The organism is Bacteroides sp. 519 (genome assembly GCF_010500955.1).
Lineage (GTDB): Bacteria > Bacteroidota > Bacteroidia > Bacteroidales > Bacteroidaceae > Bacteroides.
Window position 1 is genome coordinate 11800 of the sequence record NZ_QVMJ01000005.1, and the last position, 57671, is coordinate 69470.

Consider the following 57671-nt stretch of genomic DNA (forward strand, 5'->3'; position numbering starts at 1 on the left):
GGGTTCCCATGCGAGTGAGTGATTTATCTACCCCCAGTCGCTTCGCTTCACTGGGGGTTATTCAAATTGAATCCCAAAGGGATTCCCTGAGATGTATGCGCTTTTATACAACACTATGTTTTATACTATTATTGCTTTATTATGTTTCAAGGATAAATATAGTGAAACTTTTGAGTATACAACGAAAGAAATTACCTAAATCAGTCATAACAACTGTGCCATGCTTGTGGCACAACTTAATTATCACCAAACTTATCCTTACGCCATTGCATAGGCGTTACCCCATAGAAGGTTTTAAAGCACCGGCTAAAGTATTTGGTCGAAAATCCCAGTTGTACAGCTATGTCGGCCACATTAAGGTGTTTATGGTGTTCGAGCAGATTAACAGACTCCTGCAATTTTAAATTGAGCGTAAATTCATTAGGGGTAAGGTTGGTTATGTCTTTAATTTTTGTGTATAACTTGTTTCTACCCAAACCTAATTTTGTAGCCAACATGTCCATATCGAATTCCGGATTCTCAAAATTTTCTTTAATAATTGCAGTGGCCCTATCAATTAATTCCTTGTCGACCCCTGTTTGAATATCAAAGCTAATAACAGAATTATCCGGTTTTGCTATGTTTCTGTACAGCAGTTGCCTATTTTTTATAATACTGTTACAACGGGTAATCAGTATATCCATATTAAAGGGTTTGGTTACATAATCATCGGCCCCAAACATATAACCTTCGATTGTTTGGTCAACAGAGTTCTGGGCTGTAAGCAACACAACAGGGATATGTGCCAGATTAATGTTATTCTTAATCTTATAACACATCTCTTTGCCCGACATTTCGGGCATCATTACATCACTCAACACAATGCTGGGTTGTAGGTCCAGTACTTTTTCCAATCCCTCTTTTCCATTCAAAGCTGTATATACTTTGTATTTTTTCGAAAAAGCATCTTTCAACAACTCAAGCAATTCTTCATTGTCTTCAACAATAAGTATTGAAAACTCAAACAATTCGTTGTCCGAAACCTGCACACTATCAGCCGGATGTTCTGTTTCCTCTTCTTGTGTTTTTTTCTCGTATGTTTGCCACGACACCTGTGCATCATTAACAAGTTCTTCTTCCAGGAAATGAGCACTTCCTAATGGCAGCTTAATTTCAAAAAGGCTCCCTTTGTTAACAGTACTATGCACTGTTATCTCACCATGATGGCTTTCAACAATCTCTTTGGTTAACGCCAAACCTATCCCTGTACCTAAACTAAAGCCCGATGTTCGGTATTCTACCTGATAAAAACGTACAAATATCTCGGCCAGTTTGTCGGATGGTATTCCAATACCGTTATCTTCTACCTGAATGAGTACACAATTGGTATCCTGTTGAATTCTTATTGTAATCTCTCCCCCGTTCGATGTATATTTAAAGGCATTCGATAACAGGTTATAGATGGCCTTACCAAATTGGGCGGGATCTATATACACATTGATTTCCTTGTTGGGATGCACAAAGTTGTACCGAATATTACGTTTGTAAGCATAATCCTGAAAAGACTCGTATAATTCTTTTGTATACAAAACAATGCCTGTTTGCCTAACTTTTAATTTATAAAACCCTTGCTCTAGTTTACGGAAGTACAGCAACTCCGAAATCAGCTCGTACATATGTTCGGCATTTCTTAGTATCTTCCGGTTTCTTTGTTGTATGTTGGTATCGGTTTTTCCGTTTTGCAATATATATTCTGTTTGAGCTATAATAAGGGTTAATGGTGTGCGTAGTTCGTGCGATATGTTTGTGAAGAACCTCAGTTTCATTTGGTTCATTTTTTCGTTCTGCTCTTTTTCGCTACGTTCAAGTTCAACAGCTAGTTTTAATTTAGAACGCCACACAAAGAAACGGATGGTACCTGCTATTGCCGCAGCAACTAGCAACAGGTAAACCATGTAAGCAACAGTGCTTTTATAAAAAGGAGTGCTTATGGATATATAAAGCGAGTGCGACTTGGCCTTATCGCTTTCGGGTTGTACCTCGCGAACAGTTAGTTTATAATCTCCCGGATTAAGGTTTGTATATACAATTGTATTGGTTGCCAGTAAATTCCAGTCTTTATCGAATCCATCGAGTTTATACTCGTAATTATGCATGGCATTTTGCGAGTAATTGGAAGATGCAAACTGCACCGATATACTATTCTGGTTATGTTTGAGTTTTATTTTATCGCAAAAAGGAAGTGCTTTGGTTAAGATTTTTGTTTCATCGTTTGGCACCACCCGTTTGCCGTTAAGGTGCAGCTTATCGAAATAAAGAGAATACACTAATGATTCAAGATTCATCAACTTTGATTCGGAAAAAGAAACCAATCCATTAGTTCCACCAACAAACAGTTCGTTCGAAGTGGTAATGTAAGAGGTATTTCCATCAAAAAAGCTAGTCACCGGAAAGTTATCGGGCGATTTATAGATACTGCTACCTTTAACCGGATCGAAAATAGCCATACCATTATTATGCAGCAATACTAAATTGTTTTCGTTTGTTTCGAATATATGATAACAGAAGTTGCTGATAACTTTCTTATTGTCTTCTGTATAGTTTTCAAAAGTACCGGCATCAGGGTTGTATTTAAACACACCCGATCCGGCTGTTCCAAAAAACAAATCACCGTTTTTGGTTTCGCAAATAGCAGTAATTTTAAATTTCCCTATGGTTCCCGGTTTATCCTTTTCGTATTGAAAAAATTCTCTTTTTCCGGTTTTAAGATCAATGCACTGCATTCCATAAGAAGCCAGCCACAATCTATCCCGGCTGTCGATATAAAAATGATAGATAAAACTACTGTTTACCATTTGTGTAAGTGTATCGTTACCAATGGGATATATCTTTTCTGTTGCAAGATCAAGCTTGTGTAACCCCGAAGCATTCAAAAAAATAAGATCACCTTTATAGTACTGAAGCCCTCGTACCGAGTTGGCAGCTAATGCACTTTGGGTGGTTTCGTTTAGCAGCCTGAACTTTTTAGTAGGTATATCAAATATTCCCAAGCCTCCATTGTGCACGCCTAGAAACAGCCTGTCTTTTTCTTTATGATACCATATACTTTTCAAATTGTAGTTCAATGCCAATTCGGGTTTGGGGCCTTCGTAAAGATAGTGTGAAAACTCTCGTGTAGATAAGTCCAAACAATTTAACCCTCCACCTTCGATACATATCCATAGCTTTCCGTGGCGGTCTTCAACCATATTACCTACAAAAGGAAAACTCAAACTATTTGTTCCTTGCGAGGCAGCATTATAAAAATGAAAAATATCTGTTTGTGGATTAAAGTAATTAACACCCCCAAAATAAGTACCTACCCAAAGTGTTCCTTGTATATCTTTATACAAAGCAAATACCGACGAGTGGCTCAGGCTATGCGGCCGGTTGGCGTCGTGCACATAATTACACCATATTTCTGTTTCCGGGTCGAAGTAGTTCAAACCAAAATAGGTACCTATCCACAACCGGCCAAAATCGTCTTCGAGAATGGTACGTACCTGATTGCTCGATAGAGAGTTCTTACCAGATTGGTGCACATAATGGGCAATAACATTTCCGGCCAGGTCGAGTTTGTACAATCCATGATCGTTTGTGGTTACCCAAACATAGTTTTTACTGTCGACAAAAATAAACCGTACATGCACATTTTTGAGTACATTTTTGTGTTCCTGCGGATTACTGGATGTTGCAATTGTAAGTCCGGACATCCGTCCTATCCATACATGGTTTTCGTTGGTAACAGTTAATGCAGTAATCGCCCCCAGGTTTCTTTCTATTGTTGTGTACTGAAATATCTGCTCTTCTTCTTCACGGTATTGAAAAACATCATAATTGGTAGCAAACCACAAAACTCCTTCTCTATATGTTATTTCCTTGAGTCCCCCCCTTTTAATACATTCAAATTGCTCGTTAACAAGGTTGTATTTAACCAAATCACCTCCGGCATTCAGATACAAGCTTCCCTTCTTATTACCATAAATAGTATGAATGGTGTTTTGTGTTAATCCTTCTTCTTCTTTTGCTGTAAATACTTGTGTTCCGGTTCCATTATATCGGCATAAACCCTCAACGGTTCCAAACCACATAGCTCCGGTTTCATCCTGATAAATGGAATAAATATTAAGTTGCGGCAAATTATCTTTATTACCCAAATGATGAAAGTACACATTATTGGCATAAGACAATTGTGCAAATACAAATAGTAGTAGATGTAAAAAAATACGTTTCATGAGATTTAAAGTGGTGTAATTGTGTGGGCAAATATAATATTTAATATATTGTTTTGTGCAAGTAGGTACAATTTTCACCCTAAATCGGTACAAAAAGGACCCGTTATATGGAATCTGCCCATTACTTTTGCAACATCGATACAATAATTACCTTAATGTTTAACTCTCTATAATAAATAAAACAATGGCAGAATAGAAAAGCACCTTAAATGAAGAAATCTTCAATTTTCTTGCTAAGTTCTAAGTGAACTAAGTATCCAAACGACGAAAAAGAAATTATAATAGAAAGAAAGGGTAATAAAACCTGATTGTTTTTTGATTGTTTTATGATTTGTAGATGTATTTCGAAGAATTTCGATGGAAAAAGTTACAAATTATAATTAACAAAAAACCTATTATTGATGTACTAAATGTAATAATACTTAGTTCACTTAGAACTTGGCATCCAAGGGGAAAAGTCCCCATGAATTCAATTATATTTTTTTGTTAACTAAAAGAATAATTATGAAATTTACGCGAAAAAGAAATCTAAATCTATTGAAACACCTTTTTGTGTTGATGGCTCTGTTATCATCGACATTGGTGATGGCACAAAACCAATCAATTACCATTAAAGGTATTGTTTCTGAATCTACAGGACCACTAGTAGGAGTAAATGTTATAGTAAAAGGAACCAGCAATGGAACTATAACCAATCTTGATGGAGAATACACACTCACAGTTCCCAATCAAAATGCCATTCTGGAAGTATCTTATATTGGATACGTTACCCAGGAGGTACAGGTAGGCAACCGTACCACTATTAATGTTGTTCTGAAAGAAGACAGTGAAATGCTCGACGAAGTTGTAGTAGTAGGTTATGGTATACAGAAAAAAGTGAATGTTACAGGTGCCGTTTCTACTGTTCAATCGGGCAAACTGGAAAGCCGTGCAACAACTAACCTTTCTTCATCGCTTGCTGGGCTAGCCTCGGGGGTAACCGTTAGACAAGGTTCGGGAAAACCGGGAGATGACGAAGCTAACATCCGTATCCGTGGTATTGGTACATTTAGCAGTAGTTATCTTTCACCATTGATTATTGTAGACGGATCGGAAGCAACCATGAGTTCGGTTAACAGTGAAGATGTAGAGTCTATTTCGTTTTTGAAAGATGCTGCCAGTGCTGCTATTTACGGATCGAGAGGAGCCAATGGTGTGGTATTAATTACAACCAAAAAAGGAAAGAAAGACGAAGCACCTAAAATTACCTATACTGGTTTGGTGTCGAACATGCGAATGAGTGGTAAGGCTTTCCGTTTTGAAGATAGCTATGCCGAGTACATGGAAATGGCTAACCGCTGGAGTACAAACCTAAAGTGGGATGCAGCAACCAAATATACTTCAGATGATATTGATGAATGGCGCGCCGCTGAAAAGAAAGATCCTAATAGCACTGATAACCCTTACGGAGTGCCTAATTATCTGGCTTATCCAAACACACAGTGGGTAGATCATCTCTTTTTGCCAAGCACATCGCAAAAACACAATCTATCGATTGTAGGTGGTAGCGAAAATACAAACTACCTTTTATCGTTAGGCTATCAGGATAATCCAGGAACACTGGAAAACACAGGAAACGAAAGCTATTCGGGCCGTGTAAACCTAGAAACCAGAATTAGCAAGTATTTAAAAGTTGGTACACAAACATACGCACAGTTCCAAAAAAGAGAACCAGGTAATACCAGCTTTACATACATGTTCCAGAACACACCAGCTATGACTCCTAAACACAATGGTATGTATGGAGTAGCTGTTGATAACTCGTCGCCAAACAACTTGTTGGCTACAGTAGTAAGTACAGGAGGTCATTACGATCAACTACGCTTGAATACTACATGGTATGCAGGTATTAAGGTTATCGAAGGCCTTACTGCCGATTTGCGATATAACTATCAAACAACAATCAATGAAACTGCTATTTACGATAAGAAAGTTGATAAGCAGAACTTCCGTACAGGCGAAATAACATTAGGTAAAAACAGCGAAACTGCTACAACCACACGCTCAACCACACGTTACTGGAATAACACAGCAACCGCAACACTTAATTACATGAAAACATTCGGTGATCATGATTTTACAGTGTTACTTGGTGCCGAAAGATATTACTGGAATGTAAAAGGATTCAGTGCTAAACGTACAGGAATACTCGACCTTAGTTTGCCCGATTTCACTTCGGCTCTCGACTTATTGGATCCGGTACTGGGTGGAACTGCCGAACAGGATTATGCTGTTGTTTCTTACTTTGGACAAAACCTTATGAAATTTCTCGTCATTTACTGATGAGTGCTTATGAACATGTTAAGGCCAATGGTGGTAACAGCGGCATCGACAATGTTACTTTGGAGGATTTTAAGAAAGACTACCAAAACAGTCTCTATAAGATTTGGAATCGTATGAGTTCCGGTAGTTACTTTCCTCCTGCCGTTAAACTGGTTGATATTCCTAAGAAAGGTGGCGGTGTTCGCTCCTTAGGTATACCTACTGTTGGCGATCGTATTGCTCAAATGGCCGTTGTGTTGGTTCTCAATCCTGAACTGGAACGTTACCGTCCGGGTAGAAGTGCTCACGATGCCATCAGCAAAACGCGTGAGCGTTGCTTTCGCTACGATTGGGTACTGGACATGGACATCAGCAAATTCTTTGACACGATAGACCATGACCTTTTAATGAAAGCTTTGGAACGTCATGTTAAAGATAGTTGGTGCTTGTTATATATCCGTCGTTGGTTAAAAGTACCTTACATGCGTGCGGATGGCAGCTTGATAGAGCGCAGCCGAGGAGTACCACAGGGTAGTGTGATCGGCCCCATTTTATCAAATTTGTTTCTGCACTATGTTTTTGATAAGTGGATGGAACTTAATCAAAGCAAAATTCCTTTCGAAAGGTACGCTGATGATATAGTCTGCCATTGTCGAAGCAAAGCAGAAGCAGAATGGTTGCTTGATGGTGTCAGTGCGCGTTTAAGTAAGTGTAACTTATCCTTAAATCTTGATAAGACTCAGATTGTTTATTGTAAGGATAATCGTCGCAGAAATAACCATGAACACATTAGTTTTACGTTTCTTGGTTATGAGTTCAAGCCTCGTCGTGCAGTAGACAAACATGGGAAAGTCTTCACTGGCTATCTTCCTGCTGTGGGAAAGACAAGTAAGAAGCATATGTCTGATGTTATCCGTAGCTGGAAACTTCATAGGTATACCCACTGCAATATTGAAGTCATAGCTGATTTTATCAACCCTGTAGTTAAAGGTTGGATAAATTATTATGGTAAATTCTATCCCACTGAGTTGAAAACGTATCTAGGTCATCTGAACATAAGATTGGCCGTTTGGGTAAGTAGAAAGTTCAAACGTTTCAAAGGTAGGAAGGTAGCTGCAATCAAATGGCTGGAGGGTGTAAGTAAGCGGGATAAGCACCTGTTTTATCATTGGAAATGGGGTGCTGTTCCCAGTTAGCAACATAAGGTTGGATAAGAAGAGCCGTATGAGGGGAGACTTTCAAGTACGGTTCTGGGAGAGACGTAGGCTGAGATGCCTACGTCTACTCGACTATATTTTACTATCACTGCATCTATCACTAGTATAATCAATTGATTTTCACTTTATTAAAAGGGTTAGTGATAGCAGTGATAGCAAAATCGCGAAAAAACATTTTCTGAGGAGATGCTGAATTAATGGTAAGGGTATCCTCATTGACTCTGATTTCATTCAATCCTCGCTGGATGCGAGGGGGATAATATAGTAATATGCAGAATTTCTTCAATTTTAATGATGGTATTCAATGTTAGATTTTCTTTTCCTTTCAATATACGACTTATATATTGCTGTGATACACCCATCATTTGGGCTAAGTCAGTTTGCCTTAATCCCATTGCATCCATTTTAGTGAGCATCATAGTTGCTATCTTTTGAGACTCACGTATCCATTCGCGATTAGCTGCCCTGAACTCGGCTTCTTCCCTCCATTTTGATGGAGTATCTGATTGAAACCGTTCTAATCTTGCTATTTGTTCATCTCTTTCTTTCATAATCTATTCATTTATATAATCGAAAAATCCATCTTCATCGACAATTCCATTATCTTTAAGGAAATTGCGAACTTTTTCTAATTTAACAAGTTCCTGGCGTGTATGTTCCCGTTCTTCCATAGTAGCGGTTAATTTTATTGCACCGCCAGTGATAATGTATATTCCTGTTGTTAATTTTATCGCATATAATCTTAACCAGGATTTATTCATTTTGCCTTTAGACTTCTCTAAAAATAATTCGTGTTGATAATGGCTTAAACGTTGAAAAATAGAGTCCAAGTCGGCATCTGGCTCGATGTCCAATACTATTTTTTCCAGTATTTCACTTTCATCTATTGTTATATCAATTGCTTCTTGAATAGAAGATATTTTAAAATAAGCTGCATCATCCCAATTCTCTTTAAAGAATTCATATAGCACTAAAGGATTATTCCAATCATTAAATAGTCTTGTTAATTCATCTGAATCTTGTTCTGGATATTGTATGGCCCATAAACGGCCATCCTCTGTTATTCTATTTATATTCATGATTGATGCTTTGTGATACAAATATAAGGAATAGATTTTAAAAACACAACTTATAAGTTGTATTTCACTGTGGTTTAATACTTCAAACCCAGCTTCTTCCGCGCAAACTCTTCGATAAACAACACCGTTTCATCTATACCTAAAATCGAAGAGTCAATACATAAATGATAAGTCGCAGCCATTCCCCATGTTTTGTAGCTGTAATAGTTGTAGTATTCGGATCGTTTTTTGTCTGTTCGGTTTATCAGGTCTTCGGCTTCGCTTTTCGAAATCTGGTTGTTGGCCGAAACCCTTCTTATGCGGTCTTCCAGCGAAGAAGAAACAAAGATATTTACTGTTCGTGGATTATCCCTAAGAATATAGTCGGCACAACGGCCAACAAATAAGCAGGACTTTTCGGCTGCCAGTTTTCTTATCACATCGCTTTGTATCTTAAACAATGTATCGTTGCTCAGGTAGTTGGCATAAGGCATGGTATTGTCGGTAAACAAAGAAAACCTGTTACCAAAGAATCCTCCGATTATGGTTTGCGAAGGTTTCTCGTCGGCTTTTTCAAAGAATTCCTCACAAAGTCCGCTTTCTTTGGAAGCAAGGTTAATCAATTCTTTGTCGTAAAAAGAAATACCTAAACGGTTGGCTAGTTTCTCACCAATTTCTTTTCCGCCGCTACCTAATTGGCGGCCTATGTTGATTACAAAATTGTTATTCATGACAGTGTATGATATTAGTCTGTCACAAATTTAAAATAAAAAATTGATTTAAGACAAAAATTAGACACAGATGACGCGGATTGCACGGATTTAATAACACGGATATTATTATAGAGATTAATCCGTGTATTAAAATCCGTGCAATCCGCGTCATCCGTGTCTAAAAACCATTAAACTTTCTGTATCTAACCAGTGCCTCTAAAAAATAATAATCGGCATAAACCAGTGGTTTATCTATTTCGTTGTGATGTGGAATACTACCCACGCAATGCTTAATTATGAAGTTTACATTTGTTCCCAGTTCAGCACGATACTGTGCCGAAGCCAGTGTATATAGCATTTGAGTAGCCAGATCGATATATTTCTGTGTTTGTGATATGTGTCCCAGTTCAAATAGTGCCGAACAAGTTATAGCTGCTGCCGAAGCATCTTTCAGTTTTTCTTTGAATTCAACTGCATATGATTTACCTTCGGGTTTGTACCCATTTTGTCCTACATTAAAGTCCCATACAGGAATAAGATCTTCGGGAAGGTTCTTTAAATAGAAATCGGCTGTTTTTATTGCTACATCCAAATATTGTGGGTTGTTTGTTTCGCGATACATCATGGTAAAACCATAAATAATCCATGCCTGTCCGCGTGCCCATGTTGAGTTGTCACTGTATCCCTGACAAGTTGCCTGGTTTTTAACCGCACCTGTTATTGTATCGTAATCAACCACATGATAAGTGCCGTAATCCTCTCTGATATGGTTTTTAATGGTTGAGTTGGCATGAGTAACAGCAATATCATAAAACTTTTTATTGCCCGATAATTTTGAAGCAGCAAACAACATTTCCAGATTCATCATGTTATCTACAATTACAGGATAAAACCATTCAACAGTATCATTCCATGCTTTGCGGTAATTCCATGATTTTATTGATTTGGTACGTTCGTCGTAACGAGACGATAACGACTCTGCACTTCTTATTATAATATCCTTGTATTCGGGGCGTGGTGCAAGGCGTAAGGCATTGCCATAACTACAATACATCATAAAACCCAGATCGTGATGACCGGTAAATGTTTGCAGCGATTCCAAAGAATGTGTCCATTGTTCGGCATACTTTTCCCATTCTTTATCGCCAGTAAGTTCGTATATATACCATAAATTACCGGGGAAGAAACCAGGTGTCCAGTCGTATTTGCTGGTAACAACCAGTTGCCCGTTATCGTTCATGGTACGTGGATAATTTTTTCCTGTAGGTTCACCTATTCCAGCCAACATCAATCTGGTTTGGGCAACGGCAAATTCGGTATTGTCTTTTATAAAAAGATCTTTGTCGTTATTGCCATCACAGGCTTGTAGCAGAGTAATTGCTAATACCCATATCAAAATTTTATATCCTGCTTTCATTTAAAATGTATTTAAGTTGTTTGGCATGTTCAATTAGTTTCTCTTTAGAGAGGAAAATGAAGGCGTCTTCATCAGACGCCTTCATGGTGGGTACAATCTTTTTACGTTTTAATCATAGAGAAAAAATCCTTAATAATAACTTATACCCTTTATTAGTAAATCCAACCTGGTGTTTTCTTTAAAGCAGGATTCTTTTCAATTTCAACACTTGGAACAGGCCAGATACTATAATCATTTGTTGTAGACCATGCTACTTTACCATTACCACTACTTTGCATACCATTACATGTATGAGCTGCAGGAGTGTAACCCATATAAGGTGAGAATTTGGTTTCGCGCAGTGTTCCCCAACGCAGTTCTTCGTAGAAGTTTACTCCTTCGTTTACAAGTTCACGGCGAGATTCATCTCTGATCTTCTTAATGGCATCTTCTTTATTGGCAAAAGTGTATGCAGGCATTTCAACACTTGTACGTGCTCTTATTAAATTAACTTTTTCGGCAGCCCCAATTAAATCATCTTGTTGTGCAAGTGCTTCGGCCCACATCAGTAATACGTAAGCATAACGAAGAATCGGTTCATCAATAGGACTGTTTTCAATGTACTCACAATCATATACTTCCATAATGAATTTACGATGACGATAAGCAAATTCGGCCTCGGCTGTTCCGTCTTGTCTTAAGTCGTAGGGCGATTCAACACCCAAGCCTTTTTGTGCTGCAACCGATTGATTTGTTGCGCCAACCGGCCAGCGGAATATATAAGGTACAGGGGTAGTATTTCCTTGTTTGTTTTGGTCGGCATCTGTACCCAAGAATACTTCGCCATAAGGAACAATAAGGTTATAATGGAAACGTGGATCGCGGTTTGTCCATGCTTTTTGCAAGCGTGCCTCATTACCCTCAGGTAAGTATCTGTCTTTCGTTGCTTCGGGTATTTTTTTGTCTATTGCTGTCGCCATTTTATCGCTTACAAATTGTTTTCCATCGGCTTCTTTGTCACGTAGGAAATATACCAAACGTTCTTTTTCGGGTGTTTCAAAGAATTCCGGAATAACATCTTCCCAATTAAAAGGAGTACCATCTTTGTATTCATACAAGTCAACAATAGCAGGTGATGCACTGTATTGCGACCAACCGGTTCCACCTGTGCGGTCGCCTGCCGAACGTGTACCGCCTCTAAGCTGCATAGACGATCCATATCCGGGTTTTGAAATGTTTTGCACCGAGAAAATCATTTCAATACATCCTTCGTTGGCTTCGGTAAACAGTTCTCTGTATCCACCTTGGAAAAGATCGTAACCACATCCTTGCACTTTTGCAAAGTCGTCGGATGCTTTTTTCAACAGGTCCTTATCAATGCTGGTTCCTTCTACTTTACCTGTAGCATTGTTGTAGTTATATTTGGCCCCTTGCATCAGGTATGCTCTACCACGTAATGCATAAGCAGCCCCTTTCGATACTCGTCCGGTTTCTTTATAACGGTTAGGAAGGTTAGGCTCGTTTATACAATCGGTTAAATCGGCTACTATTTGTGCCCATATTTCGTTTTCGGGCGATTGCGATTTCACACATTCGTCTACCGATTTAATAGGCTCTGTATAGAGTGGTACACCAAATCCATAGCGTCCGTATAACTCATTTAAACGCATGTAATAATATGCCCGAAGAAATTTACATTCGGCAAGCAATCGGGTGCGTGTTTCTTCATCTACTCCACCACCACCGGGTTCCGACAGGTTGTAGATACCATCGTTAGCACGGTGTACACCTTCGTATAATGTTTTCCACATAGTCGAGAAGAAGGTATCTCCTGCTCCTGCTGTACCATTCAGATAAGGAATAGAGCGGTATGCTTCGCCTGTCATTCCCAAACATTCGAAAGGAATTACATTAAGTTGGTAACTGGCAGACCCATATACTCCCCATTTACGCATAGCCGCATATACACCTGCAACACCTTGATTGGTTAGAGATGCGTTTGTCCACATGTTGCTGGATGCTACCTGATCGTATGGTGCAGTATCCAATATATCGCACGATTGCATTGTGCAGAGTGCTACAAGAAGTAAATATATTATTTTTTTCATGTCTATAATCTTTATGTACTGATTAGAATGTTAAATTAATACCACCCGAAAAGATTCTAGGAATAGGATAAGAAGTAAATCCACTACCACCAATTTCAGGATCAACACCAGGATAATTTGTAATAGTTAACAAGTTTTCGGCTGAAACAAAGATGCGTAAGTTTTTAATTTGCGCTTTCGATGTCCATGCTTTTGGTAGTGTATAACCAATTTGTAGTGTTTTAAGCTTGATGTAAGAAGCATTATACAACTCGGATGTATTGTTGCGGTGTGCCGATCCTACATTACCAATACGCATGTAAGCTGCATTTATATTTGCTTTAGGGTCGGTAGCTGGGTCATAATCAGGATTCAACAGAGACTCTTTGGGATCGCAATAGTAATAAATGTCGCGGGCATTGCGGGCTATGATTGTTCCTTCTTGCCAACTAGAGCTACTCATACTATTAAAACCACGTTCGTAAATGTGATAGTACATGCCTGCATTACCTGCCCATGTCATATTGATATCGAAGTTTTTCCAGCTAGCCGATAGGTTTATACCATACGAATATTTAGGTGTTGATGATTTACCAGTAAACACACGGTCGTTATCGTTTGTACCATACATACCATCACCGTTTACGTCGGCATACACACATTCTCCATACCATAGTCCCGAGTTTTGTCCAACACTTTGATTATTAAAGTTATATACTTTATTTCCATTCGCATCGGTGTATTCGATCATAGCTTTTACCCAATCCAAATCGGCTTTTGTACGAATCATACCATCGCGTGGACCACCTTTGGGGTCAGGGGTTTTTCCGTCGGCCAAATAAATATTTCCATTACCCTTGTGGCGTTCCCACATATAGTATTCGTCGAACTTATGATCTTCTACACGTATTGTAGTGCCCGAATAATCAGCAGTTTCTCCTCGGTTACTTACCCATACTTTGTTACCACTAGCATCAGTTTCCCATCCTTCTTTATACTTGCCTTGATATTTTACAATGGCATTGTGGTTGTAAGTGAAGTTGGCGCTTACGCTATATTGGAAATCTTTTATTCTATCGTTCCAACCTATTGTTAAATCCAATCCGCGGTTACGCATATCAGATGTGTTGGTTGTAGGTGCAGCAACAGTACCCATTGTTAAATAAACCGATGGTGATGCCAAAATACCTTTGGTAGTACGTTGGTAGAGGTCGGCTTCCAGTGTTAAACGATTGTTGAGGAATCCGGCTTCGATAGCAACGTTGCTTGATGTAACGGCTTCCCAATGCAAAATAGGATTAGCTATTTTCTTTTGATACAAACCGTCGCTGGTATTACCATTGAATGAATAATTTACTCCTCCGTATGCAGCTTGCCATTCGTAGTAACCAGATGTTGTGTTACCCAGTTTACCCCATGAAGCACGTAACTTTAAATTAGAAAATACATCTTTCATATTTTCCATAAATGGTTCTTCGCTTATACGCCATGCTGCCGAGAACGAAGGGAATGTACCCCAACGATAGTCGGGTCCGAAACGCGACGAACCGTCACGACGGAAGTTGGCTTCGAACAAGTAACGTTGTTTATAAGCGTAGTTTAAACGTCCCTTTCATTAAGTCCTCCTTTCTAAAAGAAAGTTGTTTAACAATTAATACACAGATAAGCTGCTCCCTTCGCTCCATACCCATTACAGGTACTTCAACACTACTACGAAGCAGTCCGCCACAACCATGAGCATCAGTACTCAGTATCTTGGGGGGCTTCCCCTTGATAGGCTCCTTTTGCATCTCATGATTGCTTCCCGTGTTCCATAAACAAGCCACATGTAAGGTCATGCCATCTTAACGCCGAATGCCGTGTAAGCAGTAAACAGGTGCATCTTACACTTATCCCAAGGATGGTAGAATCCCTTGGTTTTGACATTGTTTTTACAGCTTTTCGACGCTTCAATGATGGTTTCCTTGCGGTCATCTCCTTACATAATACCTGACGATTAGAAACCGCCTTTTAATGTATCGCTCACTACCAAGTCTATTAAACAAAGCAGCATACACCGGTTTGGAACCTCCTCCTGCAAGGCGATTCCGAGGGGACAAATCCCTCATCTTGTTCATAGTTGCGAAAGGTTGAATACAAAACAACACTTTCTCACGGCACACTCTACCACTGCTATCACTAAAAAAATCGCAAGTAAATTCTTTATTATACCACTAAATCACTAACTAACAATCACTTAAGTAAATTGCAATATCCTGAGTGCTTATCACTCCAATCCTATTCATTCACTATATTATTCTTATTGTTTTCCTTGCCTATCCCTATAGATTTCTTTAAATTTGCCACTAGCATCGACTTTGTAACACCCGGGTGTACAATCTATGTACACCCGGATGTACAGACCATGTACACCCGGGTGTGCAAGCCACGTACACCCGGGTGTACACAATATTAACACCCGGGTATTACCAAACAAAATCTTATAGGAATCAAAACAAAACCTAATGCAAATAACCACCTACCGAAAGACTAACGAAACCCAAACACAACGGGTATTGGAACTGGAAACAGTACTAAAAAACCTGCAAACCGAAACAAAAGCGAAACCTGTAACCGCTTTGAGAAACAACCTGATATACAATTCAGGTGGAAAACGTAGTGATTATGCCGACAAACTACCTGCATTGGTGTTTAGCGGAGTATTTAAAAAGAAAGGAAGTGAACAGGAACTGGTTACCTACAACGGACTTGTTATGCTAGAAATAACTAAACTTACCGGAATAAAAGAGGCAGTGCAGTGGCGCGATGTGGCATCCACATTTCCACAAACCTTATTGGCTTTTGTAGGTTCGAGCGGGAGAAGCGTAAAAATAATCATCCCCTTTTCATTGCCCGACGGTAGTTTGCCTAGGGATTATGAACTGATTAAAATGTTTCATGCGCAAGCCTACCGCGAAGCCGTAAAATGGTATCAGCCCCAGATAAAGAGGGAAATAGAACTGAAAAAGCCTGATTTGGACCGTGGATGCAGGCTTTCTTACGATCCGGATTTATACTATAACCCGCACGCAACGCCCATACGCATGGAGCAACCGGTTCGCACACCGGCCGAACCTACATACCGTGAGGTACAACAGGCCATAAAAGACCCTTTGTTAAGGCTGATACCGGGATACGAACGGAACGAGATTATATCGACATTGTTTGATACTTCGTTGTACGATGCCCTCAATATGATAGATGGTATAGACTGGGAGAAAGACGAGTTAAAACCATTTCTCACCAAATTGGCCGAAAACTGTTACCAGTCGGGCATACCGGAAGAAGAGGCAGTGAAATGGACATTGCTTCACCGCGACTTCAGGAAATACGAAATACATATCAGGGCCAACTTCCGGGCCGTTTACTCTCTTGCCAAAAAGTTCGGCGGCAAACCTTGCATAACATCATCCATGACACTGGTTGCACAGTTGGACGATTTTATGGAACGCAGGTACCAGTTCAGGCGAAATACAATAAAAGGAATGGTGGAGTACCGTGAGCTGAAATCGTTCTACTTCGACTTTCGCCCGCTTACCAAGGAGGCCATGAACAGTATTTCACTGAATGCCACAGCCGAAGGTATCAGCGCATGGGATGCAGACGTGAAGCGTTACCTGCATTCGGACCGCATACCAGTGTACAACCCCATTGAAGAGTACTTGTTTGCATTGCCCCATTGGGATGGTAAAGACCGCATCCGCATACTTGCAAATACGGTAAGATGCAATAATCCCCGTTGGGCAGACTTGTTTTATACCTGGTTCTTGTCCATGGTTGCGCATTGGCAACGGGTAGACAACCGGCATGCCAACAGCACACTGCCGTTGCTGGTGGGCGATCAGGGTTGTGGTAAATCTACTTTTTGTTTGAACATTCTGCCTCCGGAGTTACGCGATTATTATACGGACAGTATTGATTTCAGCAACCGCCGCACTGTTGAGCAGGCATTGGGACGGTTTGCGCTTATCAATATGGACGAGTTCGATTCCATAAGTCCTTCGTATCAGGGTTTTATGAAACATATTCTTCAAAAGGCGGTGGTGCAAACCCGCTTGCCGTATGCGGGTACCACGGATGCTATTCGCCGGTATGCTACATTTATTGCTACGAGTAACAATTTTGATTTGTTATCGGACCCTACAGGCAGTCGCCGTTTTATTTGTGTGGAGGTTGAGGGGATTATTGATTATTCTCAGCCAATTGATTACAAGCAGTTGTATGCACAGGCGGTACATGCCATCCGCAATGGGGAACATTATTGGTTCAGCCACGAGGAAGAGGCCTATATTACTAGTTGCAATCAGCGGTTTGTGCGTACATTGCCCGAGGAGGAGATTTTACTGGCTTATTTCCGTTCGCCGGTTGGAGACGAACCGTTCGAGGAGCTCACTTGTGGGGAAATGTTGGAGCGCATCCGGAGTAAGAATACAGGTTTTAAATGTAGCAAAACGGCTGCGATTACATTGGGACGTTCGCTAAGAAACAAATTCGTCAACCGTCGGTTAAGTAAGGGCACGGTTTATAAAGTGACTGATAATCAGGAGTAAAGATTAAAATAGCATGATGTTATTTAGTGATAGCAGTGGTAGATGTATTTTACTATCACTGCATCTAGCACTGATTTAATTGTTTGATTATTAATATGTTGCATGGGTTAGTGATAGCAGTGACAGCAAAATGACGAAAAAACATTTTCTGAGGGGATTTGATTTTTATGTTTGTTAGGGCACTTTGTTCTGGAAAAGTCTAAGGTTTTCCACGGGATACTTCAGACTTTTCCATGGGAAAGTGTAGAGGGGGTTGAGTATAATAAAAAACTCAATCTTTCAAGGTTTAAAGTTGTTATATCCTTGAACTTTAATATATTTGTAGAATAATAAACAAAAAAATCTATGTTGTTAGAATTTAAGGCCTCGAACTATCGCTCGATATGTGAGGAGCAAACTTTAAGTTTAGTTCCAGCATCAAAACAAAGTACATTTTTTAATTAAGGAGTTAAGAGATTGGATTGCTTTCTATAATTATCAAGCATAATTTTTAATCTAACTAAAGCATCTGAGCAAAAAAATCATTAAGGATTCTAAATCCATGCCGGGCTTAACTTAATGACATTGGCACTTTGTTAGTGGCCGGCATTATTTCTTTATCATTTTTTCTAATGCTTTATCCAGCTTATCCTTTCTTACCCCCCTTGCTTTGATAATTCCCTTTTCATCAATTAGAAAGTTATCCGGAATGCCATACACACCATATATGAATGCTGCTGTATTATAGTGACTATCCAATTCGCTTACATGATTCCAATTTAAATTGTGCTGTTCTATAGCCTTCAGCCAATCTTCTTTATTCATATCCAATGATACGGCGAATACCTCAAATCCATATTTATGATAATTATCATAAGTTTTTTTAAGGTAAGGCATATCACTTAAACAAGGTCCACACCAGGAAGCCCAAAACTCAAGTAACACTATTTTTCCTTGAAATTCGGAGAGTTTTCTATTCTGTCCATTTGAATCCAACATCTCAAAGTCAACAAATTTGTCTCCGATGTTTAATTCTTTGTTTAATAGTAAATATTGTTCAACTATTTTGCCATCATCAGAATCCCTGACCTTAGGAGCCAATTTATTAAATAATTCCGTAGTTTTTTCTTTTCCAAATGTTGTACACATATTTGCAAGTGTACGTGCACTTGCAAGACTGTCAAGATTGGCCTCAATATACTCAATGTGTTTTCTTTTCCTACTCTCGTGAGACTCCCGTTTGTTACCACATCCAAAAAGTATAAAAGTAATTGTTAATAAGGTAATTGCTTTTGATTTAACGCTCATTGTATTCTGATTTATTATAAATTCTCCCGATAAGTACACCCACTCTTCCACTCGGAACAACCGTATGCCGTTTTTCCTTTAATAATTGTACCCTTTCCACACAGCGGACAAGGCTTTCCTACCTTATCTTCCACTTTTTTGGCCTTGGGTTTTCTTTCTCGCTTCTTGGTTTCTTTTTTAGGCTCAGCCTCTTTAGGAGTACTGGTATCAACAATGGTTATCCGGCGGTTTGAATTATCAGATAAAACACTGTTCACAACCTCTGTAACCATTTGTTTTAGCTCTTCAAGAAACAAACGGGCATCATATTTCTTTCTTTCAATCTCACGAAGTTTCTTTTCCCATATACCTGTAAGCTCGGCAGATTTAAGAAGTTCTTCGTGAATAATCTGAATAAGTTCTATACCTGTTGGGGTAGCAACCAAGTTTTTTTTCTCTTTACGAATATAGTTACGTTTAAATAGTGTTTCAATAATTGCCGCACGGGTAGACGGCCGTCCGATACCATTTTCTTTCAGGGCATCACGCAATTCATCGCTATCAACTAGTTTTCCGGCAGTTTCCATGGCACGCAACAAAGTTGCTTCGGTGTATAGTTTGGGCGGTTGCGTCCATTTTTCATTTAGGTCGGGCACGTGTGGACCGCGCTCTCCTTTAACAAAATTGGGCAGAACGGCTTCTTCGTCGTTATTCTTTTCTTCTGTTTGTTCCTTTGCAAAAACCACACGCCAACCGGGTTCAAGTATTTGTTTACCAGTTACTTTAAACTCAATCTTGTCTACCTCGCCCAATACAGTGGTTGTAGATATCTTACAATCGGGATAAAATATAGCTATAAATCTACGGGCAACCAAATCGAACACACGACGTTCCATCTCGCTCAGGTTTTGTGGATAAACACCTGTGGGAATGATGGCATGGTGATCGGTTACTTTGGAACTATCAAAAACCTTTTTGGATTTAGGCAACTTAACGTTTTGCAACGAAGCGGTCAATGCCACATAATCTTTCAATCCCTGCAAAATGCCGGGACATTTAGGATAGATATCATCACTTAAGTAAGTGGTATCAACACGGGGATATGTGGTTATCTTTTTCTCGTATAACGACTGAATGAGTTTCAAGGTTTCGTCGGCCGAGTAACCGAACTTCTTGTTACATTCTACTTGCAAAGAAGTAAGGTCGAAAAGACGAGGAGCATATTCGGTACCTTTCTTGGTAGAAACATCGGTTACTCCAAAGTCGGACTGCCGCACGGTTTCCAGAAAATCCATTCCTTCTTCTTTGGAAGTAAATTTTCCTTTTGTGGCCGAAAAGGTAGTATCCCGGTATATGGTTTTGAGTTCCCAATAGGGTTCCGGCTTAAAGTTCTCTATTTCCAGTTGCCTGTTTACAATCAATGCCAATGTTGGGGTTTGTACCCGGCCAATAGACAATACCTGTCGGCCTTGTCCATACTTTTGTGTATAGAGCCGTGTTGCATTCATACCCAACAACCAGTCGCCAATGGCACGAGATAGTCCGGCCTCGTACAATGGTTGAAATTCGGATTGGTCTTTGAGTTGCTTAAACCCTTCTTTTATAGCCTCTTCGGTAAGCGAAGAAATCCATAAACGTTTTACCGGACATCGTGCTCCGGCTTTTTGCATAACCCAACGCTGAATAAGTTCTCCTTCCTGCCCAGCATCGCCACAGTTTATAATTTCATCTGCGGCAAGCATTAAGGTTTCTATAATACGGAATTGTTTTTCGTAAGTGGGGTTTGATATTAGTTTGATTCCAAACCGGGGAGGTATCATAGGCAAGCTACTCAAGCTCCACGACTTCCATCGTGGGGAGTACTCGGCAGGTTCTTTCAGGGTACAAAGATGGCCAAAAGTCCAGGTTACCTGATAACCGTTTCCTTCTATATATCCGTCTTTTCTATCCCGGGCTCCTAAAACTTCAGCAATATCACGCGCTACAGAGGGCTTTTCAGCAATACAAACAATCATTATTAATTAAGAATTAGAAGGCAAAGGTAATGAATTGTTGGTTGCAACAACAAACTTACATGAAATTTGGGAGATTTTAAAACCCTACAATAAAATTACCCAATGATTTTGCATATCTTTGTCGGCTGGTGAACATATTAACACAAAACTGAAAAAGGGTAACTACTAGATATGGATATTTCCAAATACAGACAACAACTTTTCAAACAAAAAGAAATACTGGAGAATACATCCAGACAACTTAAATCCGAATTTATAGGTATTGATACTGTAATAGACCAAATTACTGATGCTATTAATTCGTGGTTCTTCTTCCCCGAGATGCAAGAGCGCCCTGTTATCATTAACTTATGGGGATTAACCGGAACAGGAAAAACATCGCTTGTTAAAAGATTATCCGAGCTTTTAGGATTTTCGGACCGCTATTTCCGTTTCGACTTGGGCGAAAGTGGCAATTCCTATTACGGAATTCAGGATACTTTCAAAGATATTTACGAAAGCAGCAATGGCGATCCTTTCATTATCGGTTTAGACGAGTTTCAACATGCACGCACTATTAATGAAGACAATGAAGAAGTAAATAAGGCCTCTTCGCGCGCTGTTTGGGATTTACTGGACACAGGGAAGTTCGACATGATTGATTTTGAGTACAACACCAGTTGGTTTAACCGTCTTATAAAATCGTTAGATCTTGCATTAAACAGAGGTGTAGAAGTTGAACATGGTATTATAGTAAATGGCAAAGCCATATACAATGAGATTATGACTACCACCAATCAGGATGAAGATGAAAGTGAAGTATTGAATAAAACATATTTTATTTCCGATCAGAATGTAAATACCATCTTCGACCTTGTTGACTTTATGTTTGTTACCAAAAGCGATTTACGCGAAAAACTGAATGAGATGGATGGCGAGGAAACACTTGCTTACCTAATCTATCTGTTTAAGAAATCGCTACGTCCTAAAAATATAGACTGTACGCGGGCACTGGTATTTGTTATGGGAAATCTGGACGAGGTTTATTCTATGACCCGCAATTTCAATCCGGATATGAGTGCTAACGAGTTTCATTACGAATCTACACGTATCACCGTTACACAAGTAAAAGAGGCCCTATTGACCCGTTTCCGCAGTGAACAGATAGCTCGTTTAGGTAATACCCATATTATTTACCCGGCATTTAACGAGGATAACTTTTACAACATTATTCGTTTAGAGTTAGAGAAAGTACGTCGTAAGGTACAGGATACTTATCAACTGAATTTAACCTTCGATAAGTGTACGGAATCTCTTATTTATGAAGAAGGAGTTTTCCCCACACAAGGTACTCGTCCGCTATTTACCACCATACATCAAATTGTTAATACCCGGTTGGGCAAGATTCTGAATGAAATATACCTGAATGGTTTCTTGGTAGATTCTGTACATTTCAGTGTTGACGAAACAGCACAAACAGATCATGCTACTTTACTGATTGATTTTATTAATAACAGAAAAATCATTCACAGGCTTACCGATAAATATGCATTGGTATTAGGAAAACTACGCAAACCAAGGCACGACGATGAACAGGCTATTGTAGCAGTACACGAAAGTGGTCATGCTATTCTTTCAACCATACTAATGAAAACATTGCCCAATGTAGTATTCTCTGTAACGGCAGATAGTAGCAGTGATGGTTTTGTGTTTGCCCGTCCGGAATGGAATTACATTTCGCGCAAAGAAATCATTAACCGGCTGGCAGTTTTGTTAGGTGGCTTGGTAGCCGAACGGATTATTTTTGGAGAAGAGAATGTTACAATTGGTTCGAGCACAGATATTAACCGAGCTACTCAGTTGGCTATCAAAGTGCTCTATACTTGTGGCATGGGTAATACCCGGGCGTATTATGGCAATCAACATACGGATCGCCCACCCGGATTTATTCTGGATAATCACAGCGATGGGATTAACAAACAGGCTGAGGAATTGATTTTTAAAGCAGAAGAACTTGCACAACAAACACTGGAAAAACAGAAAACATTGCTTATCCGTATGGCTGATTATCTCAGTGATAACCGGTCGGCCGATAAGAACAAGATCCGGGAGTTTGTTGAAAAACATGCTGTAGATTTTGATTTGAGTACTGTTGTTGAGAATGGAGAGAATGTATTTTACAGGCAGCATTTGAAGAAACTAGCCGGCGAATAAATAATCTGGTATATTCTTAATTACTTTTTTTCTTAAATTTGTTGTTATAGTATCGAATCTATATCATGAAGAGATTTAAGAACATAACCATTCATTTATACATACTGCTGGGAAGTATATTTGTACTTTCCGGCTGTTCAGTTATACGGTCGATAGGCAAATATCCTTCGAAGAAAAGGGAGGCAGAATTTGCTCAACTACCCAACTATAAAAACCGTTCATTCCAAAACATCTATAATACAGATACAATTATGTATCTCAACAACCGGGTTCCGCAAGAAGTGAAAATGCGCCAGTTCAGAAAGCGCCCGAAACTTTCACAGGATATCCCTTCGGTTAAAACCAATTTGTTGGATACTGTATTTCCTGAAACAACTATCGTTTGGTTTGGTCATTCTTCATACCTTATTCAATCCAAAGGTTTCAATATACTGGTAGATCCTGTTTTAAGCGGGTACGCCTCTCCCCTATTCTATTTTAACAGAAGCATGCCGGGCAGCCATATTTATAAACCCAAAGATCTTCCGGCTATTGATTTAATTGTAATCACACACGATCACTATGACCACTTAGATTGCAGTACAATACGCAAATACAAGAAGAAAAAAGAGACAAAAGCCATTGTTCCTTTGGGTGTGGGCACCCTGTTGTCTTACTGGAACTGGAAACCTGAAAGATACCGTGAAGTTAACTGGGGTGATACCGTTGAAGTAGCTACAGGTATTCGGATCATTTCTACACCTGTACAACATCGTTCAGGTAGATGGACAAAGAAAAACAGAACCTTGTGGAGTTCGTATGTGCTCGAAATACACGGTCACAAAATCTTTATTGGTGGTGACAGCGGTTACAACAAACATTTTAAAGATATTGGCGACATGTATGGTCCGTTTGATCTGGCCATACTTGAGAATGCCCAATACAGTACAGAATGGCCTAAGAACCATTCGTTTCCGGAACAGACAGTTCATACGGTACAGGAGTTGAAAGCCAGAATGGTGCTTCCGGTACATTGGGCACGTTACGCCGCCTCTTACCATATATGGAATGAACCGATTAAAGAGTTAGTACCCCTCATGGATACAATATGCGTACCGATAACCGTACCCCGAATTGGAGAACCATATACAATTGGTGATACACCTAAAAGAGAGATTTGGTGGGATTTCGAATAATTGATTACACGTTTATTAATACCACTGAATGTTGCTCTGAGTTTGGCTACGTTGTTCCCACTTCAAATCCTGTAGGATACTTGCACTGGCTCTGATGGTGAAGTTATAAGTCTTCCAACGACCAAACGGAGAAAGAGTTGCCGTCATTGTCCAGCAGTGAAGGTCGCGTGAGATATTAAATGTGGTCTGTGTTATTTCTTTAGCAACAAAATCATAACCCGAGTTGAAGCTAACCGCCCATTTATTCGATAACTTAATGTTACCCGAACAGTTAAAAGTATGCCTCAACGAATAAGGATAACGCATTGTTTTATAATTAATCTCTTTCGATTGGTCTTCGGCTATAGTTACTCCATAGTTCAGATTAAGCGACCATGGCATGGCAAATGCCTGATAACCATCTTCATTGGCTACTGCTTTTTCTTTCGGGCGAGAACTCATATTCAATTCATCTTCAGAAGTTTCGTTTTCTTCTGTATCAGATTCGGGTGAGGTTTCCTCGTCCTCTGTCTTTTCACCTCTGAGCTTGGCTTTCAGCTTTTTCCATGTATCATTATTTAATGTGTATTGGAAAGAAGTACTATACCCTTGAAAAATACCAAACCGCCCGCGCGACCATTCTGTTTTATTACTTGAAACCACCTTACCATTCTTATCTAACTCATATCCGTAAGTTTTCCAGGTAGCATTCATATTAAAGGTATAGCTTTTGCTAAATTTCATCCTCAACCGGGTATTCAAATTACTCCAAGGTCTTTCTTTAGCAGCCATGTTATAGGATAAACTGGCCCCCAATTCATCAATAAGACTTATTTTAGTCATTTTAGTTGAATCCTTTGACGACCTCATCTTCATTTCAAGATTATTGGTAATATCAAAACTAATATTACCTTGCTTTCCACGTCCGGGAACACCAAAAGAGTTTCCTTCATACGGAGAATAAGTTGCAACCTGTTCTTCCCCATTTCTATCTGTATATGTTACATCCTTATGATAGCCATAACGTGATGCACCGAAATCGGGAGCCGCCGATAAACTTACTGTAGGAGTAAAGACATGGCGAATTGTTACATCTTTTTTCTTTGCAAATGCAAATATTGGCTGATATGTACCATAAAGTTTGGTATTAATACCTAAACTGGCGTTATAGTTATATACCCGATGGAAACCATATACTGTATCGGTAGCAACCAATCTGCTTTCGTCCTGATCATACTCTTTCAGTACTTTACGTGAGTACCAACGCTCGGTATAATTCACCGAAGGGGTAATATTGAAATAATTAAAGAGGGTAAAAGTGGCACTGATTGGAATACTGTGATTCATTCCGTTAGTCCAGTCTTTAATCAAGTTAGAGTTGAAAAGTTGATCGTCTTTTGTTTTGATGCTATTAGTCAAACGCCCGGTATAGCTCATCGAAATCTTTTCATACCATTTTTCGCCACCTACAGCATTTTTTCTTTTAAAAGGGAAAATACGACTGAGCGAGATATTCATATCGGGTAAAGTTACCGAAATAGATGAGTCGCGTAAAGACTGTGCTATATTCATAGTTCCCGAAATGGTTAGTTTCTGATCGGGGAAGCTACGCGAATAACTAACACTTGAAGTCTTAGTGCTTTGAGCCATCAGGTTAGGATTGTAAATATTGTTAATGCTATTCCGCTCATAACTACTGGTAGTATAGTTTACGCTGGCAGAGAATGTACTGTTTGGATTAGCCTTAGGGTCTTGTCTGTGCGACCACATTATCTTCATATCCTTTGTTTCCGAATAGTCGGGCATGTTTTTTTCACCAAGTTTGGTTATCTGATAACTTCCCTGGAATGAACCTGTATATTTGTATCGTTTGGCATAATTAGATTCCAAACTTAATGCCCATGAACCTTTGGTAAAGATCTCGCCCAATACTTTCAGGTCCATTTTATCACTGATTGCAAAATAATATCCCCCATTCGATAAACCAAAACCGCGATTAGAATCGTCCATGTATGATGGCATAATGAATCCGGAAGAATAACTGCTTGAAAATGGGAAGAAGAAGAACGGCACTGCAATAGGTAGCGGAACATCTTCAACAACCAGATAAGCCGGGCCGGTAACAACATTTTTCTTTGGCCGTACTTTTGCACGGGTTAATTGCAGATAAAAGTGCGGATGATCGTGATGGTCGCAGGTAGTATAGCGTCCGTTAATCATAAACAACTCGTCGTTAGCCCCTTTCTTTGCATTGTTTCCAACCACATAACCTTCTCCTTGTTGGGTTACCACATTACTGATAAGCCCCCTTTTACTCTTAAAATTATAACGGATGGTATTGGTTTCGTAAGGAGTTTCTCCATCTTTAAATATCGGTATACCTGTCTTTACTCCCAAAGAATCTTCTACTCCACGGGCATATACAGTACTACTATCCATATTCATGGTAATAATTTCAGCAGTAAGTTCTATGTTTTGGTAATTTACCTTACCCTGTCCATATAAGTGTGCATACCCTCCCTGTTCAAAAACAATAGAATCGTTAGCTTCATAAAAAACAGGAGCATCTAATGGTTGTTTCTTTGGAGAAGCAGGAACCGTATCGGCTACAACTGTTTCACGTTTCAACGTATCATTTCCTATTGAGTCTCTCGGAATCGTAAAATTTATGGAATCACTACCTGGCATATCAACAGACGATACTCCTCTTCTTCTGCGTTGGGCCATGGCCTCGTCCGGAAGCAAGAGAAATGCGAATAGTAGTATGAATGATATTAAAGTATTTGCTTTCAATGCGTGATGAACTAAACATTTGCGCTATTAGGGGGCAAAAGTACACATTCTCTCTCAAATAAACGTCTGAATATATTTTTTTAATTATTTTTTAGTGCATTATAAGAACATCCTACACCAACAATCGAATCGTTCTAAACCTTCTGCTCCATATTTGCTTATGCTTTTACGAGCTTTATCCACACTTTTTTCGATGTTTAAGTGGGTCTTTGAGAAAAATTTGTCGGCAAAACAAATTACTTGTTCTTCCATACTTACAGGAATCATTTCGCGATGCGGTACAGGCAAGTTCTGTTCTACAATTGCTTTTAGTTCCAGTCCGGCTCCGGTATGACGTTCGCATACCAAAGCATGTTTGGGGAAACCCTCCCGGCTTACAAGTTCCGCTCCCAGATATCCATGACAGATATAAGGTTTATCACCAAAACAAAAAATGCTTGAGGCATCAGTTAAGAATATACCAATATCATGAAGCATAGCTGCTTCGTACAAGAATTCTCTATCCAGGTTCAGTTCCGGATGTTTATCGGCTATCTGTAAAGCTTTATCGGCTACCGATTTACTATGAATAAGCAATATTTGTTTTAATTGATTAGATTCGGGATAATACTTATCTATGAGATTTACAGGATTCATATTAATTGGGGAATTGAATATTGAGAATTGAATATTGAGAATTAATTAAAAGTTAGATTACTATTGGTTATTTAACTTTCAATTTTCAATTTTCAATTTTCAACTGATTAATTTTGTGCAATATTACGAAAAAATTATTTTGCTGAATATGATTAACCACCACTTTTTAAGACTTAACTTCTTTATTCTTCTTGTATTCCCCTGGTTATTGGTAAATGCCGGCAGTCCTCTACTTACTGGTGCCGAACGATTGGATAAATATCTTCCTCTGCTGAAAGATAAACGCGTGGGGGTGGTGGTGAACCAAACATCTGTTGTTGGAACCAATCAAGAACATCTATTGGATGTATTGATTAAAAACAAAGTAAATGTTACGGCTGCTTTTGCTCCCGAACACGGATTCCGGGGCACTGCCGAATATGGTGCAAATGTAAGCGACGGAAAAGATATTAAGACCGGAATCCCCATTTATTCGCTACATGGAAAAACCAAGAAGCCGCTTCCAGAGCAGCTCAACAAAACAGATGTGATTGTTTTTGATATTCAGGATGTAGGTGCACGGTTCTATACATATATTAGTACCATGTTTTATGTTATGGAGGCTTGTGCAGAAAATGATAAGGAGTTTATTGTACTGGACCGTCCAAACCCATGTGATTATGTGGATGGCCCTGTACTAAACCGCAGATATAAAAGTTTTGTAGGTATGCTACAGATTCCTATTCTACATGGGTGTACTGTGGGCGAACTTGCCCGGTTAATTAATGGCGAAGGATGGCTCCTTGGCAAACCGGATATCTGCAAACTTACGGTTATTCCTGTTGAAGGCTGGAAACACGGACAACCTTATTCTCTACCTATTCCCCCCTCTCCTAACCTGCCGAACGACCAAGCTATACAATTATATGCTTCACTTTGTGCTTTCGAGGCTACAAAAATAAGCGTAGGTCGCGGAACAACTTTTCCCTTTCAGGTAATAGGCGCGCCTAACGAAAAATATGGTAGTTTTGCTTTTACACCTCGCTCAATGCCCGGTTTCGACTCTAATCCGTTACACAAAGATGTAAAGTGTTATGGGTTGGATTTACGGAATGTTACCAGTGTTAAGGGTTTAACCCTCAAATATGTAATAGAGTTCTATAAAAAATCGGGCGAAGATGCAACATTCTTTTCACGCCGAAACTGGATGGATTTACTTATGGGTACCAATCAGGTAAGGGAAGCAATTGTTGCCGGCAAAACCGAAGAACAGATTCGGGCAGAGTGGCAAACAGGGCTTGATGAATATAAGGTGATGAGGAGAAAGTATGTTTTGTACTAGTTACAAAAGCTCATAGCATTACGAAAAAAATCTTTCCAAAACCCACAGCTCTGTTTAACTATTTCGTCACTACAAAAAACAACAAAAAAGAAAAACCATCTCGTTTACCACCCGCCATACGCGCCACAGAGCCGATTTTATGATACATTTTCAAAATGCAGCATTTTGCATTGATGAAATGCTGCATTTCGTTCAATCAAAATGCTGCATTTTGAAAGTGTGAAATGCTGCATTTTGAAATAACGATTTGCTGCATAAAAATTAGTACTGATTTATGAATAGATAAAAAAAGACAAATAACAAATCCGATTATTAGGATGATAGCTAAACAGGCTTTAATTAAAATTCACAGTAGCAATGTGTAATTTGTGTTAAATAACCTACTATTGTAATACAGAGATTGCAAATTACTAATTATAAGTTCTACATTTGCCGCCGCAATATTAAGAAATATGAAGAATTGTATAAAATATAGTATAATTGCACTTATTGCAGCATTGTTTTACCTTACAGTGCCGCAACAGGAGATTTATACAATTCAACAAGATCAATCATTTGTTATTTCGCAAGCCGATAATAGCCACGATAATGCCAGAAGTTTGCATATTGCAGGAACAAGGCTTATTTGCGACAATGCAGATTTATCTTACTCAAAAGACTACAGTTTTAAACAATTGTATCGTATTCATAAACACAATAGCTTTCAAAGAAACAACAGCAAACTTCCTCAAAAACAGAATACGAAAGAAATCTCAATATCTCAACATCCGGTAGCATACTATATATTCGGATTGAGAAAGATTATCATTTAAGTTTTTAAGTTTATAGTCCATAAGTTTTTAAGTTTAGGTATATACCTAAGCTTGTAAACCTATGGGCATATATATTTGTTTACTTAAGAACTTAAAGTCTCAAAAACTCAAAAACTTAAAAACTCAAATGAACTTTATTTTTTTAGTCGTTGCTTTTCTAACGGCTATAGTCCTTGTTACGGCTGCTATTGTTATAGCCAAGTTGATTTCACCTCGTTCATACAACCCACAAAAGATGGAAGCATACGAATGTGGCATACCTACCCGGGGGAAATCGTGGATGCAATTCAGGGTTGGGTATTATCTGTTTGCTATCCTGTTCCTGATGTTCGAGGTCGAAACTGTGTTCCTGTTCCCCTGGGCTGTGATTGCCCGTGAACTGGGAACAGGTGGAATCATCAGTATTCTCTTCTTTTTTATCATCTTAGTTTTAGGACTGGCGTATGCCTGGCGGAAAGGAGCATTGGAATGGAAATAAAGAAACCTAAAATAAAATCAATTCCTTATGAGGAGTTTACCGACAATGAAACGTTGGAGAAAATGGCACACGAACTCAACGAGAACGGAGCAAATGTTTTTGTTGGAGCCATGGACGACGTTATCAACTGGGGAAGAAGCAACTCCCTGTGGCCGCTTACTTTTGCCACAAGTTGCTGCGGTATTGAATTTATGGCACTGGGCGCTGCCCGTTACGACATGGCACGCTTTGGCTTTGAAGTAGCCCGGGCAAGTCCGCGACAGGCTGATATGATTATGGTTTGCGGAACAATAACCGACAAGATGGCCCCCGTTCTGAAACGTTTATACGACCAAATGGCCGATCCTAAATATGTGGTTGCCGTAGGTGGTTGTGCTGTTAGCGGCGGTCCTTTCAAAAAATCGTACCACGTGGTAAACGGGGTAGATAAGATTATTCCCGTAGATGTATATATCCCCGGATGTCCCCCACGCCCGGAAAGTTTTCTGTATGGAATGATGCAATTGCAACGGAAAGTAAAAGTGGAAAAATTCTTTGGAGGGGTTAATAAGAAGGAGGTAGAGTGAGGTAGAGTGAGGTAAAGGGAGGTAAAGTAACGATGCCGCATGGAAACTTTACCTCCTTTACCTCACTTTACCTCCTTTACCTCCTCCTTCTAAACTAAACAATAATGAACAATACAATAATCGAAATTGCAGCAGAAGAGTTTCATGATGCAGCTCTGAAACTACGCAATGAGAAACAGATGGATTTTCTGGAATGTATGACCGGAATGGACTGGGGCGAACGCCTCGGTGTAATCTATCATTTGGAATCTACTGCTACGGGCGAACGCATGGTGGTTAAAACTTCCACCGAACGGGAAAACCCTGAACTGGATTCGGTTGCTGATATCTGGAAAGCTGCCGAACTGAATGAACGTGAAATATATGACTTCTTCGGCATCATCTTTCTTAATCATCCGGATATGCGCCGCTTGTATCTCCGGAACGACTGGGTAGGACATCCGCTTCGCAAAGACGATGATCCCAATGATGACAGAAACCCTTTAAGAATGTCGAACGAGATTACAATTGATACCACACATCTGGTAGAGTTGAATCCGGACGGTACATTCAAAGAACAGGAAAATGTAATCTTTGAAGATCGTGAATATGTGGTTAACATCGGCCCACAACACCCTGCAACACATGGAGTACTTCGTTTCCGTGTTTCGCTTGAGGGTGAAAACATGAAAAAGATTGATGTAAACTGCGGTTACATTCACCGGGGAATTGAGAAGATGAGCGAGAGTATGACTTATCAGCAGATTCTTGCATTGACCGACCGACTGGATTATCTGGCAGCACATCACAACCGTCATGCCCTTTGTATGTGCGTTGAAAAGGCAATGGGTATTGAAGTTTCCGAAAGGGTACAGTACATACGTACCATTATGGATGAACTGCAACGTATTGATTCGCACTTACTTTTCTATTCGGCGCTCTGTATGGACCTGGGTGGTCTTACTCCTTTCTTCTATGGTTTCCGCGACAGGGAAAAGATTCTGGATATATTCGAGGAGACTTGCGGTGGCAGATTAATAATGAATTATAATACCATTGGAGGTGTTCAGGCAGATATCCATCCTAATCTTGTAAAGAGGATCAAAGAGTTTATCCCTTATATGCGGGGTATAATTCATGAATATCACGATATATTTACTGGTAACATCATTGCACAACAACGTATGAAAGGCGTTGGTATCCTTAGCCGTGAAGATGCAATTTCTTTTGGAGCCACCGGTGGCACCGGACGTGCTTCGGGGTGGGCATGCGATGTACGCAAGCGCCGTCCGTATGCCCTTTATGATAAGCTGGACTTTAAAGAAATCATTTATACCGAAGGCGATTGCTTTGCACGCTACATGGTACGTATGGACGAGATAATGGAATCTATGAAAATTCTGGAGCAACTTATTGATAATATCCCCGAAGGTAATTATCAGGAGAAAACGAAACCGATTATAAAGGTGCCCGAAGGAACTTATTATACTGCTGTGGAAGCAAGCCGTGGTGAGTTTGGGGTATTCCTTGAAAGCAACGGTGAAAAATATCCTTATCGACTGCATTTCCGTAGCACCGGATTGCCTCTGGTATCTACAGTCGATACTATTGCCCGCGGTGGCAAGATTGCGGATTTAATCGCCATTGGCGGAACACTAGATTATGTTGTACCTGATATAGATCGATGAAATATTTTTTGAACACAGAGACACAGAGGCACAGAGTTTTTTATCATTGTGCTAATCTAAGAATTAAAACCTCTGTATCTCTGTGTCTCTGTGTTCTATAATAATAAAAAAATATGTTAGATTTTAAACCACTAACAAACTGGATACACGAAATGCTTACCTCGGTGATGCCGGAAGGGTGGGCTATATTTATTGAATGTGTAGTTGTTGGAATTTGTATTATCCTGACCTACGCCTTACTCGCCATTGTATTGATATACATGGAAAGAAAGGTTTGTGCCTTCTTCCAGTGCCGTCTGGGCCCGATGAGAGTAGGGAAATGGGGAATCTTTCAGGTATTTGCCGATGTTATAAAGATGCTTATCAAGGAAATCATATCCTTAAAGCATTCGGATAAATTCCTGTACGAACTGGCTCCTTACATGGTAATCATTGCTTCTATCCTGGCTTTTGCCTGCTTACCAATAAGTAAAGGACTGGAAGTGATAGACTTTAATGTGGGGGTGTTCTTCCTTTTGGCAGCCTCATCTATTGGTGTAGTTGGTATTCTGCTTGCCGGATGGGGAAGTAACAATAAGTTTTCGCTTATTGGTGCTATGCGAAGCGGTGCACAGATCATTAGCTACGAGCTGTCTGTTGGATTGTCTATCCTTACGATGGTGGTATTTATGGGAACCATGCAATTCTCGGAAATAGTTGAAGGTCAGGCCGGAGGATGGTATCTATTCAGGGCACACATTCCTGCACTGATTGCCTTTATCATCTACCTGATTGCAGGTAACGCTGAGACGAACCGGGGTCCGTTCGACCTTCCGGAGGCTGAAAGCGAACTTACTGCAGGGTATCATACCGAATATTCGGGTATGCACTTCGGTTTCTTCTACCTGGCAGAATTCCTTAATATGTTTATTATTGCTTCGGTAGCTGCTACAATATTTCTTGGTGGATGGATGCCTTTACACATTCCCGGACTGGATGGTTTCAATACTGTTATGGATTATATTCCCGGATTTATCTGGTTCTTCGGCAAAGCATTCTTTGTGGTGTTCTTGTTGATGTGGATAAAATGGACATTCCCCCGCTTGCGTATCGACCAGATACTTAAGTTGGAATGGAAATATCTGGTGCCTATCAGTATGGTGAATCTTATATTAATGGTGATTATTGTGGTTTTCGGGCTGCATTTTTAAGATAATATTAAAATGAACTTCTATTTTGAAACGCAGATTAACGCAGATTTTCGCAGATTAAAATAATATAATAATCTGCGTTAATCCGCGTTAATCTGCGTTTCAAAAATTCATTAACAGAATATGGAATCTACAAATAATTATTTCAAAGGTTTATTCAACGGCATAGCATCACTGCTAACGGGGATGAAAACTTCAATGACGGTTTTCCTCCGGAAGAAAACAACAGAACAATACCCGGAAAACAGGAAAACACTGGTTATTTCCAAACGTTTTCGTGGTGCCCTTGTATTGCTATATAATGAAAACAACGAGCATAAATGCATTGCTTGTGGACTGTGTCAAACTGCCTGTCCCAATGATACTATAGAAATTATCAGCGAAATGGTAGAAACAGAGGAAGGCAAAAAGAAGAAAATACTGAAACAATATAACTATGATCTGGGTGCATGTATGTTTTGTCAACTTTGCGTGAATATATGTCCGCAGGATGCAATAACCTTTGCACCATCGTTTGAAAACGCTGTGTTCGACAGAGATAAACTTCACCGGGTTCTTAATAAGTTTTGAGTTATGAGTTTTGAGTTATAAGTTACCATACGGCATTGAAAACTCAAAACTCACTACTCATTACTCATAACTTAAAATATGGAAACAATCGTATTCTTTGCATTGGCTGTGTTTATTGCCGTTTTTTCGGTAATGACTGTTACCACCAAACGTATTGTACGTTCGGCCACTTACCTGTTATTTGTTCTTTTCGGCACGGCAGGTATCTATTTTCTTTTGGGCTATACATTCCTGGGTTCGGTACAGATTATGGTGTACGCCGGAGGTATTGTAGTGCTGTATGTATTCTCCATTCTCCTTACATCGGGAGATAATGATTTTGCAGAAAAGCTGAAAAGAAGCAAGTTTCTGGCAGGATTGGGAGCCACTTTAGTAGGTGCCGTTGTGGTACTGTTTATATTGTTAAGGCATAAGTTTGTTCCCACTACAGACCTTGAGCCTGTGGAACTTAATATAAAAACAATTGGGCATACATTACTTAGCAGTGATAAGTATGGTTATGTTCTACCTTTTGAGGCAATAAGCATCTTGCTTTTAGCCTGTATTATTGGTGGATTATTAATCGCGCGAAAGCGCTAGTTGTGAGTGATGAGTTGTGAGTAATGAGTAATGAGTTTTTTCCATGCGGCATTACTTAACTCACAACTCATTACTCACAACTCATAACTCATAACTCATAACTCAAAACTCAAATTATGGAGTACTATCTTATAGTTGCAGCTATTATGTTTTTTGCTGGTATTTACGGCTTCTTCACTCGCCGTAATACGCTTGCCATCCTTATATCTATAGAATTAATACTGAATGCTACAGATATAAACTTTGCTGTATTCAATCGTTTCCTCTTCCCCGAAAGCCTTGAGGGACATTTTTTTGCATTGTTCTCCATCGCTATATCAGCAGCCGAAACGGCTGTGGCAATCGCGATTATGATTAACATATACCGCAATATACGCAGTATTCAGGTGAAAAATTTAGATGATTTAAAATGGTAAAAGATATGTTCGACTTTACTATATTTATATTAATACTTCCTCTCCTATCTTTTCTGATACTGGGAATCGGAGGAAAATGGATAAAACCTGTTATTGCAGGATATATCGGCAGTATCAGCCTCGGCATAATTACAATACTTAGTTATGCTACGGCATGGATGTATTTCACCCTGCCACGGCTGGCCGATGGTACTTTTGAAAAACTCATGCCTTACAACGAAGTGTGGTTAAGGTTTACCAATACACTTCATTTTGACCTGGGTATTTTGCTCGATCCTATTTCCGTAATGATGCTGGTGGTGATCACTACCGTATCTTTTATGGTGCATATTTACTCCTTGGGATATATGAAGGGTGAGCAAGGGTTTCAGAGATATTATGCTTTCCTTAGCCTCTTCACCATGTCGATGCTGGGATTGGTGGTTGCAACAAATATTTTCCAGATGTATCTGTTCTGGGAATTGGTGGGCGTTAGTTCGTACCTACTTATCGGCTTCTACTACACCAAACCTGCGGCTATTGCTGCATCGAAGAAAGCGTTTATTGTTACCCGTTTTGCCGATCTGGGCTTCCTGATTGGTATCCTTATATATGGATTCTATGGCGATACATTCGGGTTCAATCCCGTGTTGGGTCCGCACGAAGAACTTGGCACCGGCACCTTGCCGGCACTTGCTTTGGGGCTGATGTTTATAGGTGGTGCAGGTAAAAGTGCAATGTTCCCACTACACATCTGGCTACCCGATGCTATGGAAGGTCCTACACCTGTCAGTGCGCTTATTCACGCAGCAACAATGGTTGTTGCAGGGGTTTATCTTGTGGCGCGTATGTTCCCGCTGTTTATTGGTTATGCACCGGGGGTATTGGAAATAATTGGTTGGGTAGGCGCATTTACCGCCTTGTTTGCCGCGGTTATTGCTTGTGTGCAGACAGATATTAAACGTGTTCTTGCTTTTTCAACCATCTCACAGATCGGCTTTATGATGGTAGCTCTTGGTGTTTGCACCAGCGATGATCCGCACACCGGAGGGTTGGGTTATATGGCGTCTATGTTCCATCTCTTCACACATGCCATGTTTAAAGCACTGTTGTTCCTTGGAGCCGGTAGTATTATCCATGCTGTACACAGTAATGAGATGAGTGCTATGGGAGGATTACGAAAATATATGCCTGTTACTCATATTACTTTCCTTATTGCATGTCTGGCCATAGCTGGTATTCCACCACTATCGGGTTTTGTTTCCAAGGATGAGATACTTACTGCCTGCTTCAGCTACAGTCCTGTGATGGGTTGGGTAATGACGGGGATTGCCGGCCTTACAGCCTTCTATATGTTCAGATTATATTATAACATATTCTGGGGTGGCGAGGTGTCGCACGGGAATCTGGCCGTGGCGCCTCGCCACCCACACGAAAGTCCTGTAAGTATGCTCTTTCCACTGATATTTCTGGCTCTGGTTACCTGTGTGGCAGGATTCATCCCCTTCGGGAAATTTATAAGTAGTAACGGACAGGCTTATGATATTCATTTGAATACAACAATTGCAGTAACAAGTGTTATTGTGGCAGTAATTGCAATTGGTGTGGCAACATGGATGTATATGCGTCCATCTCGTACTGTTGCGCAAAAACTTGCTCAACGTTTTTCCGGATTGCACAAAGATGCTTATAACCGTTTTTATATTGATAATATATATCAGTTCGTTACACACCGGATTATATTCGGATGTATCTCTACCCCGATTGCGTGGTTCGACCGCCATGTGGTTGATGGATTCTTCAACTTCCTTGCCTGGGGGGCCAACGTGGCCAGCGAAGGTCTTAAAGGCTTCCAGAGTGGAAGGGTGCAGCAATATGCTATTGTGTTTTTATGTGGGGCGGTGGCGCTTGTGTTATTGCTGATATTATAACATGATAATGAACCGCATGGAATTCCTCTCCCTAGAGGGGAGAGGTGCCCAAAGGGCGGAGAGGGGGGACGCAAAGGTTGCGCAGCCGAATTACCATGTGGCATATTTTTACTCCCCGCCCCGGCCTTCGGCCACCCCGCCCCTCAAGGGTGGGGAATTCCATGCGGCATCACAACTCAAATCTCATTACTCAAAACTCAAAACTTTAAATTATGAACTTTTTATCATTATTCATATTAATACCATTGTTAATGCTTCTGGCATTATGGATTGCCAAAGGCACAAAAGCCATTCATGGCATTATGGTAGCAGGTAGTAGTGCCTTATTGCTGCTTTCGATAGCATTAACGGTAATGTATTTAGGCGAAAGAAATGCCGGCAACACAGCCGAGATGCTTTATACAGCCAGTATTGTTTGGTATGCTCCTCTCAATATACATTATGCCGTTGGTGTGGATGGAATATCAGTTGCCATGCTTCTGTTATCGACTATCATTGTATTTACAGGTACTTTCGCCTCCTGGCAGATGAAAAAACAACCCAAAGAATACTTTTTGTGGTACACGCTATTAAGCCTCGGTGTATTTGGTTTCTTCATCTCGATCGACCTGTTTACTATGTTCATGTTTTACGAGATAGCACTTATTCCCATGTATCTGCTTATTGGTGTATGGGGTAGTGGGCGCAAAGAATATGCAGCAATGAAGCTTACGCTTATGTTAATGGGCGGTTCGGCATTCCTGCTGATTGGTATATTGGGGATATATTTCGGAAGCGGAGCAACTACAATGAACATACTGGAGATTGCACAATTACATACCATGCCCTTTGCACAACAGTGTATCTGGTTCCCTATTACATTCATTGGTTTTGGGATACTTGGTGCTTTATTTCCGTTCCATACATGGAGTCCCGATGGTCATGCTTCGGCACCCACAGCAGTATCCATGCTTCATGCAGGTGTATTAATGAAACTCGGAGGATACGGTTGCTTCCGTATTGCTATGTATCTGATGCCGGAAGCAGCGAATGAATTAAGTTGGATATTCCTGATTCTAACAGCTATCAGTGTGGTATATGGTGCATTCAGTGCTTGTGTTCAGACAGATTTAAAATACATCAACGCTTATTCTTCGGTAAGCCACTGCGGATTGGTACTCTTTGCAATACTTATGATGAATCGAACAGCAACTACAGGTGCTGTACTTCAGATGCTTAGTCATGGTTTAATGACAGCCTTGTTCTTTGCTCTTATCGGGATGATTTATGGTCGTACACATACCCGCGACATTCGTGAACTTAGCGGATTAATGAAAGTAATGCCCTTCCTCAGTGTTTGTTATGTTATTGCCGGCTTGGCCAATCTGGGACTTCCCGGACTTAGTGGGTTTGTGGCCGAAATGACAATCTTTGTGGGTTCCTTCCAGCATACGGATACTTTCCATAGGGTTCTTACTATTGTTGCAACAACTTCTATTGTTATTACAGCAGTCTATATCCTGCGATTAATTGGTAAGATATTATATGGTAAACCCAACGAAGCACATTTAAAATTGACTGATGCCACCTGGGATGAACGTATTGCGGTGATTATGTTGATTGTCTGCGTAGCAGGACTTGGGATTGCTCCTCTGTGGATTAGTGATATGATAAGCGATAGTGTATCAGGAGTTTTGAGTTTTAAGTTTTGAGTTTTGAGTATATATGGTTATACTAAAGATCCTCCCCCTAACCCCCTCCAGAGGGGGATACCATGCGGTTAGATCGTGTAGCGCAGCCTGTCCCCCTCTGGAGGGGGTTAGGGGGAGGATCTTTAGTATAACATTCAAAAATAAAAAAATATGGAAGATTTTTTCATTATGAAAGAAGAGCTATCACTGATAGCCGTTATTTTCATTCTTGTTGTTGCCGATTTGTTTATGAGTCCGGATGCCCATAAAACCAAAGGCAAAGCCAAGCTAAACACGATGCTTCCTGTATTGTTAATGGCAATACACACCATAATCAACTTTGTACCTGCACCGGCTGCCGATGCTTTCGGGGGCATGTACCACTATGTACCTATGATGGGTGTAGTTAAAACCATCCTCAATATCGGCACACTTGTTATCTTCCTGATGGCACATCAATGGCTTTCGCGCGAGGATACCAATATTAAACAGGGAGAATTCTATATCCTTACTTTGTGTACGTTATTGGGAATGTACTTCATGACTTCCGCAGGACACTTCCTGATCTTCTTCATCGGTTTGGAAACTGCTTCAATTCCTATGGCAGCGTTGGTTGCTTTCGATAAATACAAACATCACTCTGCTGAGGCAGGAGCAAAATATATATTCATGGCTCTCTTCTCCAGCGGTTTGTTGCTTTATGGTTTATCTTTTCTCTATGGAACGGTAGGTACTCTTTATTTTGAAGATATTGCTGCACATATTGATGGAAGTCCGTTGCAAATTATGGCATTGGCTCTGTTTCTTGCAGGTATGGGCTTTAAAATATCACTTGTTCCTTTCCATCTGTGGACTGCCGATGTGTATCAGGGTTCTCCTACCATTGTCAGCAGTTACCTCAGTGCCATATCTAAGGGAGCATCTGCTTTCACATTATTAGTTATTCTGCTTAAAGTATTTGCCCCGTTGGTCAATCAGTGGCAGGAAGCACTTTTTTGGCTTACCATTGTAACCATAACTGTTGCCAATATATTCGCCATCAGGCAAAAGGATCTGAAACGGTTCATGGCTTATTCATCCATATCCCAGGCTGGATATATCATGTTAGGCATTGTTGGTGGTAATGCTTCGGGTATGACTTCACTGGTTTATTACCTGCTTGTTTACTCCGTCGCTACTTTGGCTATATTTACAATTATATCCATTATTGAACAACGCACAGGCAAGGTTGATATAGATTCTTATAATGGTCTTTATCAAACGAATCCCAAACTGGCTTTCCTGATGACACTATCACTGTTCTCTTTGGCGGGAATTCCTCCGTTTGCGGGCTTCTTCTCTAAATTCTTTATATTTATGGCAGCATTCGAAGCGGGTTTCCATTTATTGGTGTTCATTGCTCTGATTAATACGGTAATATCACTGTATTATTATCTCTTGATTGTAAAGGCCATGTATATGAATAAGAATGATACGCCGATTGTTAGTTTCAGGAGTGATAATTACAGTAAGGCAAGTTTGGTTATTTGTATGGTGTGTATTCTTATCCTGGGACTGGCAGGGATTGTTTACGAAACAATTGATAAGTTTAGTTTCGGGTTATAAATTTAGCCGCGGATTGCGCGGATTGCGCGGATTTTATAACACGGATTTCAAGAATGGAAGCGATAACTTCTTTAACTCCTAAAAGTATATTTATCCGTGTTATAAAATCCGCGCAATCCGCGCAATCCGCGGCTAATTCTTCCTTTTCTTCCACAACTGCCACGAATTAATCATATTCTGCCATAACACATAAAACCCGGGGCCAATAGCAGCAAGCGGGTTCAAATAAGTATGAGCCATCCAGATAGCAAGCACAGTATTCTTCTGCCCCAATGCCTGTCCACCGCTGACGCGATCATTATATACACTTCCCAATGTCTTCCCTAAAAAGAATTGCAGGCAGCAAATAATAAAAGTACCTAAAGCCGTTAGTGCGGCAATGCTCCAGTCGGCCGAATAATTTAATAAAGAAGATAGTATCTGCGAAGTTACTATAGCCAGGGCTACTGCCCAAAGGTAGAAAGCTACTTCGTGCAAGCCAAGCATTTTCTGATGAATCTTTGGAGTAAACCTACGGATAAGCCATGCCAGTATAAAAGGGCATATTAACAATATAAATACACGGTTCAATATGATTAATACCGATTGTATAAAACTAACATCGGCGTGTGGCTCAATTACCGGAAAGAATAAAGGAACCACAATAGCTGTTGCTATATTCGACAGGAACGTATAGGTACTTACACTGGCAGCACTCCCTCCCAGCTTAGCTGTAATAACAGCAGCCGATGTTGCAGTAGGGCAAATCACACACATCATAACAGCCTGTGCCAATATTTCATCATAGCCCCGCAGCAGATAATAAACGCCAAAGGTTCCCGCTATCTGAATAATTAATAGCCAAAGGTGCAAAGGTTTGGGCTTGAGATCGGACACAGATATCTTAGTGAATGTAAACAATAACATTGTAAACACCAGTGCCGGAGTAAGAAACCCCAATCTTACAAACAAAGGATAGCCGAGTACACCTGCGCACATGGCAACAGGAAGGGTCCAGTCTTTTAGGAATTTAATCATTCAGTTACGAGTTACAAGTTACGTTTTAGTGAGGTAAAGAGAGGTAGAGGTTAGGTAAAGGAGGTAAAGGCAACGATGCCGCATGGAATTCCCCACCCTTGAGGGGCGGGGTGGCCGAAGGCCGGGGCGGGGAGTAAACATACTGCATGGAAATTCGGCTGCGCAACCTTTCTACCCCCCTCTCCGCCCTATAGGGCACCTCTCCCCTCTAGGGAGAGGAATTCCATGCGGCACTTTACCTCATCTTCCTCCCTTTCTCCCTGCAAAGTTACAATTAAAACCAACTCCAATCGTAAATCGTAAATTGTAAAATCGTAAATATTCTTATCTTTGCCGCGAGTTTTTAACCAAAACAAATTAAAAAAATGAAAGAAAACACGTCAACCAAAAGGGATGCTATCCGCTGGAAGCAATTCAACCGGAAAGCTTACGCTGTGTTCTTCAGTTTAAAAAGAGAGGTAACTATTGGAGTATTAACAGTATCTACTGCCGTATGTGCAAGTGTGATAACTGTGAATGCCCAAACTACCGAAACTCCTAATCAACTGAAAACATGCGAGCTGGACGAGATTGAAGTGACCGGCACCCGTGTCCCGCTGACTGAATTACAGTCGGCAAAAATGGTAACTGTACTTTCGCGCGAGGACATTCAAGCGGCGGCGGTACACAGTATTAACGACCTTCTGAAGTATGCAGTAGGTGTCGATGTTCGCCAGCGGGGCGAATTTGGAATCCAGACAGACATCTCCATACGCGGAGGAACCTTTGACCAAGTTACCATTCTTCTCAATGGGGTAAACATTACCAATCCCCAAACAGGCCACCACTCGGCCGAATTCCCGGTTTCCATGAACGATATTGAACGAATCGAAGTGCTCGAAGGACCTGCAGCACGTGTATTTGGTACCTCTGCTTTTACAGGGGCAATCAATGTTGTTACCAAGAACGACAAACAGAGTTATGTAGCAGCCAACGTTATGGGCGGTGCTTACGGTCTGTTTGGCGGAGGGGCACGAGTGAATTATTCGAAAGGCGCTTTCAGCAATCAGGTTTCCGGCAGCTACAGTCGCGCAGACGGTGCTACCACGAACAGTGATTTCCGTATCGGGAGGGCTTACTATCAGGGCACTTACACTTCACAACAAGCCGATGTCAGGTGGCAAGTCGGATTCAGCGATCAGTCGTTTGGGGCCAATACCTTCTATTCGGCTGCCTATCCCAATCAGTTTGAAGAGCTTCGCAGATATCTGGTATCTGTTCAGGCAGAGACGAAGGGGTGGCTTCGGTTTACCCCCACTATCTACTGGAACCGTACGCACGATCATTTCCAACTAATCAGGGATACAAACACAAGTGAGAACTTCCACCTGAACGATGTGTATGGCGCCAATCTGAATGCTTACTTTAACACCAAACTGGGAAAAACGGCTTTTGGTGCAGAGTTTCGTAACGAAGGTATTCTCAGTACCAATCTGGGCAAACCACTCGACGAGGAACAATACATTAAAGTTCCGGGTGAGGACGGAATCATGTTCAACAAAAAAGATAACCGGACCAATATCAGTTATTACCTGGAACATAACATCCTATTGCCTCGGTTAACTATCTCGCTGGGTGTAATGGCAAACATGAACACAGCACTGGATCATAAGTACCGCCTCTATCCCGGTGTGGATGTTTCTTATCGCCCGGCCGGGAACTGGAAACTCTTTGCATCATGGAACAAAGCTCTTCGGATGCCTACCTTTACCGACCTGTATTACAAAAGCCCCACCCTTCAGGGTAATGTTGGATTGAAACCGGAAGAGACCCAAGCCATCAATGTTGGAGCCAGGTATCGCATTCCGGCGGTAGATGTAACAGTCAACGGATTCTATCATAAAGGAAAGAATATGATTGACTGGGTAATGTACAATGCCGATGATGTGTACCACTCGGCCAACTTCAAGTTGGATAATATGGGGGTTGAAGTATCTGCTGTTCTTAACTTCCGGTCTATTGCCGGCGAGAACTTCTTTATCCATAAATTGAACCTGAGTTATGCATATATTCATCAGAACCGGCACGACGATACCGAGATATACAAATCGAACTATGCGTTGGAATATCTCAGACACAAGTTTGTAGCAAACCTGGAACATAGGGTCTGGAAAAAACTTCATGCCAGTTGGGCTTTCCGCTGGCAAGACCGCATGGGCAGTTACGAAAAATATCAATGGAATTCCAATACAGGCAAGCCAGAATCAACCAAACAATTGGTTTCGTACTCCCCGTTCGCATTGTTAGACTTAAAACTAACGTGGGCGGAGAAGAACTATTTACTTTTTGTTGAGGCTAATAACCTGTTCGATAAATACTATTACGACTTGGGTAATATCCCTCAACCGGGGGTCTGGATAAAAGGAGGAATAAACATCAAACTTCCCATATTTAAGTAGTTAATAAATAACGAATCTAATTTATAAAACAAAAGAGAGATTGCTTAAAAAACAGTCTCTCTTTTTCTGCTACATTATTTACAATCAATGCATTAACCATAAAAAGAACTATTAAACAATCGGATTTTTTTAACGTTCGTTTAATAAAACAAGTTATTCAATATTATAATAGTAACATAAAATTGAAACGAATACAAATACATTTATTTTCATAATTTATTCACTATAAGCTATATATGTATCTATCTGTAAGAAAAAGAAGGTTTTTAATATAAAAAATTTGTTATTTAATAGAAAGAGCGTATCTTTGTCCCACAAAACGAACATTTTTTAAGTCAAAACAGCGAGTATTCACCATCGTGAATAATAAAAAACACACACAATCTGGATAAGACATCATGTCTCACCCAATAGCGAAGCTGTCTATCACCAAAATTTCAACTAATTAATCAAGTATTGTTAAATGACTGACAAACAGGAGTTTTGGTTTGCGGCACGTACAAAAAAAGATCAGGAAATAGCCACCCGGAATCTTTTAATCAAAATGAACATTGAGCACTTCCTACCTACTCGCGTAACAGTGAGGCAGTTAAAGTATCGCAAGAAAAAGGTGGAAGTCCCTGTTATCAGGAACATCATTTTTATTCATGCCAGCAAAGAAGTTGCATGTTCATTACCAAACGATTTCGGACTGAACCTATTTTATATCAGAGATTATGCCACACATACCATGCTCGTTGTGCCCGACAAGCAAATGAACGACTTCATGTTTGTGATGGACTTAAACCCCGATGGAGTATGTGTTGACGATACACCACTACAACCGGGCGATAAAGTACTGGTATTGAAAGGAGATCTGCGAGGTGTTGAAGGCGAACTGATACACATTGATAAAAAAACACATGTAGTTGTTCGCATCCTCAATCTGGTAACATGGAAAGCCAGTATTCCTAAAAGCTATTTAAAGAAAATCTAGAGATTTATATTCAACCTGCGGAACACATCAGGGCACCCACAAGGGATGCCCCTACAATGTATTCTCAATCGTAAATAAAAAATATGTGGGTTAACAACATTAATTACAACCTTGTGGGTTGTGTGGTGGTCACGCTGCTGGCCATCTTTATTGAGTCACTGATTATACCCCGGGTGTTACTGATAGCCAAAAAGAAGCGTCTTTTTGACACACCCGATTTTCGGAAGATTCATTCCAATCCCATCCCGCGACTGGCCGGAGTTACTTTTGCTCCCGTTATAGTATTAAGCGTATTGCCGGTACTATGTATTCTTACGTTGTTATTCCCCAATCAGGTATCTTATTTTAATCCGGCCTTTATATTATCGGCCTCCTGTTTTTTCTGCGGTTTAATTGTACTGATGCTAACTGGTGTAAAAGACGATCTGATTGGCGTACGTTATTCGCATAAATTCATTTTGCAACTTATTGCTGCCATATTTCTGGTTTGCTCGGGCAACTATATCAACCACTTTTACGGTATACTGGGCATTCACGAAGTCTCTCCCTTTCTGGGCATTCCCTTTACCTTGTTATTAACCGTTTCTATTATAAATGCCATCAACCTGATCGATGGGGTAGATGGACTGGCAGCCATACTGATATCTATTGCTGCCGCCGTGTTTGGGGTTGGGTTCTTTGTAACCGGCTCGTACACATACGCCTTTTTATCGTTCAGCGTGGTAGGGGTACTGATTCCGTTTTTACGTTTCAACTTCTCGACCAACAGAAAGATATTTATGGGCGATACCGGATCGCTTGTACTGGGATTTGTACTCTCTTTCCTTGCCGTTCGTTGCTGTATGCTCACCCCCGGCAAGTCGCCCGACAATCCACTACCGGTAATTATTGCCGCATCGGTATTGTTTGTGCCGTTGTTCGATACCATCCGCGTGTTTGGTGTACGGTTTATGCAGCACAAACCTATATTTTATCCGGATAAGAATCATATTCACCACAAACTGCTTGGGTTGGGCTGTTCGCACAAACAAGTATGTTTGGTACTGGGGTTAATTACATTGTTCCACTTAGGAATGAATATTTGCCTCCATCAGGTTGTTAACGTGAATATATTACTGGTAATCAATGTGATCTTAGGAATTATAGAGAATATTTTCCTTAATTTTAGACACGGATTGCGCGGATTACACGGATTAAGAAACACGGATTAAATAAAAGAATGAATTTATCCGTGTATTTAAAATCCGTGCAATCCGCGTCATCTGTGTCTAAAGTGTCTAAAACAAAAACTCTACAGAAAAGTTTTTTTCGCATTTTATCTATCATCTATCACTAAATGGAGATAATTTACAGGGAATCAAATAGTTAAAGCAGTGATAGATGCGGTGATAGTAAAATATATCTACCACTGCTATCACTAAAATGGGAATAACGGTTTTTAGATAACGAGTTGATTATAAATAGATTACATTATAATTTTAAAAATATAGTTGTTTTAGCGATTACAATATCAGTTCACATAATCAATTGCCGTCTGCTTTAGCTGACGGTGTGAAAACGTCCTCCCCCTACCCCCTCCAAAGGGGGATACCCTGCGGATACATTGTATAGCGCAGCTATCCTCCTTTGGAGGAGGTGCCCAAAGGGCGGAGGAGGACGTTTTCACAGTCTCTAAAGCAGACAATTGATAAACAACTTATTAATTTGTTCACCATAGAACGTCAATCGTTTCATCATAGAAAACCAACAGTTTCACAGTAGGAAACCAACTGTTTCACAGTAGGAAACCAACTGTTTCACGGTAGGAAACAAGTAGTTTCATATATAGAAAACTAGTAGTTTCATACATAGGAAACCAACAGTTTCCTATATAGAAAACAACTTGTTTCATTGGTAGAAAATCAAATGAAACTATGTAGCATTCGTAGCATATCTTAGGACAAAAGCGAAGCCTCCGTGTTCAGCACAAGAAAGAGCCTTTGTGTCTCTGTGCCTCTGTGTTTAAAAATTTAATATAGATTATGAATAAAAACCTTTTCAGCATTTTAATCCTTTGCCTGTTACTTGCATCTTGCGGTACTTCGAAAAAGATTTTGTACTTGCAGGATATGCCAATAAACCAACTTGAACAAATCACAAACAAAACGGATATAACCATCCAACCCAAAGATATGATATCAATTGTGGTATCCAGTAAAGATCCACAACTGGCTTTGTTATTTAATCTGCCTAGGGCAACTGTGCGCATGGACCACTTATCCAATAATTCCAGCTCAAATGGAGAAATTTTAGGCTATACAGTGGATAGTAAAGGCAATATTGATTTCCCGGTACTGGGTTACTTAAATGTAAAAGATAAAACACGCGAACAACTGGCACAGTTCATCAAAGCAAAAATAATGGAAGAAGATTTAATTAAAGACCCGGTTGTGACCGTGGATTTTTTGAATCTGCATTTCTCCGTACAAGGAGAAGTGGCTTCGCCCGGCGAATATTCCATTGACAGAGACAATATTACACTATTAGAAGCCATCAGCAAGGCTGGCGACCTGACCATTTACGGAAAAAGGGATGGCGTTATTGTTATCAGGGAAGAAAACAACACCCGCATTGCCCACCAGGTAGATTTGCGGTCGACCGATTTGTTTAACTCTCCGGCCTTTTATTTAAAACAAAACGATGTTATATATGTACAACCCAACACAGTAAGAGCCGGACAATCAACAGTGAACGATAACAATGTTAAATCTGTTTCGTTGTGGATATCCATTGCGTCTTTCTTAACAACCCTAGGCGTATTAATCTTTAAATAGAAAGCGAATCACCTACATAGCAATTCTTAATTCTTAATTCTTAATTCTTACCCATGTCAAATAACCCAAATAAACCTGGCGAGGACTTTATTCATATTCAAGACTTATTCTATATATTTTTAAACAAATGGTATTGGTTTGTAATTGCTGTTGTTGTTGCACTTTCGGTAGCGTTTTTGTACCTGGCCAAAACACCGCCGGTATATACACGCTCGGCATCGATACTGATAAAAGACAATTCCAATGGAGGTGGAGGCATCAGTGCCGAGAATGCAGCCTTTTCCGACTTGGGCATTTTTAAATCGAATACCAATATTATAAACGAATTACATACCTTTCAATCACCCTCGCTTATGACGGAGGTGGTTCGCCGGTTAAAACTGGATTATAGTTATAGGGTTACAGAGGGCTTGCGCGAACGGGAACTCTACACCCAAACCCCATGTACAGTTGGTTTGGGCAATGTAAACGAAAGCCAATCACTTTCGTGCACCATAGAATTACTGCCCAATAATAAATTCCGGCTGACAGAGATGATGTTGAACGGCTTAATAACAAGCAGTCAGCCCGTGGAAGGTACGTTAAACGATTCTATTACTACACCTCTGGGTACCATTTGTGTACAACCTACGTTGTATTATTCTGAAAGTAGTGCTGGTATGTATATATTGTTTTCCAAATCAGGCATACAATCTACAACCAAAGCTTTTAACGAAGCACTCAGTGTAAACCTGGCAGACGATAAATCGTCTATCATCGACCTGAGGATTACAGATGTGTCTACCCGCCGGGCCGAAGATATTTTAAATACCTTGATTCAGGTATACAACGAGAACTGGATTAAAGACAAAAACCAGGTAGCCATCAGCACTTCGGCATTTATCGACGATCGGTTAGGCATTATAGAAACCGAGTTGGGGCATGTAGATGATGATATATCCAACTTCAAAAGCAAGAACCTCTTGCCCGATGTACAGGCTGTATCAACCATGTTCATGGCACAATCAAGCGAAAATAAATCCAGAATATTCGAGTTGGAGAATCAGTTGTCCATCACCCGGTTTATACGCGAGTATATGGACGATCCCAAGCAGAAAGATCAACTTTTGCCTGCCAATGCAGGTATTGAAAATGCAAATATCGGAAGCCTGATAAACGAATACAATTCTGCATTGCTTCAACGCAACAACTTGTTGGCTAATAGTAGCGAAAAGAATCCTTTGGTTATCGACCTGAATCAATCGTTGGTTTCTATGCGTCAGTCGGTTATTAGTTCGTTAGATAATTCCATTGCAACTTTAAACAAGCAGATTGGCAACATTCGTCGTTCCGATACACAAACCAATCGTCATATTGCTTCCAGCCCCAATCAGGCCAAATACCTGCTTTCGGTTGAGCGCCAACAGAAGGTAAAAGAGGCACTTTATTTGTATTTACTGCAAAAAAGGGAAGAAAACGAATTGTCGCAAGCGTTTACAGCTTACAATACCAAGGTAATAAATATGCCAAGTGGAAGTAACTTTCCCACTGCGCCACAAAAAGGTAAAATATTATTAGTGGCACTGGCAATGGGTTTACTTATTCCGGCTGTTATTCTATTCTTATTAGAATCGTTAAACAACAAAATCCGGTTAAAGAAAGACCTGGATGGCATGTCTCTTCCGTATGTGGGTGAGATTCCTCTTGCCGAAACGGGTAAGAAATCACTTTTGAAAAAGGGTCATACAACTTCTACCACCATTGCCGTAAAAGAGAAAAACAGAGATCAGATTAATGAAGCTTTCCGTATTATACGCACTAACCTCAACTTTATGAAGGGGAATCAGGAAAACAGCAAAATTATTATGATTACTTCGTTTAATCCGGGTAGTGGTAAAACATTTACTACTGCCAACTTAGGGGTAAGTTTATCCTTAGCCGGCAAAAAGGTAATCACCATTGACTTGGATATGCGCAGGGGAGCCCTCAGTGCCTATGTAAATTCTCCCAAACAGGGGGTATCGAACTACTTGGCTGGCTTAACCGACAATATAAACGAAATTATAGTAAAAGGATCGGGAGAGTTGAAACTGGATATTATTCCGGTGGGTGTATTCCCCCCCAACCCCACAGAATTGTTATTGAACGAAAGGTTGCAATTATTACTGAATACATTGGAAAAGCAATACGATTATGTATTGATTGACTGTACCCCGGTTGAGATTGTAGCGGATACTTCGATTGTTGGTAAATTGGTGGATATGACACTGTTTATTATCAGGGCAGGGTTATTGGATAAGAGGATGTTGCCGGAATTGGAGCGGATGTATAGTGAGAATAAGTTGAATAATATGGCGGTGTTGTTGAATGGGGTGGATTATAGTGCGGTGAGGTATGGGAATTATGGGTACGGGTATGGATATTATGGCAAATAAAATTTGAATTCCAAAAAAAAACAACAATAGTTGGAACCGGTTATGTGTATTTAGTTTCAGGAGTCTGTTTTTTTATTAATAAATTGTAATGTTCATTTCTTTATATTGATGAAGTATACAATATTGGTTCCTAATATCCCTATTATTTCTTTATATCATAATAACGTTTTGGACAAATACAAAAATACAGCAATACCAAAAATAAATTATGCATTCAAGAAATAAAACAATAGCCAAGAATACATTGATATTGTATTTAAGAATGATTATTGTAACAATAATTTCATTATACACATCACGTGTCACATTAAATGTATTAGGAGTTGATGATTTCGGCATTTGGAACATCGCTGGCGGATTAATAGCCTTCTTTGCTATTATAAACACTGCTTTATCCAGTTCTGTACAAAGATTTTTAAATATTGAATTAGGAAAAAATAATATTGACGCATTTAGTAATACTTTCAATGTAGGAATTGAAATTCATTTCATTATAGGACTTATTATTCTAATATTAGGTGAAACAATAGGGTTATATATATTTAATCATTTCCTAAATATACCTACCGAACGATACATTGCGAGTCAGTATGTTTTTCAATTTTCCTTATTTTCAACTATTATTGACATTATAAGAACACCATACAATGCTTTAATCATAGCAAAGGAAAGGATGGATTTTTATGCTTATCTGTCTATTTTCGAAGTAGTTTTTAAACTCCTAATAATTTTTTTTCTGATATTTGTTTCTTATGATTCATTGATTTTATATTCCTTATTGTATTTTTTTATATCTCTCATTGGTTTTTTTTTTATGTATATATACTCAAAGAGGAAACTTCAATCTCCTGCATTTAAGTATGTATCGTTGAAGGGAGATATAAGTAAAAATATGATTACCTTCTCTAGCTGGACTCTCTTGGGGAATGTCTCAAATATAGCATCTTCACAAGGCATGAATATGTGGCTAAATATATTTTATGGAGTAACATTAAATGCTACAATGGGAATAACCAATCAAGTCACAAATACAATATCGAGTTTTATATCTAATTTTCAAATGGCTTATAAACCTGCTATCATTCAATATTATATGTGTCCCCAAAAAGATAAATTTATAGAATTGGTATGTAGATCATCTAAATACTCTTTCTTCCTTTTATTAGTGATATGCTTGCCATTATTGTTTAATATTGAATATATACTTAAAATATGGTTAGGCACAGTTCCAGATTATACAGGTGATTTTATTCGTATTTTATTAATATCTCTTATTGTAAGTTCAATATATATTCCATTATATAATGCAATAGAGGCTTCTGGCCATATTGGAAAATATCAAATGTGTGTTTCGATTGTCAAACTTGTTACTATTATTTTGTCATATTGGATTTTAAAGTTAGGTTTTCCTCCTCCCTGTATCATGTGGCTACATGTTATTTCTGCAGTACTATTTCTTGTAGTACTGTTATATATTGTACATGTGAAAATTTTTATTCGAATAAAAATTTTATTCCTGCTTATAATTTACCCAATATTGAAGACCTTGACAGTAACTCTTGTCTTATCATACTTCTTCTCAATAGATAATTCATTACAGAATATTATAATCACACTGATAATAGGCTTATTCTCTATTGTTACGTTCGGTTTGTCAAAAAAAGAACGAATATATTTTACAACATTATTAAAGAAGCATCAAAGATAAATCAGATTTTATGTTACAAATATATTATTTGCACACAATCTAAACAAAATTATAATCGCGTTATACAATTAAGATAAGGATGATAAAACTTTACCATTTTAGCAATAATTTTGGAGATTCTGCTTCTCCCTATATTATTGAGAAACTATCAGAAGAGAAGGTGTCATTTGCATGGCCGTTTACAAATTCCATATTTATTCATCATATATTATCAAGTGTAAAACATATATTTCGTTGGTCTTTTAAGCAACATAGCTACAATTTAGCTTTTACTCGAAAAAGAGTTTTAATTGCAGTAGGTAGTTTAATTGAGGGGTCTACTCCTCGATGCATTGTTTGGGGAACAGGTATAGCACAGTCTCAAAATTCTATAAAGGGAGGAAGATTTATTTTTACTAGGGGAAAGCTATCAACAAAACTCCTCCGTTCTAAGGGTTTTGATGTAGAATATGATGGTGGAGGAGACCCTGCATTATTATTTCCGCTAATTTATCATCCCATCCAACTAAAACAGAAATATAAGATAGGAATTATTTGCCACAATTCTGATAGTTCTTTCATTCCATCTCATAAATTACCATTGTCTTCTTTTGTTATCAATTTGAACACAAATGATGTTGAGAAAGTAATCGATGAAATATGTAATTGTGAAATAATTTTCAGCAGTTCTCTTCATGGATTGATTGTTAGTCACGCCTATGGCATTCCAGCAGTATGGATTGAAAGAGAACAATTGGTTGGGGGACGTTTCAAATTCTATGATTACTTCTCATCAGTAGACATTAAAGATTATGAACCTATTAATTTTTATGAAGTTTTTGACAAAGGTTTTAAAGTTGACTTATCCGGTAAACAACTAAACATCAATTCCAATGTATTAAATCAAATCCAACAAGTAATATTGCGCCATGCTCCCTTTGAAATAAAAAACACATCTATTGTAAATCATAATAAAAATCATTCGGAATGATTGTTTTATTTTAGATAATACTGTTAGAATTATTCGGTATAAAAATCAAATGAAGAAATTAATATATAATTTAGGAAGAAGAGGTTTTTTCTCTGAGATAAATAATCTGGTTATTGCAAAGATCTTTGCAGAAGACAACAAATGGAGTTTTGAAGTAAACTCTTTTTACTGGAATTGTAAATACAGATACGGATTAAGAGATTATTTTGATATTAATATAAAAGAGAACAACAATTTATTTTCGGCTCAATTAGTTAGAACAAATAAGAAAAGTCGTGTTTTAATTACAAACTTACATTCCGTATTTTATGCTACAACCCAAAACTTAAATTGTTTATACAAATTATTTCACCATAACATTGTATGGGGCAACTATATTTATGAAACATTCAGATCACAACCTAATTTGGCAAATATTGATAAAGATAGATTTTTAAATAATTTAAAGCAATTACTACAATTAAAACATTCACTAAATGAATCATTTTTAAAGAAAACTTTAGAAATGGAATTACCAAATCGTTTTTTAGGCATTCATATAAGAAGGGGGGACAAAATTACTACAGGTGAAATGGAAGAACTTCCATTGTCTATCTATTTAACTGCCATTAAAGAAACATCATTTAAATATATATATATAGCAACTGATGATTATAGGAGTATTGAGTATATTAAATCTGAATTATCTCCTTTAGGGTATCAAATATATCACAACCCTGAACTCAAGGCAGATGGATTTAGTGAAGGCAAATTTAATCATTATACAAAAAATAATCGTTACAATGAAACACTTTCACTTTTGTTTGATATATTCATTTTATTTAAAGCATCTTATTTTATAGGAACGTTCTCAAGTAATTTAAGTCGCGTAATTCCTTGTGTTCTTGGATTAGAGAATTGTAAATCTTTAGATATTGATTGGTTTGTAGGATAGTAATTGAGCATGAAAAATAAAATGTTTCTATTTATTTTAGGATTTATTGTATTTTCTTCCTTTTGCTCTTTTCTTACAGTTCGAATTCTCAATCTACCATGCACTATAGAGTTATTCCTTGTTCCATTGGCATATTATTTTCGAAAAAGTTTTTTTATTCCAAGAAAAGATTACATTGGTGTCGTGTTGTTTGTCTTACTTGGAATATTTATAGGGCTATTAAACTCTGTCTATTTTTTCACTGATATCATTCCTATTGCTAGATGCTTTTTTCTTGGTGCCCTTGCATTTGTTTTTGCAAAAAACAATACAATATTTAAAAATCTGGATAATTTGTATATATTCAGTTTCGGAGTTTTCATGGGAGATCTCTTAAATGCCTATATATTAATGAAGACAGTATTGGGAACAGAGTTTGACAAGCAGTATGCTGTAGATATTAATATAATATTCTCTGTTCTATGGCCAATCCTCACAATACTATACAAGAAACCATCCCATTTGATAGCTGTTTTCTTACTGGTCCCTATTTTATCTTTTCTTTCTGTAAGCCGAGGTATATCAACCTTTTTTACAATTGGGATTATATTGGCATTTTTATTAAAAATATATAAAAGACCATCAAAGATTATAATTGCTATGGCCTTTCTCTCAGTTTCATTTATCGTTCTTTCTTCTCTTTATTATAACAGTGAAAATAATATTAGAAAATTTTCACCATCTATGCATTTTCGTATGTACAAAAAAATGTCTTCTTATGGAAAAAATAACATTGATAAAGATCGCATTCGTCCATACATATGGGCCTTTGACAATTTGTCATACTATGTTGTTCCACGTGGATTTTTGGGAAAGAAATTTTTAACAAAATCAGATGGCAAAAACACACCAATGATGGCTCCTTGGGATAGTGCTTATATGGAATTTCTTTATACTTTTGGCTTTCTATTACTACTCGTACTTGTTCTAATATATTTATACAAATTATATATCTGCTTTATACTCTATAATAGAACTAACGAAGTCATTTTTGCTGTATCATGTGCAATGCTTTCATTACTATTTGTTGAACATGTATTTACTTATGGCCTGATTCGAAGTCCTTTTATGGTGTTCTGCAATGGTGGTTTTTTGGGATATATCTGGAAAATAACGTCTCATCCTGAATCATTAAAAGGAAATCTAATTTCAAAAAAACAAAAATTATGATTAAAATAAATATATTATCAGGAGTCCAAAAAAATCCATTTGGGGCACAATGGGACAAAAAAAGATTCCCAGAATCTCTGTTTTATATTTGTGAGAATTCAGATGAAAAAATTGAATGGGATATTATTGTTATATATGAAAATATTAGATCATCCATAACTTTCCAATGCCGAAAAGGACAGTTAATTTATGTAGCAGGTGAACCGCCTATGATGCGACCATTGCCCAATTCATTTCTTAAACAATTCGATGAAGTAATAATCCCCAATACTAAAAGTAAGCATTCCAATAAACTGCTTAGTCATGGTTTTTTAAACTGGTCGTTGGGGGTAAGTTTTAAAACAAAGCAACATCGCTACAATTTTGAACAGTTAAAGAATTTGAAAACACCAAAAACAAAAAATATTTCAATTGTAACTTCAACCAAGAGAATGATGCCTGGTCATAATCGACGTATGTATATAATTGAGCAATTAAAAAAAGATTTTCCTGGACAAATAGACTATTATGGGCAAGGTCATCAGTTTGTTGATTTCAAGGCTGATGTCTTAATTCCATATAAATTTCATATTTGTATGGAGAATAGTGCCATTCCATACTATTGGACGGAGAAATTTTCCGATCCTTTATTAGCAAATTGTATTCCGATTTATTTAGGTTGCACCAATCTTGAAATCTATTTTGATAAGCGTGGATATATACCATTTACATTTGATAATTATGCACATCTTAAAAATACAATTACAACAATCTTACAGAAGCCGGAAGCATTATATGAGCAATACCTGCCATTCATGAGAGCCAACAGAGATATTTTGTTAAATAAAGAAAACTTAATTCCTTTTATCATTGAGCGGTACTCTAAAAATGATGGAGAAGTTATTGAATATACTGTGAATAATTTGGAACGATTCAGAGCATACAGAAATATGTTAAAGATAATAAGGCTCAGGCGTCTAATATATAAAATCTATTATTCATTTATTTTAAAATTCAGAAAATGACAGTCAAATGAAAAGAATCCTATATATATTGCAACACGATCCATGGGGAATTGGAGGAGGAAGTTATGCATGTTACATATATTTTAAAGCTTTCCATTCTTTGTTTCCCGATTATGATATAGATGTCTTAATTTGTGATGATTGTATGACACGCCAACCACAGACATGGAAAAATAAATGCAATTTTATTCCTGTGCCCAAACGAAGTTTGTTATCTAGAATTGGTTTTGTTTTTACTGGTATTATGCATCGATATCAATATTTGGCCAAGCAGCTACTGAAAAAAAACAATTACGAGTATTGTATATTTGACCACAATCAGATTGCCGGAACTCTTATATCCTATACGAAACCGGAGACAAAAAGCATTGTAATTCATCACAATTTTGAGCAACAATATACAATTGACAATACCTCTTCTTATTTTAAAAGATTGCTATTGTTACCTCATGTTCGGAACTGTGAACGTAAAGCATATCTAAATTGCACACATAATATATTTCTTACAGAAGAAGATCGATTAGAATTTAATCTAACATATGGTGAGACAAAAAGTCAAACAGCTTGTATAGGAATCTTTGATATAAAACTACAAAGTTCCGATTATTTAAAATTGTATAATAAAAAAAACACGATTGTTATTACAGGCTCTCTCGATAATATCCAGAATACAGATGGTATTGAATATTTTATTAAGGAACTATATCCATTGATTTCCACCGATATAGATATTATTATAGCAGGTAAAAACCCTAACCAAACGATTAAAAATGCTGTAAGTGGACTAAATAATGTTATGTTGATTGCTAACCCTCAAAACATGAATGAAATCATTCATATGGGAACCATTTTTGTTTGTCCAACGCGCTTAGGGAGTGGGATAAAAATTCGTGTATCCGATGCCCTCCGCAATGGTTTACCAGTAATCGCACATAGCGTTTCGGCGAGAGGATATTCTAACTTTATAAAAAAAGGTTATTTTTTTACCTATACAAACCCCAAAATTTTTTTAAAAAAACTCAATGAAATATTGCAACTTCGAGAAAGTAACAAACTAAATTCAAAAGAAATTATAGAATTCTACAATTCTGAACATAGCTTTTCTTCTGGGCTGCAAAAACTTAAGGATCTTTTACTGTAACCTTTTATCGTATTCAACAATATAGATCATCTCCTATTATTCATCTATGGCATGATATAAATTCTTTAAAGACAGTTCAAATCCTAGACTACTTCATGACATATGACTCTAATAATTATTAAAAATTCATCTCAAATAAATGAAGATCGTTTTCTTTTCCAACTTCCTTAACCACCATCAAGTAGCTGTAGCAGATGAACTTTATAAACTTACAGAAGGAAAATATCGTTTTATTGAAACTATGCCAATACCTGAGGCACTAAAAAAAAGTGGATATCCTGACTTTTCTTTTAAACCTTATATAATAAAAGCATATAAAAACGGTTATGAATATCAATTAGCAGAGAAACTAGCAAGAGAATCCAATGTTGCCATTTTTGGATGGATTGGCCTTGAGCATTTTGAGAAGATTAGAGCACGAACAAAAAAAATAGCATTTCAATGCAACGAACGATGGCTTAAACGAGGATTAATAAATTTTCTTTCACCAAACTTTCAAAAATGGCTATGGAATTATTATCTAAACTTACGAAACAGTCCATTTTATATGCTTTGTGCAAGTGCTTATGCTTCATCAGATCTTCATTCTTTT

The 57671-nt window shown here is 38.8% G+C and carries 41 protein-coding genes and 1 pseudogene (1 of these 42 running past the window's edge); 29 read left to right on the plus strand and 13 right to left on the minus strand.

Annotated features, from left to right (window positions below; all coding sequences use genetic code 11):
* Positions 1 to 236: 236 nt before the first annotated feature.
* Positions 237 to 4253, minus strand: a complete 4017-nt coding sequence (locus D0T85_RS06420; protein ID WP_163211420.1) for a hybrid sensor histidine kinase/response regulator transcription factor — start codon at positions 4251 to 4253, stop codon at positions 237 to 239.
* 504 nt (positions 4254 to 4757) lie between these two features.
* Between D0T85_RS06420 and D0T85_RS06425 the strand changes: the two genes are divergently transcribed.
* Entirely contained in the window at positions 4758 to 6575 is a 1818-nt protein-coding gene (locus tag D0T85_RS06425; protein WP_239060656.1) for a SusC/RagA family TonB-linked outer membrane protein, read from the plus strand.
* Positions 6575 to 7750, plus strand: a complete 1176-nt coding sequence (gene ltrA / locus D0T85_RS06430) for a group II intron reverse transcriptase/maturase (protein ID WP_163211422.1) — start codon at positions 6575 to 6577, stop codon at positions 7748 to 7750. The genes D0T85_RS06425 and ltrA overlap by 1 nt, the downstream gene beginning before the upstream one ends.
* 248 nt (positions 7751 to 7998) lie before the next feature.
* On the opposite strand, the gene D0T85_RS06435 is transcribed toward ltrA, so the two are convergent.
* From D0T85_RS06435 to D0T85_RS06465, 7 genes are all read right to left on the minus strand, one after another.
* The gene (locus D0T85_RS06435; protein ID WP_163211424.1) at positions 7999 to 8322 is read right to left on the minus strand and encodes a helix-turn-helix transcriptional regulator; all 324 of its coding nucleotides are present in this window, start codon (positions 8320 to 8322) and stop codon (positions 7999 to 8001) included.
* 3 nt (positions 8323 to 8325) lie between these two features.
* Entirely contained in the window at positions 8326 to 8850 is a 525-nt protein-coding gene (locus D0T85_RS06440) for a hypothetical protein (protein WP_163211426.1), read from the minus strand.
* Positions 8851 to 8924: 74 nt separating this feature from the next.
* Positions 8925 to 9560: an AAA family ATPase gene (locus D0T85_RS06445; protein WP_163211427.1), complete on the minus strand. Its 636-nt coding sequence runs from the start codon at positions 9558 to 9560 to the stop codon at positions 8925 to 8927.
* A 160-nt stretch (positions 9561 to 9720) separates the two neighbouring features.
* Positions 9721 to 10959 (minus strand): glycoside hydrolase family 88 protein, encoded by a 1239-nt coding sequence (locus D0T85_RS06450; protein ID WP_163211429.1) that lies wholly within the window; start codon positions 10957 to 10959, stop codon positions 9721 to 9723.
* Positions 10960 to 11111: 152 nt separating this feature from the next.
* Positions 11112 to 13046: a RagB/SusD family nutrient uptake outer membrane protein gene (locus D0T85_RS06455; RefSeq protein WP_163211431.1), complete on the minus strand. Its 1935-nt coding sequence runs from the start codon at positions 13044 to 13046 to the stop codon at positions 11112 to 11114.
* 22 nt (positions 13047 to 13068) lie between these two features.
* Positions 13069 to 14601, minus strand: a complete 1533-nt coding sequence (locus tag D0T85_RS06460) for a TonB-dependent receptor domain-containing protein (RefSeq protein ID WP_163211433.1) — start codon at positions 14599 to 14601, stop codon at positions 13069 to 13071.
* Positions 14602 to 14611: 10 nt separating this feature from the next.
* Positions 14612 to 14863, minus strand: coding sequence for a hypothetical protein (locus D0T85_RS06465; protein ID WP_163211435.1), 252 nt, complete (start codon positions 14861 to 14863; stop codon positions 14612 to 14614).
* Positions 14864 to 15529: 666 nt separating this feature from the next.
* Here D0T85_RS06465 and D0T85_RS06470 point away from each other — a divergent pair.
* Positions 15530 to 17614, plus strand: a complete 2085-nt coding sequence (locus tag D0T85_RS06470) for a BT4734/BF3469 family protein (protein ID WP_163211437.1) — start codon at positions 15530 to 15532, stop codon at positions 17612 to 17614.
* A 588-nt stretch (positions 17615 to 18202) separates the two neighbouring features.
* On the opposite strand, the gene D0T85_RS06475 is transcribed toward D0T85_RS06470, so the two are convergent.
* Positions 18203 to 18901, minus strand: a complete 699-nt coding sequence (locus D0T85_RS06475) for a peroxiredoxin (RefSeq protein ID WP_163211439.1) — start codon at positions 18899 to 18901, stop codon at positions 18203 to 18205.
* Positions 18902 to 19041: 140 nt separating this feature from the next.
* Positions 19042 to 20895 (minus strand): annotated as a pseudogene (locus D0T85_RS06480) (DNA topoisomerase 3); the annotation flags it as partial.
* Positions 20896 to 21066: 171 nt separating this feature from the next.
* Here D0T85_RS06480 and D0T85_RS06485 point away from each other — a divergent pair.
* Entirely contained in the window at positions 21067 to 23088 is a 2022-nt protein-coding gene (locus D0T85_RS06485; protein ID WP_163211443.1) for an AAA family ATPase, read from the plus strand.
* Positions 23089 to 23153: 65 nt separating this feature from the next.
* Entirely contained in the window at positions 23154 to 24263 is a 1110-nt protein-coding gene (locus tag D0T85_RS06490) for an MBL fold metallo-hydrolase (protein WP_163211445.1), read from the plus strand.
* A 15-nt stretch (positions 24264 to 24278) separates the two neighbouring features.
* Here D0T85_RS06490 and D0T85_RS06495 read toward each other — a convergent pair whose 3' ends face one another.
* On the minus strand, positions 24279 to 27035 hold the full coding sequence (locus tag D0T85_RS06495) for a putative LPS assembly protein LptD (RefSeq protein ID WP_163211447.1): 2757 nt from the start codon (positions 27033 to 27035) through the stop codon (positions 24279 to 24281).
* A gap of 99 nt (positions 27036 to 27134) precedes the next feature.
* Complete coding sequence (locus D0T85_RS06500; RefSeq protein WP_163211450.1) at positions 27135 to 27671, minus strand: HD domain-containing protein; 537 nt, start codon at positions 27669 to 27671, stop codon at positions 27135 to 27137.
* 148 nt (positions 27672 to 27819) lie between these two features.
* On the opposite strand from D0T85_RS06500, the gene D0T85_RS06505 reads away from it, so the two are divergent.
* From D0T85_RS06505 to D0T85_RS06560, 12 genes are all read left to right on the plus strand, one after another.
* The gene (locus D0T85_RS06505) at positions 27820 to 28992 is read left to right on the plus strand and encodes an exo-beta-N-acetylmuramidase NamZ domain-containing protein (protein ID WP_163211452.1); all 1173 of its coding nucleotides are present in this window, start codon (positions 27820 to 27822) and stop codon (positions 28990 to 28992) included.
* Positions 28993 to 29444: 452 nt separating this feature from the next.
* Positions 29445 to 29804 carry a hypothetical protein gene (locus D0T85_RS06510; protein ID WP_163211454.1) on the plus strand — a complete coding sequence of 120 codons (360 nt, stop codon included), beginning with the start codon at positions 29445 to 29447 and terminating at the stop codon, positions 29802 to 29804.
* 127 nt (positions 29805 to 29931) lie between these two features.
* Positions 29932 to 30282: an NADH-quinone oxidoreductase subunit A gene (locus tag D0T85_RS06515; protein ID WP_163211456.1), complete on the plus strand. Its 351-nt coding sequence runs from the start codon at positions 29932 to 29934 to the stop codon at positions 30280 to 30282.
* Positions 30273 to 30848 (plus strand): NADH-quinone oxidoreductase subunit B, encoded by a 576-nt coding sequence (locus tag D0T85_RS06520; protein WP_163211458.1) that lies wholly within the window; start codon positions 30273 to 30275, stop codon positions 30846 to 30848. Before D0T85_RS06515 ends, D0T85_RS06520 begins: the two co-directional genes overlap by 10 nt.
* Positions 30849 to 30952: 104 nt before the next feature.
* Positions 30953 to 32515 (plus strand): NADH-quinone oxidoreductase subunit D, encoded by a 1563-nt coding sequence (locus tag D0T85_RS06525; protein WP_163211460.1) that lies wholly within the window; start codon positions 30953 to 30955, stop codon positions 32513 to 32515.
* A gap of 113 nt (positions 32516 to 32628) precedes the next feature.
* Complete coding sequence (nuoH, locus tag D0T85_RS06530) at positions 32629 to 33705, plus strand: NADH-quinone oxidoreductase subunit NuoH (RefSeq protein ID WP_163211462.1); 1077 nt, start codon at positions 32629 to 32631, stop codon at positions 33703 to 33705.
* 123 nt (positions 33706 to 33828) lie between these two features.
* Positions 33829 to 34275 (plus strand): NADH-quinone oxidoreductase subunit I, encoded by a 447-nt coding sequence (locus tag D0T85_RS06535; protein WP_163211463.1) that lies wholly within the window; start codon positions 33829 to 33831, stop codon positions 34273 to 34275.
* Between the two features lie 78 nt (positions 34276 to 34353).
* On the plus strand, positions 34354 to 34854 hold the full coding sequence (locus D0T85_RS06540) for an NADH-quinone oxidoreductase subunit J (RefSeq protein ID WP_163211465.1): 501 nt from the start codon (positions 34354 to 34356) through the stop codon (positions 34852 to 34854).
* 116 nt (positions 34855 to 34970) lie between these two features.
* Entirely contained in the window at positions 34971 to 35270 is a 300-nt protein-coding gene (gene nuoK / locus D0T85_RS06545) for an NADH-quinone oxidoreductase subunit NuoK (RefSeq protein ID WP_163211467.1), read from the plus strand.
* A 5-nt stretch (positions 35271 to 35275) separates the two neighbouring features.
* A complete protein-coding gene (gene nuoL / locus D0T85_RS06550; protein WP_163211469.1) occupies positions 35276 to 37180 on the plus strand; it encodes an NADH-quinone oxidoreductase subunit L in 1905 nt (634 codons plus the stop codon).
* A 212-nt stretch (positions 37181 to 37392) separates the two neighbouring features.
* Positions 37393 to 38871, plus strand: a complete 1479-nt coding sequence (locus D0T85_RS06555; protein WP_163211471.1) for a NuoM family protein — start codon at positions 37393 to 37395, stop codon at positions 38869 to 38871.
* Positions 38872 to 39021: 150 nt separating this feature from the next.
* Entirely contained in the window at positions 39022 to 40455 is a 1434-nt protein-coding gene (locus D0T85_RS06560) for an NADH-quinone oxidoreductase subunit N (RefSeq protein WP_239060657.1), read from the plus strand.
* Between the two features lie 132 nt (positions 40456 to 40587).
* On the opposite strand, the gene D0T85_RS06565 is transcribed toward D0T85_RS06560, so the two are convergent.
* Positions 40588 to 41472 (minus strand): bile acid:sodium symporter family protein, encoded by an 885-nt coding sequence (locus D0T85_RS06565; RefSeq protein ID WP_163211473.1) that lies wholly within the window; start codon positions 41470 to 41472, stop codon positions 40588 to 40590.
* Positions 41473 to 41837: 365 nt separating this feature from the next.
* Here D0T85_RS06565 and D0T85_RS06570 point away from each other — a divergent pair, with 365 nt between their 5' ends.
* The 12 genes from D0T85_RS06570 to D0T85_RS06625 form a co-directional block, all read left to right on the plus strand.
* Entirely contained in the window at positions 41838 to 43910 is a 2073-nt protein-coding gene (locus D0T85_RS06570) for a TonB-dependent siderophore receptor (protein ID WP_163211475.1), read from the plus strand.
* A 463-nt stretch (positions 43911 to 44373) separates the two neighbouring features.
* The gene (locus tag D0T85_RS06575; RefSeq protein WP_163211477.1) at positions 44374 to 44886 is read left to right on the plus strand and encodes a UpxY family transcription antiterminator; all 513 of its coding nucleotides are present in this window, start codon (positions 44374 to 44376) and stop codon (positions 44884 to 44886) included.
* A gap of 83 nt (positions 44887 to 44969) precedes the next feature.
* Positions 44970 to 46097 (plus strand): MraY family glycosyltransferase, encoded by a 1128-nt coding sequence (locus D0T85_RS06580; RefSeq protein ID WP_163211479.1) that lies wholly within the window; start codon positions 44970 to 44972, stop codon positions 46095 to 46097.
* 810 nt (positions 46098 to 46907) lie between these two features.
* Positions 46908 to 47699: a polysaccharide biosynthesis/export family protein gene (locus D0T85_RS06585; protein ID WP_163211481.1), complete on the plus strand. Its 792-nt coding sequence runs from the start codon at positions 46908 to 46910 to the stop codon at positions 47697 to 47699.
* 53 nt (positions 47700 to 47752) lie between these two features.
* A complete protein-coding gene (locus D0T85_RS06590; RefSeq protein ID WP_163211483.1) occupies positions 47753 to 50113 on the plus strand; it encodes a polysaccharide biosynthesis tyrosine autokinase in 2361 nt (786 codons plus the stop codon).
* 208 nt (positions 50114 to 50321) lie between these two features.
* Positions 50322 to 51821, plus strand: coding sequence for a lipopolysaccharide biosynthesis protein (locus tag D0T85_RS06595; protein ID WP_163211485.1), 1500 nt, complete (start codon positions 50322 to 50324; stop codon positions 51819 to 51821).
* Between the two features lie 79 nt (positions 51822 to 51900).
* Complete coding sequence (locus D0T85_RS06600; protein ID WP_163211487.1) at positions 51901 to 52791, plus strand: polysaccharide pyruvyl transferase family protein; 891 nt, start codon at positions 51901 to 51903, stop codon at positions 52789 to 52791.
* A 49-nt stretch (positions 52792 to 52840) separates the two neighbouring features.
* Positions 52841 to 53725 carry an O-fucosyltransferase family protein gene (locus tag D0T85_RS06605; RefSeq protein WP_163211489.1) on the plus strand — a complete coding sequence of 295 codons (885 nt, stop codon included), beginning with the start codon at positions 52841 to 52843 and terminating at the stop codon, positions 53723 to 53725.
* Positions 53726 to 53734: 9 nt separating this feature from the next.
* Positions 53735 to 54934 (plus strand): hypothetical protein, encoded by a 1200-nt coding sequence (locus tag D0T85_RS06610; protein ID WP_163211491.1) that lies wholly within the window; start codon positions 53735 to 53737, stop codon positions 54932 to 54934.
* Positions 54931 to 55938, plus strand: a complete 1008-nt coding sequence (locus D0T85_RS06615; RefSeq protein WP_163211493.1) for a glycosyltransferase family 10 domain-containing protein — start codon at positions 54931 to 54933, stop codon at positions 55936 to 55938. Before D0T85_RS06610 ends, D0T85_RS06615 begins: the two co-directional genes overlap by 4 nt.
* A gap of 7 nt (positions 55939 to 55945) precedes the next feature.
* Complete coding sequence (locus D0T85_RS06620; protein WP_163211495.1) at positions 55946 to 57079, plus strand: glycosyltransferase; 1134 nt, start codon at positions 55946 to 55948, stop codon at positions 57077 to 57079.
* 139 nt (positions 57080 to 57218) lie between these two features.
* A protein-coding gene (locus D0T85_RS06625; RefSeq protein ID WP_163211497.1) for a glycosyltransferase family 4 protein crosses the window boundary here: on the plus strand, positions 57219 to 57671 show its beginning. The gene runs 690 nt beyond the window's last position; only the first 453 of its 1143 coding nucleotides appear in the window; its start codon is at positions 57219 to 57221; its stop codon lies off the right edge, out of view.

Coding starts and splice junctions, on each gene's coding strand:
- D0T85_RS06420 (WP_163211420.1), bottom strand. CDS start 4,253: ATGAAACGTATTTTTTTACATCTACTACTATTTGTATTTGCACAATTG.
- D0T85_RS06425 (WP_239060656.1), top strand. CDS start 4,758: ATGAAATTTACGCGAAAAAGAAATCTAAATCTATTGAAACACCTTTTT.
- ltrA (WP_163211422.1), top strand. CDS start 6,575: ATGAGTGCTTATGAACATGTTAAGGCCAATGGTGGTAACAGCGGCATC.
- D0T85_RS06435 (WP_163211424.1), bottom strand. CDS start 8,322: ATGAAAGAAAGAGATGAACAAATAGCAAGATTAGAACGGTTTCAATCA.
- D0T85_RS06440 (WP_163211426.1), bottom strand. CDS start 8,850: ATGAATATAAATAGAATAACAGAGGATGGCCGTTTATGGGCCATACAA.
- D0T85_RS06445 (WP_163211427.1), bottom strand. CDS start 9,560: ATGAATAACAATTTTGTAATCAACATAGGCCGCCAATTAGGTAGCGGC.
- D0T85_RS06450 (WP_163211429.1), bottom strand. CDS start 10,959: ATGAAAGCAGGATATAAAATTTTGATATGGGTATTAGCAATTACTCTG.
- D0T85_RS06455 (WP_163211431.1), bottom strand. CDS start 13,046: ATGAAAAAAATAATATATTTACTTCTTGTAGCACTCTGCACAATGCAA.
- D0T85_RS06465 (WP_163211435.1), bottom strand. CDS start 14,863: ATGACCTTACATGTGGCTTGTTTATGGAACACGGGAAGCAATCATGAG.
- D0T85_RS06470 (WP_163211437.1), top strand. CDS start 15,530: ATGCAAATAACCACCTACCGAAAGACTAACGAAACCCAAACACAACGG.
- D0T85_RS06475 (WP_163211439.1), bottom strand. CDS start 18,901: ATGAGCGTTAAATCAAAAGCAATTACCTTATTAACAATTACTTTTATA.
- D0T85_RS06485 (WP_163211443.1), top strand. CDS start 21,067: ATGGATATTTCCAAATACAGACAACAACTTTTCAAACAAAAAGAAATA.
- D0T85_RS06490 (WP_163211445.1), top strand. CDS start 23,154: ATGAAGAGATTTAAGAACATAACCATTCATTTATACATACTGCTGGGA.
- D0T85_RS06500 (WP_163211450.1), bottom strand. CDS start 27,671: ATGAATCCTGTAAATCTCATAGATAAGTATTATCCCGAATCTAATCAA.
- D0T85_RS06505 (WP_163211452.1), top strand. CDS start 27,820: ATGATTAACCACCACTTTTTAAGACTTAACTTCTTTATTCTTCTTGTA.
- D0T85_RS06510 (WP_163211454.1), top strand. CDS start 29,445: ATGAAGAATTGTATAAAATATAGTATAATTGCACTTATTGCAGCATTG.
- D0T85_RS06515 (WP_163211456.1), top strand. CDS start 29,932: ATGAACTTTATTTTTTTAGTCGTTGCTTTTCTAACGGCTATAGTCCTT.
- D0T85_RS06520 (WP_163211458.1), top strand. CDS start 30,273: ATGGAAATAAAGAAACCTAAAATAAAATCAATTCCTTATGAGGAGTTT.
- D0T85_RS06525 (WP_163211460.1), top strand. CDS start 30,953: ATGAACAATACAATAATCGAAATTGCAGCAGAAGAGTTTCATGATGCA.
- nuoH (WP_163211462.1), top strand. CDS start 32,629: ATGTTAGATTTTAAACCACTAACAAACTGGATACACGAAATGCTTACC.
- D0T85_RS06535 (WP_163211463.1), top strand. CDS start 33,829: ATGGAATCTACAAATAATTATTTCAAAGGTTTATTCAACGGCATAGCA.
- D0T85_RS06540 (WP_163211465.1), top strand. CDS start 34,354: ATGGAAACAATCGTATTCTTTGCATTGGCTGTGTTTATTGCCGTTTTT.
- nuoK (WP_163211467.1), top strand. CDS start 34,971: ATGGAGTACTATCTTATAGTTGCAGCTATTATGTTTTTTGCTGGTATT.
- nuoL (WP_163211469.1), top strand. CDS start 35,276: ATGTTCGACTTTACTATATTTATATTAATACTTCCTCTCCTATCTTTT.
- D0T85_RS06555 (WP_163211471.1), top strand. CDS start 37,393: ATGAACTTTTTATCATTATTCATATTAATACCATTGTTAATGCTTCTG.
- D0T85_RS06560 (WP_239060657.1), top strand. CDS start 39,022: ATGGAAGATTTTTTCATTATGAAAGAAGAGCTATCACTGATAGCCGTT.
- D0T85_RS06565 (WP_163211473.1), bottom strand. CDS start 41,472: ATGATTAAATTCCTAAAAGACTGGACCCTTCCTGTTGCCATGTGCGCA.
- D0T85_RS06570 (WP_163211475.1), top strand. CDS start 41,838: ATGAAAGAAAACACGTCAACCAAAAGGGATGCTATCCGCTGGAAGCAA.
- D0T85_RS06575 (WP_163211477.1), top strand. CDS start 44,374: ATGACTGACAAACAGGAGTTTTGGTTTGCGGCACGTACAAAAAAAGAT.
- D0T85_RS06580 (WP_163211479.1), top strand. CDS start 44,970: ATGTGGGTTAACAACATTAATTACAACCTTGTGGGTTGTGTGGTGGTC.
- D0T85_RS06585 (WP_163211481.1), top strand. CDS start 46,908: ATGAATAAAAACCTTTTCAGCATTTTAATCCTTTGCCTGTTACTTGCA.
- D0T85_RS06590 (WP_163211483.1), top strand. CDS start 47,753: ATGTCAAATAACCCAAATAAACCTGGCGAGGACTTTATTCATATTCAA.
- D0T85_RS06595 (WP_163211485.1), top strand. CDS start 50,322: ATGCATTCAAGAAATAAAACAATAGCCAAGAATACATTGATATTGTAT.
- D0T85_RS06600 (WP_163211487.1), top strand. CDS start 51,901: ATGATAAAACTTTACCATTTTAGCAATAATTTTGGAGATTCTGCTTCT.
- D0T85_RS06605 (WP_163211489.1), top strand. CDS start 52,841: ATGAAGAAATTAATATATAATTTAGGAAGAAGAGGTTTTTTCTCTGAG.
- D0T85_RS06610 (WP_163211491.1), top strand. CDS start 53,735: ATGAAAAATAAAATGTTTCTATTTATTTTAGGATTTATTGTATTTTCT.
- D0T85_RS06615 (WP_163211493.1), top strand. CDS start 54,931: ATGATTAAAATAAATATATTATCAGGAGTCCAAAAAAATCCATTTGGG.
- D0T85_RS06620 (WP_163211495.1), top strand. CDS start 55,946: ATGAAAAGAATCCTATATATATTGCAACACGATCCATGGGGAATTGGA.